The 45313-nt window shown below is 51.0% G+C and carries 50 protein-coding genes (1 of these 50 running past the window's edge); 41 read left to right on the forward strand and 9 right to left on the reverse strand.

Annotated features, from left to right (window positions below):
- Positions 1–1079, reverse strand: the 5' portion of a protein-coding gene (locus AC3WRW_RS15320; protein ID WP_492547172.1) for an Rqc2 family fibronectin-binding protein. 691 nt of this gene lie to the left of the window's left edge; 1079 of the gene's 1770 nt are visible here — the first part of the coding sequence; its start codon is at positions 1077–1079; the stop codon falls past the left edge of the window.
- 183 nt (positions 1080–1262) lie between these two features.
- On the opposite strand from AC3WRW_RS15320, the gene AC3WRW_RS15325 reads away from it, so the two are divergent.
- The 19 genes from AC3WRW_RS15325 (at position 1263) to spoVM (ending at position 22320) form a co-directional block, all read left to right on the forward strand.
- Positions 1263–4058 (forward strand): calcium-translocating P-type ATPase, SERCA-type, encoded by a 2796-nt coding sequence (locus AC3WRW_RS15325; RefSeq protein ID WP_492547173.1) that lies wholly within the window; start codon positions 1263–1265, stop codon positions 4056–4058.
- 176 nt (positions 4059–4234) lie between these two features.
- Positions 4235–5068: a diaminopimelate epimerase gene (dapF, locus tag AC3WRW_RS15330; RefSeq protein ID WP_492547174.1), complete on the forward strand. Its 834-nt coding sequence runs from the start codon at positions 4235–4237 to the stop codon at positions 5066–5068.
- Positions 5069–5174: 106 nt separating this feature from the next.
- Complete coding sequence (locus AC3WRW_RS15335) at positions 5175–7049, forward strand: bifunctional homocysteine S-methyltransferase/methylenetetrahydrofolate reductase (protein WP_492547175.1); 1875 nt, start codon at positions 5175–5177, stop codon at positions 7047–7049.
- Between the two features lie 29 nt (positions 7050–7078).
- Entirely contained in the window at positions 7079–7963 is an 885-nt protein-coding gene (locus tag AC3WRW_RS15340; protein WP_492547176.1) for a YicC/YloC family endoribonuclease, read from the forward strand.
- 34 nt (positions 7964–7997) lie between these two features.
- Positions 7998–8258 carry an extracellular matrix/biofilm regulator RemA gene (gene remA, locus AC3WRW_RS15345; protein ID WP_009672664.1) on the forward strand — a complete coding sequence of 87 codons (261 nt, stop codon included), beginning with the start codon at positions 7998–8000 and terminating at the stop codon, positions 8256–8258.
- Positions 8248–8886 carry a guanylate kinase gene (gmk, locus tag AC3WRW_RS15350; protein ID WP_492547177.1) on the forward strand — a complete coding sequence of 213 codons (639 nt, stop codon included), beginning with the start codon at positions 8248–8250 and terminating at the stop codon, positions 8884–8886. Before remA ends, gmk begins: the two co-directional genes overlap by 11 nt.
- Positions 8887–9108, forward strand: coding sequence for a DNA-directed RNA polymerase subunit omega (gene rpoZ / locus AC3WRW_RS15355; RefSeq protein ID WP_492547178.1), 222 nt, complete (start codon positions 8887–8889; stop codon positions 9106–9108).
- A 70-nt stretch (positions 9109–9178) separates the two neighbouring features.
- Positions 9179–10399: a bifunctional phosphopantothenoylcysteine decarboxylase/phosphopantothenate--cysteine ligase CoaBC gene (coaBC, locus tag AC3WRW_RS15360; RefSeq protein WP_492547179.1), complete on the forward strand. Its 1221-nt coding sequence runs from the start codon at positions 9179–9181 to the stop codon at positions 10397–10399.
- On the forward strand, positions 10399–12912 hold the full coding sequence (priA, locus tag AC3WRW_RS15365; protein WP_492547180.1) for a primosomal protein N': 2514 nt from the start codon (positions 10399–10401) through the stop codon (positions 12910–12912). Before coaBC ends, priA begins: the two co-directional genes overlap by 1 nt.
- A 40-nt stretch (positions 12913–12952) precedes the next feature.
- On the forward strand, positions 12953–13435 hold the full coding sequence (gene def / locus AC3WRW_RS15370) for a peptide deformylase (protein ID WP_492547181.1): 483 nt from the start codon (positions 12953–12955) through the stop codon (positions 13433–13435).
- Positions 13432–14388: a methionyl-tRNA formyltransferase gene (gene fmt, locus AC3WRW_RS15375; RefSeq protein ID WP_492547182.1), complete on the forward strand. Its 957-nt coding sequence runs from the start codon at positions 13432–13434 to the stop codon at positions 14386–14388. Before def ends, fmt begins: the two co-directional genes overlap by 4 nt.
- Before the next feature lie 36 nt (positions 14389–14424).
- Positions 14425–15882: a 16S rRNA (cytosine(967)-C(5))-methyltransferase RsmB gene (rsmB, locus tag AC3WRW_RS15380; protein ID WP_492547183.1), complete on the forward strand. Its 1458-nt coding sequence runs from the start codon at positions 14425–14427 to the stop codon at positions 15880–15882.
- A 356-nt stretch (positions 15883–16238) separates the two neighbouring features.
- Positions 16239–17291: a dual-specificity RNA methyltransferase RlmN gene (rlmN, locus tag AC3WRW_RS15385; protein WP_492547184.1), complete on the forward strand. Its 1053-nt coding sequence runs from the start codon at positions 16239–16241 to the stop codon at positions 17289–17291.
- Positions 17292–17303: 12 nt separating this feature from the next.
- Positions 17304–18068, forward strand: coding sequence for a Stp1/IreP family PP2C-type Ser/Thr phosphatase (locus AC3WRW_RS15390; RefSeq protein WP_492547185.1), 765 nt, complete (start codon positions 17304–17306; stop codon positions 18066–18068).
- Entirely contained in the window at positions 18065–20188 is a 2124-nt protein-coding gene (gene pknB, locus AC3WRW_RS15395) for a Stk1 family PASTA domain-containing Ser/Thr kinase (protein WP_492547186.1), read from the forward strand. The genes AC3WRW_RS15390 and pknB overlap by 4 nt, the downstream gene beginning before the upstream one ends.
- Entirely contained in the window at positions 20188–21117 is a 930-nt protein-coding gene (gene rsgA / locus AC3WRW_RS15400; protein WP_492547187.1) for a ribosome small subunit-dependent GTPase A, read from the forward strand. The genes pknB and rsgA overlap by 1 nt, the downstream gene beginning before the upstream one ends.
- 6 nt (positions 21118–21123) lie before the next feature.
- Positions 21124–21774, forward strand: coding sequence for a ribulose-phosphate 3-epimerase (gene rpe / locus AC3WRW_RS15405; RefSeq protein WP_492547188.1), 651 nt, complete (start codon positions 21124–21126; stop codon positions 21772–21774).
- Between the two features lie 15 nt (positions 21775–21789).
- Entirely contained in the window at positions 21790–22035 is a 246-nt protein-coding gene (locus AC3WRW_RS15410; RefSeq protein WP_492547189.1) for a hypothetical protein, read from the forward strand.
- Between the two features lie 204 nt (positions 22036–22239).
- On the forward strand, positions 22240–22320 hold the full coding sequence (gene spoVM / locus AC3WRW_RS15415) for a stage V sporulation protein SpoVM (protein ID WP_014652194.1): 81 nt from the start codon (positions 22240–22242) through the stop codon (positions 22318–22320).
- A gap of 95 nt (positions 22321–22415) precedes the next feature.
- Here spoVM and rpmB read toward each other — a convergent pair whose 3' ends face one another.
- Complete coding sequence (gene rpmB / locus AC3WRW_RS15420) at positions 22416–22604, reverse strand: 50S ribosomal protein L28 (RefSeq protein WP_127452218.1); 189 nt, start codon at positions 22602–22604, stop codon at positions 22416–22418.
- A 339-nt stretch (positions 22605–22943) separates the two neighbouring features.
- On the opposite strand from rpmB, the gene AC3WRW_RS15425 reads away from it, so the two are divergent.
- The 15 genes from AC3WRW_RS15425 to AC3WRW_RS15495 all read left to right on the forward strand — a co-directional run bounded on the left by AC3WRW_RS15425 (position 22944) and on the right by AC3WRW_RS15495 (position 36832).
- Positions 22944–23303 (forward strand): Asp23/Gls24 family envelope stress response protein, encoded by a 360-nt coding sequence (locus AC3WRW_RS15425; RefSeq protein ID WP_171686061.1) that lies wholly within the window; start codon positions 22944–22946, stop codon positions 23301–23303.
- A 29-nt stretch (positions 23304–23332) separates the two neighbouring features.
- Positions 23333–25066, forward strand: a complete 1734-nt coding sequence (locus AC3WRW_RS15430; RefSeq protein WP_492547190.1) for a DAK2 domain-containing protein — start codon at positions 23333–23335, stop codon at positions 25064–25066.
- Positions 25067–25114: 48 nt separating this feature from the next.
- The gene (locus AC3WRW_RS15435; protein WP_492547191.1) at positions 25115–25972 is read left to right on the forward strand and encodes a DegV family protein; all 858 of its coding nucleotides are present in this window, start codon (positions 25115–25117) and stop codon (positions 25970–25972) included.
- A gap of 3 nt (positions 25973–25975) precedes the next feature.
- Positions 25976–28021, forward strand: a complete 2046-nt coding sequence (recG, locus tag AC3WRW_RS15440) for an ATP-dependent DNA helicase RecG (protein ID WP_492547192.1) — start codon at positions 25976–25978, stop codon at positions 28019–28021.
- 275 nt (positions 28022–28296) lie between these two features.
- Entirely contained in the window at positions 28297–29616 is a 1320-nt protein-coding gene (locus AC3WRW_RS15445) for an alpha-L-fucosidase (protein ID WP_492547193.1), read from the forward strand.
- A gap of 104 nt (positions 29617–29720) precedes the next feature.
- Positions 29721–29987 carry a DUF1294 domain-containing protein gene (locus AC3WRW_RS15450; protein ID WP_492547194.1) on the forward strand — a complete coding sequence of 89 codons (267 nt, stop codon included), beginning with the start codon at positions 29721–29723 and terminating at the stop codon, positions 29985–29987.
- 66 nt (positions 29988–30053) lie between these two features.
- Positions 30054–30341: a stage VI sporulation protein F gene (locus AC3WRW_RS15455; protein ID WP_492547214.1), complete on the forward strand. Its 288-nt coding sequence runs from the start codon at positions 30054–30056 to the stop codon at positions 30339–30341.
- A gap of 172 nt (positions 30342–30513) precedes the next feature.
- Positions 30514–30885, forward strand: a complete 372-nt coding sequence (locus AC3WRW_RS15460; RefSeq protein WP_171686055.1) for a YhjD family protein — start codon at positions 30514–30516, stop codon at positions 30883–30885.
- On the forward strand, positions 30882–32150 hold the full coding sequence (locus tag AC3WRW_RS15465; protein ID WP_492547195.1) for a DNA polymerase IV: 1269 nt from the start codon (positions 30882–30884) through the stop codon (positions 32148–32150). Before AC3WRW_RS15460 ends, AC3WRW_RS15465 begins: the two co-directional genes overlap by 4 nt.
- Complete coding sequence (locus tag AC3WRW_RS15470; protein ID WP_492547196.1) at positions 32147–32644, forward strand: YhjD family protein; 498 nt, start codon at positions 32147–32149, stop codon at positions 32642–32644. The genes AC3WRW_RS15465 and AC3WRW_RS15470 overlap by 4 nt, the downstream gene beginning before the upstream one ends.
- 171 nt (positions 32645–32815) lie before the next feature.
- The gene (locus AC3WRW_RS15475; RefSeq protein ID WP_492547197.1) at positions 32816–33496 is read left to right on the forward strand and encodes an SOS response-associated peptidase; all 681 of its coding nucleotides are present in this window, start codon (positions 32816–32818) and stop codon (positions 33494–33496) included.
- A gap of 27 nt (positions 33497–33523) precedes the next feature.
- The gene (locus AC3WRW_RS15480; RefSeq protein ID WP_492547198.1) at positions 33524–34687 is read left to right on the forward strand and encodes a metallophosphoesterase; all 1164 of its coding nucleotides are present in this window, start codon (positions 33524–33526) and stop codon (positions 34685–34687) included.
- 5 nt (positions 34688–34692) lie between these two features.
- Positions 34693–35241: a hypothetical protein gene (locus tag AC3WRW_RS15485; RefSeq protein ID WP_492547199.1), complete on the forward strand. Its 549-nt coding sequence runs from the start codon at positions 34693–34695 to the stop codon at positions 35239–35241.
- 7 nt (positions 35242–35248) lie between these two features.
- Positions 35249–36292, forward strand: a complete 1044-nt coding sequence (locus tag AC3WRW_RS15490; RefSeq protein ID WP_492547200.1) for a CobW family GTP-binding protein — start codon at positions 35249–35251, stop codon at positions 36290–36292.
- A gap of 87 nt (positions 36293–36379) precedes the next feature.
- Positions 36380–36832, forward strand: a complete 453-nt coding sequence (locus tag AC3WRW_RS15495; RefSeq protein WP_492547201.1) for a Fur family transcriptional regulator — start codon at positions 36380–36382, stop codon at positions 36830–36832.
- A 42-nt stretch (positions 36833–36874) separates the two neighbouring features.
- On the opposite strand, the gene AC3WRW_RS15500 is transcribed toward AC3WRW_RS15495, so the two are convergent.
- On the reverse strand, positions 36875–37927 hold the full coding sequence (locus tag AC3WRW_RS15500) for a polysaccharide deacetylase family protein (protein WP_492547202.1): 1053 nt from the start codon (positions 37925–37927) through the stop codon (positions 36875–36877).
- Positions 37928–38107: 180 nt separating this feature from the next.
- Here AC3WRW_RS15500 and AC3WRW_RS15505 point away from each other — a divergent pair, with 180 nt between their 5' ends.
- Complete coding sequence (locus AC3WRW_RS15505) at positions 38108–39172, forward strand: WD40/YVTN/BNR-like repeat-containing protein (RefSeq protein ID WP_492547203.1); 1065 nt, start codon at positions 38108–38110, stop codon at positions 39170–39172.
- On the opposite strand, the gene AC3WRW_RS15510 is transcribed toward AC3WRW_RS15505, so the two are convergent.
- Positions 39165–39659 (reverse strand): GNAT family N-acetyltransferase, encoded by a 495-nt coding sequence (locus AC3WRW_RS15510; RefSeq protein WP_492547204.1) that lies wholly within the window; start codon positions 39657–39659, stop codon positions 39165–39167. The genes AC3WRW_RS15505 and AC3WRW_RS15510 overlap by 8 nt on opposite strands.
- A gap of 126 nt (positions 39660–39785) precedes the next feature.
- Here AC3WRW_RS15510 and AC3WRW_RS15515 point away from each other — a divergent pair, with 126 nt between their 5' ends.
- The gene (locus AC3WRW_RS15515; RefSeq protein WP_315951206.1) at positions 39786–40070 is read left to right on the forward strand and encodes a hypothetical protein; all 285 of its coding nucleotides are present in this window, start codon (positions 39786–39788) and stop codon (positions 40068–40070) included.
- Between the two features lie 66 nt (positions 40071–40136).
- On the opposite strand, the gene AC3WRW_RS15520 is transcribed toward AC3WRW_RS15515, so the two are convergent.
- The gene (locus tag AC3WRW_RS15520; RefSeq protein ID WP_492547205.1) at positions 40137–40307 is read right to left on the reverse strand and encodes a hypothetical protein; all 171 of its coding nucleotides are present in this window, start codon (positions 40305–40307) and stop codon (positions 40137–40139) included.
- A 243-nt stretch (positions 40308–40550) separates the two neighbouring features.
- On the opposite strand from AC3WRW_RS15520, the gene AC3WRW_RS15525 reads away from it, so the two are divergent.
- Both AC3WRW_RS15525 and AC3WRW_RS15530 read left to right on the forward strand, forming a co-directional pair.
- Complete coding sequence (locus AC3WRW_RS15525; protein ID WP_492547206.1) at positions 40551–40808, forward strand: hypothetical protein; 258 nt, start codon at positions 40551–40553, stop codon at positions 40806–40808.
- 168 nt (positions 40809–40976) lie between these two features.
- Positions 40977–41438: a hypothetical protein gene (locus AC3WRW_RS15530; protein WP_492547207.1), complete on the forward strand. Its 462-nt coding sequence runs from the start codon at positions 40977–40979 to the stop codon at positions 41436–41438.
- A gap of 88 nt (positions 41439–41526) precedes the next feature.
- Here AC3WRW_RS15530 and AC3WRW_RS15535 read toward each other — a convergent pair whose 3' ends face one another.
- The 3 genes from AC3WRW_RS15535 to AC3WRW_RS15545 all read right to left on the reverse strand — a co-directional run bounded on the left by AC3WRW_RS15535 (position 41527) and on the right by AC3WRW_RS15545 (position 42811).
- On the reverse strand, positions 41527–41757 hold the full coding sequence (locus AC3WRW_RS15535; protein ID WP_492547208.1) for a hypothetical protein: 231 nt from the start codon (positions 41755–41757) through the stop codon (positions 41527–41529).
- A 98-nt stretch (positions 41758–41855) separates the two neighbouring features.
- On the reverse strand, positions 41856–42506 hold the full coding sequence (locus AC3WRW_RS15540; RefSeq protein WP_492547209.1) for a DUF1796 family putative cysteine peptidase: 651 nt from the start codon (positions 42504–42506) through the stop codon (positions 41856–41858).
- 149 nt (positions 42507–42655) lie between these two features.
- Positions 42656–42811 carry a hypothetical protein gene (locus AC3WRW_RS15545; RefSeq protein ID WP_492547210.1) on the reverse strand — a complete coding sequence of 52 codons (156 nt, stop codon included), beginning with the start codon at positions 42809–42811 and terminating at the stop codon, positions 42656–42658.
- Positions 42812–42992: 181 nt separating this feature from the next.
- On the opposite strand from AC3WRW_RS15545, the gene AC3WRW_RS15550 reads away from it, so the two are divergent.
- The 3 genes from AC3WRW_RS15550 (at position 42993) to AC3WRW_RS15560 (ending at position 44283) form a co-directional block, all read left to right on the forward strand.
- On the forward strand, positions 42993–43145 hold the full coding sequence (locus AC3WRW_RS15550) for a hypothetical protein (RefSeq protein WP_492547211.1): 153 nt from the start codon (positions 42993–42995) through the stop codon (positions 43143–43145).
- Positions 43146–43197: 52 nt separating this feature from the next.
- A complete protein-coding gene (locus AC3WRW_RS15555; protein WP_492547212.1) occupies positions 43198–43359 on the forward strand; it encodes a hypothetical protein in 162 nt (53 codons plus the stop codon).
- A gap of 558 nt (positions 43360–43917) precedes the next feature.
- Entirely contained in the window at positions 43918–44283 is a 366-nt protein-coding gene (locus tag AC3WRW_RS15560) for a DUF1304 domain-containing protein (RefSeq protein WP_492547215.1), read from the forward strand.
- 319 nt (positions 44284–44602) lie between these two features.
- Here the strand turns inward: AC3WRW_RS15560 and AC3WRW_RS15565 are convergent, their stop codons facing one another.
- Positions 44603–45001 carry a glycoside hydrolase family 78 protein gene (locus AC3WRW_RS15565; protein ID WP_492547213.1) on the reverse strand — a complete coding sequence of 133 codons (399 nt, stop codon included), beginning with the start codon at positions 44999–45001 and terminating at the stop codon, positions 44603–44605.
- Between the last annotated feature and the right edge of the window lie 312 nt (positions 45002–45313).

The following is a 45313-nucleotide window of genomic DNA, read 5'->3' on the forward strand; positions in this document are numbered from 1 at the left end:
GGGTCTCCCTTTTTAATCTCATGCAGGGAGGCGGTCAGCAGCTCGCCCAGAATTCGATATGTATCGGCATCTTTGGAATCATCGACGGTCTCCTGCAGCTTCTCCAGTTTTTTGACATTTTTATTGGATTCATTATGCAAAAAACGGAGCAAATCCGCCACGCGCTGCTTGACCGTATCCCGTTCTGCCTTGTCCCCGTAAAATGCCTCTAAGCAAGCGCTTGGCGCCGTGTATGCCGTGGATTCGCCTTCAATATGCGTAAGCGGCGTCATGGCAAAGAACAGTTTGCCGGTGCTTTGCTGCTCGGTAATGACGGGCTCGTCGCGATGCTCGCGCGCAGCCGTCATGATGCTGTCAAAGGCTTGCCATAGAGCCCCCAGGTCAACCTCTTGCCCGTTATCCCCGCCTTGGCGGCGGCTGCGATATACGATCTCCTTGGCAATCAAAGGACTTAATCCGCTGAAAGCGGCGACCAGCCTCTGCTCGGGTTTATCCGAGTTCGCAGATTCCTCCCCGACCGTCTGATCCATCGCCTGCCGGAAGGCTGTTTCATCCGCTTCAAGCGGATTTTGCTTGTTCTGCGCAGGCGGCGACACATATTTGCTCCCCGGCATCACAATCCGATAGGAGGAGATGGCAGGAGTTACGTGGTGAATGCCGTCCAGAATCGTGTCTGTATTCGGATCCAGCAGAATAATATTGCTGTGCCGGCCCATAATCTCCACGAGGATTTGTTTGGTGCTCATATCGCCTAATTCATCACGGTGCCGAATCTGCAGCCGGATGATGCGCTCCATGCCGATTTGTTCCACGGCTTCAATAACCCCGTTCTCGCAATGTTTGCGAAGCAGCATGCAGAACATAGGGGCATCCAGAGGATTCAAAGACGTTCCTTCCGTGAGCTGGACCCTGGGATAGGTGGGATTCGCTGAAAGCAGCAGCTTTACATTTTGCCCTTGCGCCCGGATTTGCAGAATGATGTCATTCTCGCTGGGCTGGTGAATTTTATTAATGCGGCCTCCTACACACGCTTGTAATTCATGAACAATCGCGTGCAAGACTAGTCCGTCTAAAGCCATGATACATACAACTCCATTCTAGGTTGAAAACTTTACTAATCTCTATGATGCCATACTTTTCACAAAAACTTAAGCGTTAGTCGCCGGGAAAGATGATTTCAGGGATATTTTCCGGCTTGTCTGAATACATTTACGTATGAGCGAGAGCCAAGATCAAGAGGGAAGTGGGAGGGAGAAGGGCGAATGAGTCAGAAAAAGTGGTACCAGTTGACATCGGAAGAAGTCCTGCAGCTACAGCAGGTGGACACGCAGCAAGGATTGCCCTGGGAAGAGGCTTGGAAGCGGCAGGGAGAAACGGGTCGCAATGAGCTTTCCGAAGGGAATCGCGTCTCTCCGATTACGCTGCTTTTGAATCAATTTAAAGATTTCATGGTGCTGGTTTTATTGGGGGCGACCCTGATATCCGGCTTGCTCGGCGAATATTTGGATGCCATTACAATCGTTGTCATCATTGTGATGAACGGCATTCTTGGCTTTACCCAGGAGTTTCGCGCCGAACGTTCGCTGCGCGCGCTTAAAGAATTATCCGCTCCTAACGCCAACGTCTGGAGGGAAGGGGCCGTTCATCAAATACCGGCCCGCGATCTGGTGCCGGGCGATATCATTTTACTTGAAAGCGGTGACCGGATTCCGGCGGACGTACGTTTCCTTGAGACGAACGGGGTCTATATCGAGGAGTCCGCGCTGACAGGCGAGTCTGTCGCAGTCGGCAAGCAAACGGCAGCGATTCCGCAGGAGGAAGTGCCGCTCGGGGATCAGCGAAATCTGGGCTTCATGGGAACGATGGTTTCACGAGGCACAGCCAAAGCTGTTGTCGTCCGAATCGGAATGAACACCGAGATGGGCAAAATTGCCGATTTGATTCAGAACACGGAATCGATGGAAACGCCGCTTCAGCACCGGTTGGAGCAGCTTGGGAAGATTTTGATTATCGTCGCCATCGCGCTGACCGTTCTTGTAGTCGTTGCAGGCATTATGCATGGACAACCGCCTTATGCGATGTTCCTCGCAGGAGTCAGCTTAGCGGTCGCTGCGATCCCCGAAGGGCTGCCGGCCATTGTGACGATTGCCCTCGCGCTTGGCGTCCAGCGGATGATCAAACGCAAAGCGATTGTAAGAAAGCTGCCTTCCGTCGAAACATTAGGATGCGCTTCGGTCATTTGCTCCGATAAAACAGGAACGCTTACACAGAACAAAATGACCGTCACTCACTTATGGATTAGCGGCGATGTGCTGGAAGTGACGGGAGACGGCTATGCGCCGGTCGGAGATATTCACATGGGCGGACACAGCGCCGACCCCGTCAAGAACCCTTCGCTAAGCAGGCTGCTTCATGTGTCCGTGCTTTGCAACAATGCCACCTTATATGAGGAAAAGCAGGAGCAGAAGCGGAAGAAAGGCAAGGACGCCAAAGAGAGCAGCGTCTCCGTTTGGAATATTAAGGGAGATCCGACCGAAGGGGCTTTAGTTGTTTTGAGCGCGAAGAGCGGCATTACACACGAATCGCTTCATGATAAGTACAAGCGGATCGCTGAATTTCCTTTTGACTCGGAACGCAAACGCATGTCTGTTCTCGTCGCTTCGGAAAGCGGACGCATGGCCTGCACGAAAGGAGCTCCCGACGTTCTGCTCCAGCATTGCAGCTACATTCTGTGGGACGGCAAAGTGATTCCGTTTACGTCTACGCTTAAGCAAAAAGTAATGGCTGCCAATGAAGGCATGGCCAGATCGGCCCTCCGGGTGCTCGGCATCGCCTATAAAGAGCTGAAAAGCACGGACCGCTACGACGATTATGAGGCCGTGGAAAACGGTTTGATTTTCATCGGGTTAACCGGGATGATCGATCCGCCTCGCAAAGAAGTGCGCGAAGCCATTTCCAAATGCCGCAAAGCAGGCATCAAAACGGTCATGATTACCGGCGACCATCAAACGACCGCAGAGGCGATTGCCAAGCAGCTCGGCATGATTCAAGGCAATGGAGTGAGCTTGAGCGGACAGCAGCTTGCGTCCATGTCGGACGAGGACCTCGAAGCTAAGGTGAACGATACTTACGTGTACGCGAGGGTATCCCCGGAGCATAAGCTGCGCATCGTCAAAGCCTTGCAGCGCAAAGGACATGTTGTCGCCATGACGGGGGACGGGGTGAACGATGCGCCGGCGATCAAAGCTGCGGATATCGGCATTGCCATGGGCATTACGGGGACGGATGTCTCCAAAGAAGCTTCTTCTTTGATTCTCAGCGACGACAATTTCTCCACGATCGTGGCAGCGATCGAAGAGGGGCGGGGAATTTACGAAAACATCCGCAAATTTATCCGGTATTTGCTTGCCTCCAACGTAGGCGAGATTATGACGATGTTTATCGCGATGATGGCGGGTCTGCCCTTGCCGCTTGTCCCGATTCAGATTCTGTGGGTGAACCTGGTAACCGACGGACTTCCTGCTATGGCGCTTGGCGTCGACCAGGCAGAGAAAGATTTGATGCAGCATAAGCCGCGCTCGGCGAAGGAAAATATTTTCGCAAGACGGCTCGGCTGGAAAATTATTTCCCGGGGGATACTCATTGGCGTTTGTACCTTGGCGGCTTTCTGGCTCGTGCTGCGGACGGATCCGTCGGATGCCGCTACGTTGTTGAAAGCGCAAAGCGTCGCCTTCGCTACGCTGGTTATGGCTCAACTGATCCACGTGTTCGACTGCCGCAGCTCGCGTTCGATTTTTCACCGCAATCCGCTGCAAAACCGTTATCTTGTGCTTGCCGTGCTTTCCTCGCTCGTGCTGATGCTGGCCGTTATGTATGTGGAAGCTCTTCAACCTATTTTCAAAACCGTGCCTCTTGGCTGGAAAGATTGGATTCTCGTTCTGATCGCGGCCGGCATCCCGACTTTTTTCATGGGGCTGGGCAGCGTGCTGTCGCCGAAGCGTACGAAAGGGGCGCGTCCGACTGCCTATCGCCCATCATCGAAAGCAAGCTTCCGGTAAGCTTGAATTTGAAGCTGTCTCACAGGGTCATATGGACCTGTGGGGCAGTTTTTTGTGCGCTTGGGAACCAGAGCCAAAATGTAAGATTAACGCAAAAAACGGGAGAAAGGGCTATGCATTCACGCCTATTTACGCTATGATATTGGCTAAAACACACATTTGGAGTGCTGAACACAATGAAATTTACAAAATTGCATGGGTTAGGCAACGACTTTATTGTCATAGCTGGTGAAAAAGAGCTTCCTGCCGGCGTGGATCAGCTTGCGATCCGGTTGTGCAATCGATTTTTTGGCATTGGCGCCGACGGCTTAGTATATATTCTTCCTTCCGAGAAGGCGGATTTCAAAATGCGCATTATTAACTCCGACGGGTCTGAGCCTGAGCAATGCGGCAATGCGATTCGTTGTGTGTCTAAATATGTTTACGATCACAAACTCACTGAATCGACGGAGATTACGGTTGAAACATTGGGCGCAGGGGTACAGAAGGTCCAACTGAATGTGCAAGACGGGAAAGTCGCCACGGTCCGGGTGGATATGGGCCAGCCGATTTTGCAAGGGCTTGAAGTGCCTACGACCGTAGATCAGGCCAAAGTCATCGATCATCCGATCGAAGTGGACGGCAGACAGTTTCGGTTTACGGCTGTATCAATGGGGAACCCGCATTGCGTGATTTACGTGGAGGATGCGGTCAACTTTGACCTTGCAACGTGGGGGCCGAAGCTGGAAGCGCACCCGATGTTCCCGCGCAAAATCAACGTAGAATTCGTTAGCGTGAGAAATCGCGCTTACACCGATATGCGCGTGTGGGAGCGGGGCGCAGGTCCTACGCTTGCTTGCGGGACCGGGGCTTGTGCGACGCTCGTGTCTTCCGTATTAAACGGGCTTACCGACCGCCAGGCTACGGTTTCGCTAAAAGGCGGAGAGCTGTTCATCGAGTGGATTGAAGAAGATAATCACGTTTATATGACGGGACCTGCCGAAGAAGTGTATCAGGGGACGTTGGAGTAGCCACGAGATGCCACCTATCAGAATTATTGATAAACGCATATCTTAATATCTCCCATCATTTGTGATACAGTATAACTACATTTTTTTAGTAAGCGGGGAGATTATGATGAAACTGGATCTTCGAGCGGCGCTGCAGCGGGACATTTTGACCGGTGACGGCGCTATGGGGACTTATTTATATCAAATGGGATTTCCTGTGGGCATTTCTTATGAAGAACTGAATTTGCTCAGACCGGAAACGGTCGCCGATGTGCACCGCCGTTATTTCGAGGCAGGTGCTCGTCTTATTGAAACGAATACGTTCTCGGCCAACCGAGAAAAACTATCCAAATACGGGCTCGAAGGCGACGTTGAAGCGATTAATCGCGCCGGCGTCGAGCTTGCGAGGAAAGCTGTCGGAGAGGACGCTTATGTCGTCGGAGCCATCGGTTCGATCCGTGCCGGCAAGCGCAAAAATGTGCGCACGGCTGATGTCGAAGAATCGCTGCGCGAGCAGATTTCCATTCTGCTGGATTCGCCTGTCGACGGCTTGCTGCTGGAAACCTTCTACGATCTGGAAGAGCTGCAGCTGGCGCTGCGCATCATCCGCAGCATGAGCGAACTGCCGGTTATTTGCCAGTTTGCGAACGAAGGCACCGGCAGCACGCAGGACGGCGTACCGCTGCAGGAAGCTTTCCTGCGGCTGCAAGGCGATGGCGCCGACGTCATCGGCTTCAACTGCCGTGTCGGCCCGAACGGGATTCTCCGCTCGATGGAGAAGCTGTCTCCGCTGGCCGGCGTGCCGTTCTCCGCGTTCCCGAACGCGGGACTGCCCGACTACGTCGACGGCCAGTACACGTATGCGGCGACGCCGCAGTACTTCGCCGAAAGCGCGCTGCGCTTCGCTGACCTTGGCGCGCGCATCATCGGCGGCTGCTGCGGCACCACGCCGGAGCATATCGCCGCAGTCGCGAAGGCGCTGCAGGGCTACGTGCCGGCAGCGCCGGGCACGGCGGCCCCCGCGCGGAGCGTGCGCGTGCTGGAGCCTGCGCCGGCGATGCCTGCGCCGCCGGCTGGCAAACCTTCGCTGCTGGAAATCGTGAAGCAGCGCAAAACCGTCATCGTCGAGCTGGATCCCCCGCGGGATCTCGACATCGAGAAGTTTATGCAGGGCTCGAAGGCCCTGCAGGATGCGCACGTCGACGCCATCACCATGGCCGACAATTCGCTCGCGGTGACGCGCATGAGCAACCTGGCACTGGGCTACCTCGTGCAGGATAAGCTTGGCGCGCGTCCGCTGATTCATATCGCGTGCCGCGACCGCAACATGATTGGGACGCAGTCCCATCTCATGGGGCTTCACGCGCTGGGTATCGACCATGTGCTGGCCGTGACCGGCGATCCCGCCAAATTCGGCGATCTCCCCGGGTCCAGCTCGGTTTACGATCTGACCTCCTTCGAGATCATTCGGATGATCAAACAGCTGAACGAAGGAATCGCATTCTCCGGCAAGCCGCTGAAGCAGAAGGCTAACTTCGTGGTAGGAGCGGCTTTTAACCCGAATGTCAAGCATTTGGACAAGGCGGTTCAGCGTTTGGAACGCAAAATCGAGGCCGGCGCCGATTACATCATGACGCAGCCGGTGTACGACGCTAAGCTCATCGAACAAATTTATGAAGCGACCAAGCATTTGAATATACCGGTCTTCATCGGGATTGCGCCGCTCGCCAGCGGAGGGAACGCGGAATATTTGCACAATGAAGTGCCGGGCATCCGGTTGTCCGACGACGTTAGGGCGCGGATGAGCGGACTCAAGGGTCCGGAAGGCCGGGCGATGGGCGTGGAAATTGCCAAAGAGCTGCTGGATGCAGCGATGCCTTACTTCAACGGCATCTACCTGATGACCCCGTTTCTGGCGTATGAGATGTGCGTAGACTTGACAAAGTATGTGTGGGAAAAGTCGAATCGTCATGATTTCCACTTGTACCCACTTTCAAAATGAATTAAAATAGGGTAATGGATGTGATGAGGATGATTTGCAGTATGACCGGATTCGGACAAGCGAATCGTTCTTTTGCGGGATACAACGTGTTTATCGATGTGAAATCGGTCAATCATAGGTATAGTGAAGTGTCGATTCGAATGCCCAAGGAATGGGCTGTCTTTGAAGACGCTTTGAAGAAAACGGTGCTGCAAGCTGTGAGGAGAGGACGCGTCGACGTTTTCATCACAGCTGAACGTGAAGCGGCTTCCACCAAAAGCGTAACGGTTGACTTCGCACTGGCAGATGCTTATTTGCAGGCTGCCGAGCAGTTGAAAGGGCGCTATGGGTACGCCGAGCAGGTCGGGCTCAAAGATTTATTAAGACTTCCTGATCTCGTTCAGATGAAAGAATTGCGCAAGGAGCCTGACGAAGAGATCGAACGGGAATTGTGCGCCTGCTTGCAGGAGGCCGTTGCCCAATTATCCGAGATGCGGATGCGCGAAGGCGCATTTCTGGAGCAGGATATTCGCGAGCGCCTGGCGGAGCTGAAACGGATCCATGCGGAGCTGGAAGCTTTAGCGCCCGGGGTCGTGCAGGATTACGCGGCTAAGCTTACGAGCAGAATTCAGTCGCTCCTTCAGGAACAGACACCTGTCGATGAGCAGCGGCTGGCGACAGAAATTGCGATTTTCGCAGACCGTTCGAATGTGGATGAGGAATTGACTCGTCTGAAGAGTCATTTCGGGCAATGCGATCAATTGCTTACAGAGAAAGAGCCTGTCGGACGTAAATTGGACTTTCTGATTCAAGAAATGAACCGGGAAGTGAACACGATCGGGTCCAAATCGAATCACTCGGAGCCTGCGGCTAGAGTCATTTCGATGAAAGCAGAGCTCGAAAAGATGCGCGAACAAATACAGAATATCGAGTGAAGCGGCATGGAGCTTCGCGAGGAGGAAGCCCTAAATGGCTATCAAATTAATCAATATCGGGTTCGGCAACATTGTATCGGCGAACCGTATTATCTCGATTGTGAGTCCGGAATCGGCTCCGATCAAGAGGATCATTCAAGAGGCGCGTGATCGTCACATGCTGATTGACGCTACATACGGCAGAAGAACCCGTGCCGTTATTATCACGGACAGCGATCATGTGATCTTATCGGCAGTACAACCAGAGACGGTAGCACATAGACTTTCCAACAAGGACGATGATCATGACGAGTAATACGAACACTCTTGAGCGTGAAAGAGGTATTCTGATTGTTTTATCCGGCCCATCCGGTGTCGGCAAAGGAACCGTATGCGCTGCGCTGCGCAAGTGCTCGCCGGATATCGTGTATTCCGTATCGGCGACAACCCGTTCCCCAAGACAAGGGGAAGTCGACGGTGTCAACTATTTCTTCAAAACACGGGAGCAATTCCAACAGATGATCGATTCGGATGAAGTGTTGGAATGGGCGGAATATGTAGGCAATTTCTACGGTACGCCGAGACGTTTTGTTGAAGAAACGCTGCGCTCCGGCCAAGATGTCATCTTGGAGATTGAAGTGCAGGGTGCTTTGCAAGTCAAACAAAAGTTTTCCGAAGGCGTGTTTATTTTCTTGCTGCCGCCTTCGCTGGATGAGCTGGAGAACCGGATCGTAACCCGTGGTACGGAAACGGATGAGGTGATCCGCAGCCGCATGTCAGTGGCCGTGGACGAAATCCGCTTGATGGAACACTACGATTATGCTATCGTAAATGATCACGTGGAAACAGCTTGCTCCAAAATACATGCGATTCTTACGGCTGAACATTGCAAAAAAGAGCGCATGTATCCCAAAATCGTACAATGGATAGATGAGGTGAAATAAATGTTATATCCTTCAATTGATAAACTGCTTGACATTGTCGACAGCAAGTACTCTCTCGTTGTCGCTGCTTCCAAAAGAGCGAGATCCCTTCGTGACGGCGCAAAATCAGACTTGAAAGGCCACAAAGCCCATAAGCATGTTGGTCTGGCGCTTGAAGAGCTTTACGGCCACTACATTGGCTACGAGAAAATCGAGCCGGCAGAGATCGAGAAAGAGAAATAAATCGCTTACCCAACAACCCTTCGTGGTTGTTATTTTTTTCTCAGAATAGCGGATAGAAAGGGGGATACCCATGAGTGCTTTGCAGGGTAAAACGATTGTACTTGGCGTATGCGGGGGCATTGCCGCCTATAAAGCCGCTGCGCTCACGAGCAAGCTCACACAGGCAGGGGCATCGGTGCGCGTCATTATGACAGCTTCGGCCGTTCAGTTCGTAGCTCCGCTAACGTTCCAAACGCTGTCTCGTCATCATGTGTTTGTGGATACGTTTGATGAAAAAGATCCCTCCGTTGTTTCCCATATCAACTTGGCGGATAGCGCCGATCTTGTGCTGATTGCGCCGGCAACGGCGAATACGATCGGCAAATTGGCACTTGGACTTGGCGACGATATGCTTAGCACTACGCTGCTCGCAACAACCGCGCCGATCTGGGTGGCGCCGGCGATGAACGTGCATATGTACGCAAATCCGGCGGTGCAGACGAACATGCAGACTTTGCTCAGCCGTGGCGTGCGTTTCATTGAGCCTGGCGAAGGGCAGCTTGCGTGCGGATATGTCGGAAAAGGCCGGCTTGCAGAGCCGGAGGAAATTTTCGCTGCGCTCGAGCGGCATTTCCAGGGAGAAGCTCGCCTTCTCGAAGGAAAGCGGGTGCTGGTGACAGCCGGAGGCACCGTGGAGCGCATTGACCCGGTTCGTTATATTACGAACGATTCTTCAGGCAAAATGGGCTACGCCATCGCAGAAGAAGCGGTGCGCATGGGCGCTAAGGTGACCTTGGTGTCAGGGCCAAGCGCTTTGCCCGTACCTGCAGGCGCAGAGCTTGTTCCTGTTCAATCCGCGCTGGATATGCGCGAAGCGGTTTTGGCCCGTTTTGAGGAAAGCCATATGGTGATTAAAGCGGCTGCGGTCGCTGACTACCGTTCTGCCGTTATCGCCGATCAAAAGATCAAGAAAAAGTCCGACTCGCTCACGCTGGAATTGGTGAAAAATCCGGATATTTTGCAGGAGCTGGGCACGCTGAAAAAGCATCAGCTCGTCATCGGCTTTGCTGCGGAAACCGAGCGTTTGGACGAGCATGCGATGGACAAGCTGAGCCGCAAAAATTGCGACCTCATCGTCGGCAACGATGTGTCCCAGGAAGGGGCGGGCTTTAGCGGAGATACGAACGTGGTGCGGATTTTCGACCGTGACGGACTCGTAGAAGCTCTGCCTATGCAGAGCAAGAAAGATGTGGCGCGCAGACTGCTGGAGCTGGCCGCCGACCGTCTGCCGGATAAAGCGAGGGAATCCTGATGTACGCCAAGGTCATTGTCGATGTCCCTGCGAAACAAACGAACCGGGCGTTCGACTATGAAGTCCCTTCCTCTTTGCGGAAGTGGGTTGAGGTAGGCAGCCGCGTTGGCGTGCCTTTCGGGCCCCGGGTGCTTCAGGGCTTTGTCGTTGAATTGCATGAGGAAACGCAGCTGGATGCGAAGCGGGTTAAGCCTATACAGAACGTTCTGGATCTGGTGCCTCCTTTGACGGAAGAGCTTGTCCAGCTTGGCAGATGGATCAGCTCCATGTATTTGTGCCATGAAGTCACAGCGCTGCAGGCGATGCTGCCCGCCGCACTTAAAGCGAAGTATGAGCGGGCGATTGAGGTAGGCAGGGAATCCGGCGAGCAGTCGCTGCTGGACATGCCGGATTTGCAGGCGATCGTTGCCTTTGTTGCCTCCAAAGGTTCCGTTCCGATGGACACTTTGATGGAACGCTTCGCTGCGGATGGCGCCCTCATCAAGCAATTGCTGGGCGCAGGCATTTTGACCGAAGTCCAGATGGTGAAAGACCGCATGAGCACCAAGAAGGCGCTGACGGTCTTTCCTCCGGCCGGCGGCAGCGGACTTGAGCAAGCCTTATCGGAGCTTCCGGCGAGAGCGAACAAGCAGCAGGAGGTGCTCCGCTATTTGATGGAGCATCCTTATGCCATTCGGCTAACCGAACTGATGGAAACGGTGGAGGTGGGAGCTTCTACGGTCAAAAGCTTGGCCGATCGCGGATGGATTGAGCTGCGCGAAGTCGAGGTGATGCGCGACCCTTACGCGGGTCGTGCTTTTGCGAGGACGAAGCCGCTTCCGTTAACGGAGGAGCAGAGCCGTGTTTTCACGGAAATCCGGGATGCTGTCGCAGAGGAGCGCCATGAGGTCTTTCTTCTCCATGGCGTTACGGGCAGCGGCAAAACGGAAGTCTATTTGCAATCCATCCAGCAATGCTTGGATATGGGCAAAGAAGCGATCGTACTCGTTCCCGAAATTTCGCTGACGCCGCAAATGGTCGAACGCTTTAAAGGGCGGTTCGGAGATTTGGTTGCCGTCCTGCACAGCCGGTTATCGAACGGCGAAAGGTACGACGAATGGCGTAAAATCACCCGCAAGCAAGTGAAAGTCGTCATCGGCGCCCGTTCCGCGATTTTTGCTCCTTTTACGAAAATAGGACTTATCATTATTGATGAGGAGCATGAGTCCTCCTACAAGCAGGAGGAGAGCCCCAAGTATCACACCCGGGATGTGGCCGTTAAGCGGGCGAGCATGCAGGGAGCTGCGGTTGTGCTTGGCTCAGCGACGCCTTCACTGGAAAGCTTGGAGAAGACGAGACGGCGCCGGGACCGGGAGCGGCCTCCTTACCGGCTGCTGACGATGAAAGAGCGGGTAGCCAGCAGGCCGATGCCGCCTGTCGCGATTATCGATATGCGGGAAGAGCTGAAAAGCGGAAATCGCTCGATGTTCAGCACGGCCCTGTATAAAGCGATTGAAGATCGGTTACACAAGAAAGAACAGATTGTTTTGTTGCTGAACCGGAGAGGGTATGCGACTTTCGTCATGTGCCGCACATGCGGGTACGTTTCGTCATGTCCGCATTGCGATATTTCCCTTACGTATCATCAGAGCTCGCGCATGCTGCGGTGTCACTATTGCGGCTATGCGGAACGCGAGGTTACGGAGTGTCCCAGCTGCCAGTCCAAGCATATTCGCCATTTCGGCACGGGCACGCAGCGCGTTGAAGAGGAGCTTGGCAAAATCTTTCCGGGCATCCGCGTCATCCGGATGGATGTCGATACGACGACCGAGAAGGGATCGCATGAAAAGTGGCTGACGATGTTCCGCGAAAAGCAGGCCGATGTGCTGCTCGGTACGCAGATGGTGGCCAAAGGGCTTGATTTTCCCGATGTGACCTTAGTCGGGGTTATCGCAGCGGATACCGTGCTGAATATTCCCGATTTTCGTTCGGCGGAGCGGACGTTTCAGCTTTTGACGCAGGTTGCCGGGCGGGCCGGACGTCATGAAAAGCAAGGGGAAGTGTTCGTCCAGACCTACACGCCCGAGCATTACAGCGTCCAATATGCAAGCCAGCATGACTTTATCGCGTTTGCCAACCATGAGCTGGATGTTCGCGCAAATTTAGGCTATCCGCCTTATCAGCGCTTGATTTTGGTCACTTTTTCCCATGAGCAGGTGCCGCTCCTGGTGCGCTTCGCGGAAGCTTTTGTCATGAGGCTTAAAGAAATCGCAGCAGAGCATTCCACGAAACAAATTGACCTGTTTTCGGAAGCGGTGTCCCAAGATCAAACGTTCCAAATGGACGTGCTGGGCCCGGTTGCATCGCCGATTTCCCGAATCAAAGATAGATATCGGTTCCAATGCGTGGTAAAATATCGTGGGGAAGATCAGGCAGCAGAGATTGTCGGACAGACGGTGGCTTGGTTTGAAGAGCGCTCATCGAAGGAAAAGCTGGCGATCAGCGTGGATGTTGACCCGCAATATTTGATGTAAGGAACCCCAAATAGAGAAGACTTAAAGGTAGGTGCACGTTATGGCTATTCGTATTATTGTCAAAGATCCAGATCCTGTGCTGCGAGAAAAAGCGATCACAGTTACCAAATTTAATTCCAATCTGCATAAATTGCTCGACGATATGGCAGACACGATGTATGAGGCAGAGGGCGTAGGCCTTGCTGCTCCGCAAATCGGCATTCTGAAACGCGTAATTGTCATGGATTGCGGAGAAGAGCATGGCGGATTGATCGAAATGGTCAATCCGGAAATCGTTTCGTCTAGCGGCGAACAAAACGGGCCGGAAGGCTGCTTAAGTATTCCGGGGCTTCGCGGGGATGTCACGCGTGCCATGAACGTAACGGCCAAAGGGCAAGATCGCCATGGCAATCCGATTGAAGTTAACGGTACGGAGCTGCTTGCCCGTTGTATTTTTCATGAAATCGATCATTTGAACGGGATTTTGTTTACGGACCTGGCAACCAAAACATACACTAGCGACGAAGAGGAAGATTCTGAGTGAACATCATTTTCATGGGTACACCGGATTTTGCAGTACCTTCCCTGCAGGCTCTCCTGGAGGAAGGCTATAACGTGACGACGGTTGTCACGCAGCCGGATCGGCCGAAAGGACGCAAACGCGTCCTTACGCCGCCGCCGGTGAAGGTGGAAGCAGAGAAGCACGGCATTCCGGTGCTGCAGCCCGAGAAGCTGCGCCAAGCGGATTCGGTGGAGCTTCTGCGTCAATTAAAGCCTGATCTGATTGTGACAGCCGCATACGGTCAAATACTGCCCAAGGCTGTTCTGGATCTGCCGAAGCACGGATGCATCAACATTCATGCGTCTTTGCTGCCTAAGTACCGCGGCGGGGCGCCGATCCATCATGCCGTCATCCGCGGCGAAGCGACTACAGGCGTCACCATTATGTATATGGCCGTCGGGCTGGATACGGGTGACATGCTTGCGAGCGTAGAGCTTCCCATTGAGGATACCGACACGACGGGGACGTTGTTTGAAAAGCTGAGCGTGGCAGGCAGCGAGCTGCTGAAGCGCATCTTGCCGGATTTGCTCGCAGGGCGTATAACAGCTGTCCCGCAAAATGAAGCCGATGCGGTTTATTCTCCGAATATCCGCAGGGAGGACGAGCTGATCGACTGGTCGCGCTCGGCCGTGGATATTTGGAATCAAGTGCGCGGCTTAAACCCTTTCCCTGGCGCGTACACGCTTTGGAACGGGGAAGTTATGAAGGTTTGGGGCAGCGCGAATCCGAAGGGAACGAAGAGCTCCGGCGCCGCAGAGGCAGCCGTTCCGGGGACGGTTCTGGGCAGCAGCGAGCACGGCATCGAAGTGATGACCGGCGAAGGCACGCTGTGGCTGACGGACATTCAACCGGCCGGCAAGAAGGCGATGCCTGTGTCCGAGTTCATTCGCGGCGTGCAAATCGCACCCGGCACAATATTCGGCAGTGTGAGCTAAGACAGGCCATTACTTAACAAAAATGAGGTATTCGATTTGTCAACGCAGAAACCTAACCGTCCGCACCATGGACCTACCCAATCACAGGGGGCTGGCAAGCCCTCATCCCCAAAACGATCCGGCGGCGCTGCGAAGAGCAGCGCTGTTAAGCGTTCTGCCCGCGATGCGGCGCTGGATGTATTGATTCGCGTTGAAGAGAATCAATCGTACAGCAACCTTCTGCTCAATCAGGTTTTACAGAAGCATGCGCTCGAACGCGCGGATGCGGGACTGGCGACAGAGCTTGTGTACGGGACCATCGGACGTAAAAATACGATTGATTTTTTCTTGGAGCGTTTTGTCAGCAAAGGGCTCGCGAAGTTGGAGCCATGGGTTAGATGCTTGCTGCGGCTGAGCTTCTACCAGCTGCATTACTTGGACCGCATCCCCGACCATGCGGTCGTGAGCGAAGCGGTCAATATCGCGAAGCGCCGGGGGCATCAAGGCATCTCGGGCATGATCAACGGCGTGCTGCGCGCGATTATCCGCAGCAAAGCGGAGCTGCTGCTTCCGGCTGCGCTCGGCGACGTGAAGCGCATCGCGCTGGGCCACTCCCATCCGGAGTGGCTCGTGCGCAGATGGATTCGCCAGCTCGGCCCTGAGCTGACGGAACAGATCTGTGCGGCGAACAATGAGCCGCCGCACGTGAGTATTCGCGCGAACGCGAGGCACCGCAGCCGGCAGGAGCTGCTGGAGCAGCTCCAAGCCAGCGGGCTCAGCGCGGAAGCGTCGAAGCTGGCCCCGGCCGGGATTCTTGTGCAAGGGGCCGGGAATATGGCGTTGTCCCCCGGCTTCCTGCAGGGGGATTTCTCGATTCAAGACGAGAGCTCGATGCTCGTCGCCGAAGCTCTGGAGCCGCGTCCCGGCATGACGGTGCTGGACTGCTGCGCCGCCCCGGGCGGCAAGACCGCGCATATCGCCGAGAAGATGGCGGATAGCGGCAAGATTTGGGCTTGTGACCTGCACGAGCACAAGCAGAAGCTGATCGCAGATCAGGCGGAGCGTCTGGGACTGTCGTCCATTCAGACGCTCGTGATGGATGCTGCGAAGCTGGACGAGCATTTTGCGGCGGAGTCGTTCGACCGCATCCTGCTCGATGCGCCTTGCTCGGGCTTAGGCGTTATTCGCCGCAAGCCCGACCTGAAATGGGCGAAGCAGGAGACTGAGATCGAGGCAATCAGCGAGCTGCAGTACGCGATCTTAAGCCGGGTACACCGGCTGCTGAAGCCGGGCGGCGTGCTGGTCTACAGCACGTGTACGATTGAGCAGGCGGAGAACGCCGGCATGGTCGAGCGCTTCCTCGCGGAGCACCGCGACTTTGCGCTCGAACCGCTGCCGGTGGACGCTTTCGCGAGCGTTGATCCTGCGGCGGCTGCCGCAGGGATGGTGCAAATCTTGCCGCAGCAGTTTCATTCCGACGGCTTTTTCATCGCGCGTCTGCGCAAACGTGCTTAGCATGTGTCTGCTACTGGCAGCCGCACTTCTGAGTCTATCGGACTGAGATGCCGCTATTTGTTATTTTAAGGATGAAAATAAGTTTCTACGGACTCACGTACCGTTATTTCACTGAAATGATCCGAATCACCCATAAAATGGACAAATAGCGATCACCCAGTCCGTTAAGGCTGGATCATGAAGCCAATATCAAAAATAACGGCTTATGAGTCCGATCAAGCGCCATATCGTTTCCATGGACACCTTCAAAAGGGGGATGTGTGTTCGTCCCTGCTTTGTGATAAAATAGACAAGATTAGCAGTAGAACCGAACAAATAACAACAGGTTGTGATAAATAGTGTCTAATAAACCGTATTTGAAAGAAAAACCATTTGTATATGATTTAAATTGGGATGAGTGGCAGAGCTGGGTGAAAGAAAACGGCGAGTCCGCGTTCCGGGCCGGGCAAATTTTTGACTGGCTTTATATCAAGCGCGTATTCAGCTTTGATGAGATGTCCAACCTGCCGAAGTCGCTGCGCGACAAGCTGAAAAATGAATTTGAATTTGTCACACTGTCCGAAATCGCGAAGTATCAGTCGCAGGACGGCACGGTTAAGTTCTTATTTGAACTGGAAGATAAGAATGCGATCGAAACGGTCGTCATGAAGCACAACTATGGCAACAGCATTTGCGTTACCACGCAGGTAGGCTGCCGTGTCGGTTGTACGTTTTGCGCATCCACGCTTGGCGGTCTGAAACGGGATTTGAGACCCGGAGAAATTGTCGCTCAGGTTGTTAAAGCCCAGAAGCTGCTGGACGAAACGGGAGAGCGCATCTCTTCCATCGTTATCATGGGAATTGGCGAGCCATTTGAAAACTATGAATCGACGATGAATTTCCTGCGCGTGATGATTCACCCGAAAGGTTTGAACATCGGCCAGCGTCACATTACGGTATCGACGAGCGGAATTGTGCCGAACATTTATAAGTTTGCGGATGAGAATTTGCAAGTCAACTTGGCGATCTCCATCCATGCTCCCAATGATGCGCTCCGATCCAAGCTGATGCCGGTCAATCGCAGATTTCCTTTCGTAGACTTGATCGAAGCTTGTAAATATTACATTGCCAAAACCGGCAGACGTATTACATTTGAGTATGCCCTCATGGGGGAAGTGAATGACCAGGCTGAACATGCAGAAGAGCTGGCGCAAGTGCTAAAGGATATGCCGCTTAGCCACGTGAATCTGATTCCTGTGAATTTCGTGGCCGAACGGGATTTCAAGCGTACGCCAAGAGACGATATTTTCACCTTCCAACGAATTCTTGAGAAGGCCAAAATCAATGCCACCATACGTCGTGAACAAGGCAGTGACATCGCAGCCGCTTGCGGACAACTGCGCGCGAAGCATATGGAGAGCAAGTCATGAGGTGAATTCCGGATGAAGATGGTAAGCCGTACAGATATCGGTAAAGTCCGTCTAGTGAATGAGGACCGCGCCGCCGTACAGCATGAGCTGAATGGCCTTTCTTTGGCTATTGTCGCTGATGGTATGGGGGGGCACCAGGCTGGCGATATTGCCAGCCAAATGGCAATTGATATGATCCGAAATGAACTGCAATCCATTCATTGGGGTATGCCCGTTGAAGCTTGCAGGCAAGTGTTGAAGGAAGCGATCGAGAAGGCGAACGAGCAAATTTATGCCTTTGCCTCCGGACAAGAAAATTATCATGGCATGGGGACGACGGTCGTTGCCGTGATTGCTTCGCAAGAGCTGCTGATTATCGGTCATATCGGTGACAGCCGTGCTTACAAAATTTCCGGCGAGTCGATCACGCAGCTGACGGAAGACCATTCTTTGGTGTATGAGCTTCTGAAGTCGGGCCAGATTACCGCCCAAGAAGCCGATCATCACCCCCGGCGCAATTGGATTACGCGCGCGCTGGGTACAGAACCGGGCGTAGAGGTGGATTTATACGAGTATTCGTGGCGTCCCGGAGATACGATTCTGATCTGTACCGACGGTTTAAGCGGTTTAGTCGATTCAGGTGATATTTTACGCATCGTCAAAACGCAGGGTCAGTTGGAGGCTGCTGCCGAGCAATTAATTCAAAGCGCACTGGATGAAGGTGGGGACGATAACGTAACGGTGGTTTTACTTGCGCACGATTCAGATTCGGACGAAAAAAGGGGTGATGGGAATTGATCGGTAGAAAGCTTGGAGGCCGCTATGAAATTTTAGATCGCATTGGCGGAGGCGGAATGGCTTTAGTCTACAAAGGGCATGATCTTCTATTAAATCGTAAAGTGGCTGTAAAAGTACTGCGCCAGCAGTATGTGCATGACGAAGAGTTTATTCGTCGCTTCCGCAGAGAAGCTCAAGCGGCCGCTTCCCTTTCTCATCCTAATGTCGTCAGTATTTATGACGTGGGACAAGAAGAAGATGTGCACTACATTGTCATGGAATACATAGAAGGTACGACCTTGAATGATTTAATCAAGGAGAGGGCGCCGCTGCAGGTGGAAGACGCCGTTCACTATGCCAGCCAAATTGCGGATGCGCTTGATCACGCCCACCATAATGAAATTATTCACCGGGACATTAAGCCACACAACATTTTGATCGGCAAAAACGGCCGCGTCAAAGTAACTGATTTCGGTATTGCCCGGGCGGCTACGTCTTCTACGATTACCCAAACGGGGGCGGTTGTCGGTTCTGTGCATTATTTCTCGCCGGAGCACGCGAAAGGCACGAATACCGGCGAGAAATCCGATTTGTATTCCCTCGGTATCGTGATGTATCAAATGCTGACGGCCCGGCTGCCTTTCCTTGGCGAAAGCCCGATTTCCGTGGCTTTGAAACATTTGCAGGAAGATGTGGAAGATCCTCGCAAAGTAAACCCTCTCATTCCGCAGAGCGTGGAAAACATCATTTTGAAGGCCATGCGCAAGAAGCCCGAAGAACGCTACCAGTCTGCGAAGCAAATGATGGCCGATCTGGATACGTGCTTGCACCCGGATCGCCGGAATGAAGCCAAGATCGCTTTCTGGGACGCCGACGGCATGGACGAGGAGCGCACCTTGGTGATGCCGGCCATCCGCGCGGATCAGCTTGTGAAGTTCGACGACGACGACGATGAGCCGGAGAAGTCCGCTGTGCGCGAGGAGCCCGCTCCTGCGAAAGGGAAGGGCTGGGTGAAGCCGATCGTGTGGATCGTCATTTTGTTGATGATTCTGGGGGCTATGTGGTATGCGGTCGGGTATGTGAAAGGGATGTTCGCCGTTGAGACGGTGGAGGTTCCGGACGTGGTGAACAAGCCGCTGACGCAGGCGCAAGCCGAATTAACGGCTGCCAAGCTCGGCTACACCGTGGAGATCGATGCGGAGAGCAAAGCGCCTAAGGATACGGTCATCCGTCAAAATCCTAGCGGCATGCGAATGAACGTAGGCACGAAGGTGACGCTGTACGTCAGTAAAGGCGCGCCTAAATTCAAGATGGAAAGCTACATCGGCCAGCAGCTCAAAGACGCCAAGCTGAAGCTGGAAGCGCTCGGGATTACCGATGATCAGATTACGTTCACGCAAACGACGACGGATGATCCGCCTGACACAATCCTGAAGCAAACGCCTCTAGTCGGCGAGGAATTCGATCTTGATAAAGCGGCGATTACTTTCGTCGTCAGCAAAGCAAAGGAAACGTTCAAAATGCCGGATCTCGTCGGCATGACGGAGGCTGAAGCGAAGGCGCAAATCGCTAAGCTGAACCTTAAGCTTGCTGCCAACGGCATTACGCGCGAGAAAAGCTACAAAGTGGCCAAAGGGAAGGTCATCAAGCAGTTTCCGTATGATAAAGACACGGACGTTTCTGTCGGGAACGAAATTTCGCTGATCATCAGCGACGGGCTGCCGGAGGATGCCGGACAAGTGACGGTTAGCATCCCCGTGAAGCCGACGACGGAGGGCAAGGATTCCGAGTTCAAAATTATCGTTAGCGATGCGCAGTACGAGAATTTCGAATACAAAACGGAAAAAGTGTCGAAGCCTCAAAATTTGGATGTGAAAGTGATCGTTTCTCCGGATAAGAAAGCCGTCATCTTGATTAAAGAAGGGGACAACTTGGTTAACTCCATTACGCGTACGTATCAAGATTATTTGGATCAAAAGAGCGGCAAGAACGTATCGCCGAGCCCTTCCCCATCGCCTGGAGCATCGCCCAAACAGCAAAGCAACGGGCCGGCTATTCCAGTTGGTGGAAACGGCAATGGCAACGGTCAAGGCCAAACAGGCGGCACTGCCTCTAAACCACCTGCCGGAGGCACAAATTAATGCCTCAAGGAACGATTGTTAAAGCTTTGAGCGGTTATTACTATGTGCTGCCCGAAGGCGCGGAGCTTCAGGAAATCAATCTGATTACCTGCCGCGGCAGAGGCGTGTTTAAGAACAGGAAGATAACCCCCCTTGTCGGGGACCGGGTGATGTTCGAGGAGACGGAGAACGGGGAAGGCACGGTGACCGAAATCCTGCCCCGGACCTCGGAGCTTATTCGTCCTCCGATTGCCAATGTGAATGTGGTCGTGCTTGTCTTTTCGGTCACGGAGCCTGTCCTGAATTTACAGCTGTTGGATAAATTTCTTGTTCATATTGAACATACGGGCATTGAAGTTGTCCTCTGCTTCACCAAAAGCGATCTGTTGTCAGGAAATGGCGATGCTTCGGCTCCGAAGGAAATGACGATTGCGGAGTTGGAGCGGATCACGAAGCTGTATGAGGGAATCGGCTATACCGTGCTGAAGACGAGTTCCAGGCTGAAGGAAGGCGTGGAAGCGATTCTGCATTATCTGGAAGGCGCTGTCGGCGTTTTCGCAGGACAATCCGGCGTCGGCAAATCATCCTTGCTGAATGAAATGATAAGCGGCCGCAATCTGGAGACGAATGAGATTTCCCAGCGTTTGGGCAGGGGGAAACATACCACCCGGCATGTTGAACTGCTTCCTTTAAACAATGGAGGCTTGGTCGCGGACACGCCGGGGTTCAGCCAGTTGGATTTCATGGAAGTCGATGCCGAAGGTTTGGGCAGCTGCTTCAAGGAGTTCGCGGAGGCAGCGGAGAGCTGCAGGTTCAGGGGCTGTCTGCATCTTCATGAGCCGGATTGCAAGGTTCGGGATGCGGTGGCCGAAGGAACGATTGCTGCTTCGCGCTATGATCATTATTTGTTGTTTTTAGGGGAAATCAAGGATCGCAAGAGGAGGTATTAGGAACGGATGGTACATGTAGCACCTTCTATTTTATCAGCCAACTTCGCTAAGCTCGGTGAAGAGATTAAAGAAGCCGAGCTTGGCGGAGCAGATTGGATCCATGTGGATGTCATGGACGGCCATTTCGTGCCGAATATTACGATTGGTCCGCTTGTTGTTGAAGCTATACGTCCGGTGACGAAGCTGCCGCTGGACGTCCATTTGATGATTGAGCAGCCGGACCGCTATATTCCCGACTTTATTAAAGCGGGCGCAGATCTGATTTCCGTCCACGTGGAGGCTTGTACGCATCTGCACCGGACGCTGCATCTGATCAAGCAAAGCGGCGTCAAAGCGGGGGTTGTTCTTAATCCGGCAACGCCGATTTCGCTTATTGAACATGTGCTTGACGAGCATCTGGATCTTGTTCTCATTATGACCGTAAATCCGGGCTTCGGCGGGCAAGCGTTCATTCCCGGCATGCTGAGCAAAATTCGCGCGTTGCGCGAGCAAGCCAGCGCCAAGGGGCTGAGCGGTCTTCACATCGAGGTTGACGGCGGTATCAACGAAACGACGGCCCGTCTGGTAACCGAAGCGGGAGCCGACGTGCTTGTTGCCGGCAATGCCGTATTCGGGCAGAGAGATCGCGCCGACGCCATCCGACGAATTCGCGGGTAGAGGGGAGCCGGACAAATGAGATTTCTCTGGCTGTTTCTGTATAGTACGGTTTGTGCCGTGCTTCTCGCGTGCTTTTCCAACATACACGATGTCACGAAGTATATCTTTTCACTCGGGGCCTTGTATTTGGGGATGCGCTTCTTCCGCCGGTTTGAGGGGCTTGGGTTCCGGATTTGGTTTATTGTGATCGCTGTGGTCTTATATTTCATTTTCAGCTTAATTTATGCGCTATACACGCAGATCGGTATAACTGCACCCTAGCCGCATACATATAGTTACAAGAGCGATGCGCTCTTGTAGCTTTTTTTGCTTTCTGGAAGCGAATAGATCGGAGAAAGTAAAATACAAGGTACTTTTTCACGGCTGGGGCATATACTGTTGTAATGATGTTAGTGCTCACGAAGTCGAAGTCGGTCTTCGGGCATGCGTCCGTTTGCCGGCGAAAACTCTAAGGAGGGGTAGAGAATGAAGTTCTACACAATCAAACTACCGAAATTTTTGGGTGGATTCGTGAAAGCCGTGCTTAATACGTTTAGCAAAAACTAAGTTGGCCAACACATACGAATGCCATTTCCCAGAAATGCAAAAAAAGCACCGGTAAGGTGCTTTTTGTCTTTTACATAAGTATAAGTATCCGAAAATTAAACGCGAGCCACTTTACCGGATTTCAACGCACGAGCACTTACGTAAACCCGTTTTGGTTTGCCATCAACGAGGATGCGAACCTTTTGAACGTTAACTCCCCAAGTACGCTTGTTTTTATTGTTAGCGTGGGACACGTGGTTTCCTGATTTAGGACTTTTACCTGTAACGAAACATTTGCGGGACATGTTTGACACCTCCTTCGGCAGTATACAAAGCAGCCTGGGTGGCAAGCCTAAGCTTGACATGACAGCTTTCCTCAAATTTAGACTTTGCTTGTTGCGATTCTTATAATAACCAGCAAAAACATACTTAAACATAATAGCATAGCAAAAGGAGGGGAGTCAACGAATTACCTTCATTTTTGCCGTTTATTTATGAAGTATGTTATAGTACAATGAAGATTAGTCAACCTTTCCGAATACATAGCAGTTGACGATTGAAGCCGATTTTGCTGGAGCAAAGCAGGAACGGGAGTACTTACATAGTTGTCTTGTTTAAGCGAAACATGAAGGAGTTGTTAGATAATGCCAATTGAACTCACAACCGAGTATGGAAAAGTGTATATTACCAATGAAGTGATTTCAACTCTGGCGGGATCCGCTGCGTTAGATTGTTATGGACTTGTTGGGATGGCGACCAGAAAGCAATTGAAAGACGGCATAGCAGAGCTGCTGGGACGGGATAATTTAAGCCGCGGTGTCGAAGTTCGTCGGGAGAACGGGCGACTCGAGATTGATCTTTATATTATTGTCAGCTATGGAACCAAAATATCCGTCGTTGCCGGCAATGTCCAAACGAAAGTCAAATATATTTTGAACGATGTCGTAGGGCTGCATGTGGATGATGTGAATATTTTTGTTCAAGGCGTTCGTGTAGCTAAATAAAAGCCCGATAACCAGGAAGGGGAATCACTTTGAGTAAGCGCTTTATTTCAATAAATGGAAATGACTTCACTGCCATGGTCTTGGCGGGTGCGGATAACCTTCGCCGAAATGTAGACAAGGTTAATGGATTGAATGTTTTCCCTGTACCCGACGGAGATACCGGCACCAACATGAATTTAACACTCACCGCAGGTTGTGAGGAACTGAAAAAGAAGCCATCCTCTCATATTGGGAAAGCAGCTGACGCATTGTCCAAAGGGTTACTGATGGGCGCCAGAGGCAACTCTGGGGTTATTCTGTCACAGCTGTTTCGCGGATTCGCGAAGCATGTGCACGATCTGGAGAATGTGAATGCACAGCAATTCGCGGCTGCGCTGCAGCAAGGGGTAGAGACAGCGTATAAGGCTGTCGTGAAGCCGGTTGAAGGCACGATTTTGACGGTATCCAAAGAAGCGGCTAAACATGCCACGCAGTATAGACGCGGAGGCGACGTGCTCGATCTTATGCAGGAGGTCTTGAGCAAGGCGAAGGAAGCCCTCGCCAGAACGCCTGAGCAGCTCGCTGTGCTCAAGCAGGTTGGGGTGGTAGATGCAGGCGGTCAAGGGCTTGTCTGCGTGTATGAGGGCTTTGTGACGGCGCTAAACGGCGGTCTGGTTCAAGTGGAGGAAGACTACGCGACGATGGATACACGGCTGGATACGGTTTCCGTCGTTCCGGGCATGAACCTCGCGAAAGAAGTACACGCGCATCTTCCGGCTCAAGCGCACCTTGCTACAGAAGATATCGAATTCGGCTATTGCACGGAATTTATGCTGACGATTGTACCTGGCAAGGTAAAAGGGCTTGTTTTCGACGAAAGCAAATTTCGCGAGCAGCTTGGCAAGCTAGGGGATTCGCTGCTCGTCGTCGCCGATGACGAACTGGTGAAGGTGCATATTCATGCGGAATATCCCGGTGAAGTTATGAACCAAGCGATGAATTACGGCGCACTCAGCCGCATCAAAATTGAAAATATGCGCGATCAGCATTCACATATAGTAGGAGATATGGCCGCGGAAGGCTACGAAGCCTCTGCTCCGGCCGCCGTGGCCGCGCCAGCACCGGATAAACCGTATGGTTTCGTTGCGGTCGCTTTGGGTGAGGGCATTACGGAGATTTTCTCGAGCGTAGGCGTCGATGTCGTTCTGTCTGGCGGACAGACGATGAACCCAAGCACGGAGGATATCGTGAACGCGGTGAACAGCATCGAGGCCGAAACGATCTTTGTTCTGCCGAACAATTCGAACATTATTTTGGCCGCGCAGCAAGCTGCTGATTTGGTCGACAAAACCTTGATTGTAATTCCGTCGAAGTCGATTCCCCAAGGTCTTGCCGCTATTCTGGCGTTTCAAGAGAAAGCCGATGCCAAGACGAACACGGAAGCGATGCAGGAATCTCTTCGCCGCGTGAAGTCCGGCCAAGTGACGTACGCTGTTCGTGACACGAATATGGACGGCATCGACATCAAACAGGGGCATTTTATCGGTATTCAAGACGGCCGGATTGTGTCTTCGCAGCCGAGTCTGATGGACGCTTGCAAAAAGCTGCTGGAAGAAATGATCGACGAAGGCAGCGAGATCGTGACGATCCTGACCGGAGAAGACGCCGTAGAAGCGGAAACGGAAGAGCTGGAGGCTTTCATTCAGGCGCTTTATCCGGAGATTGAAGTCGAGCTTCATCCCGGCGGACAGCCTTTGTACGCGTACCTGTTCTCTGTAGAGTAAACGATCATCCCCGCGGTGGATGAATTTCGGGAAATGGAGTGAGCCCTGTTGACAACTATACGCATTGTAACGGACAGCACGGCCGATATACCGCTTTCGCTTAGGCAAGAGCTTAACATTGAGATGGTGCCGCTCAAGATTCATTTTGGAGATGAGCAATTTTTAGATACGGTGACGCTGCGCTCCGAGGAATTTTATCCGAAGCTGACCTCGTCACCTCATTTTCCCAGAACTTCACAACCGTCTCCTGCGGAGTTTCTGGACTTATATCAGAGTTTGCTGGAAGAGCCGGATACGGAAATCATTTCGATTCATTTATCTTCTGCGCTGAGCGGGACGTACCAGTCGGCTTTGCTGGCCTCCACGATGCTGGAGGAGCATGCGGGCAAGGTTCATGTGTACGATTCCCGTTCTGCTTCCTACGGCATCGGCGCGCTTGTTATCACTGCTGCGAAAGCGGCCAAGGCAGGGAAAAGCGCTGCTGAGATTATTGAGCTCGTTCAAAAGGTAAGAGAGAACTTTTACATATACTTCCTCGTAGATACGCTTGAATTTCTGCAAAAAGGCGGAAGAATCGGCAAAGCGTCCGCGCTGTTCGGTTCTTTGCTGAATATTAAGCCCATTCTCTCCATCGATCGCGAGGGGGAAGTGGCGGCTATTGATAAAGTCCGGGGTCAAAAGAAAGCGATCGCGCGCATTCTGGAGCTGCTCGCGGCAGACGTGCCTGATCGCAGCATTCCCCGGTTACATATTGCCCATGCAAACAATTTGGAAGGCGCGGAGCTGCTGCGGGAAGCCATTATGCAGCAATTTGAGGTGCAGCAAGTGGACTATATCACACTGGGGCCTGTCATTGGCGCACACGCCGGACCCGGTACGATCGCAGCGTTCGTCAGCACGGTGTAAGCGATGGATTTAAATCAAATTGCAGTACGCGAAGTCCATGGAGTCGGCGCTCAAAAGGCACTTGAGCTGAACGCCATGGGCGTTTTTACGGTTATGGATTTACTGGAGTATGTGCCGTTCCGGTATGAGGACTATACGGTGCGCGATATCGCGGGCGTGAAGGACGGCGACCGCGTCACGGTGAAAGGGTATATCATCGGGGAGCCGGTGCTCCAGCGCTACAGCGGCAAATCCCGGCTATCCTGCAAGGTGATGGTCGATGATTTTCTCTTGACGGCGGTGTGGTTTAACCGCCACTTTTTGAAGGACCGCTTGCGGCCGCAGCAGGAGATTATTCTGACCGGCAAATGGGATGGCAAGCGCAGGCAAATGAGCGTGTCCGATTCCGAGTTTCCCGGACAAGGCGATTCGAATACCGGCACCATTCAGCCGGTCTATTCGGTTGCAGGCTCCCTGACGCAAAAGTGGATGCGCAAGGTTATTCAGCAGGCGCTGACGCAGTACAGCGCCATGATCAGTGAAGTGCTGCCGGCCGGGCTTACCGGCAGGTACGGGTTTATGCCGCGCAGCAAGGCGCTGGCTGTCATCCACACGCCGAGCGGTGTGGAGGAAGGCAAGCAGGCGCGCAGGCGCATGGTGTATGAGGAGCTGTTCCTGTTCCAGCTCAAGCTGCAGGCTTACCGCGCCGTGACGCGCAGCCGCGCGGACGGGGTGCAGCAGCAGGTGGATCTGCCTGCTGTCCGCGCCTTCGTGCGCGCGCTCCCCTTCCAGTTGACGGAGTCGCAGAAGAAGGTCGTCGGCGAAATCCTGCACGATATGCAGCAGCCTTACAGCATGAACCGGCTACTGCAAGGCGATGTCGGCGCCGGGAAGACGATCGTCGCGGCCATAGGCCTCTACGCGACGGTCAAAGCCGGCTACCAAGGCGCGCTGATGGTGCCGACGGAGATCTTGGCCGAGCAGCACAAGAGCTCGCTCGACCGCTTGTTCGAGCCCTACGGGCTGCAGGTTGCGCTGCTGACAGGCAGCTCGACGGACCGCCAGCGGCGGGATCTGCTCGCGTCCTTGCAGATGGGCATGATCGACGTGCTGGTCGGCACGCACGCGCTCATTCAAGAGGACGTCTACTTCCGCCAGCTGGGGCTGGTCGTGACGGACGAGCAGCACCGCTTCGGGGTGAACCAGCGCAGCATTTTGCGGCGCAAGGGGATGAACCCCGACGTGCTGACGATGACGGCGACGCCGATTCCGCGCACGCTGGCGATTACAGCCTTCGGCGACATGGATGTGTCGACGCTGCGCGAGCTGCCGAAAGGGCGCAAGCCGATCAAGACGTATGCCGTCCAGCATGCGATGCTGGAGCGCGTGCTGGGGTTCATCCAGCGCGAGGTGGCGGCAGGACGGCAGGCGTACGTCATTTGTCCGCTCATCGAAGAGTCGGACAAGCTGGACGTGCAGAATGCCATCGATGTCCAAATTCAGCTGCAGCAGCACTTCCCGCATATGCGGATCGGACTGCTGCACGGGCGGATGAGCGCGCAGGAGAAGGAAGCCATCATGCGCGCGTTCAAGGAAGGGGCCGTGGAGACGCTGGTGTCGACCACGGTCATCGAGGTCGGCGTGGATGTGCCGAACGCCACGCTGATGGTCATCTACGACGCCGACCGCTTCGGCCTGTCGCAGCTGCACCAGCTGCGCGGGCGGGTTGGGCGCGGCGAGCACCAGTCCTTCTGCGTGCTCATCGCCGACCCGAAGACCGAGGTCGGCAAAGAGCGCATGAAGGCGATGACCGACACCGCCGACGGCTTCGAGATCGCCCGGCGCGATCTCGAGCTGCGCGGTCCGGGGGACTTCTTCGGCACGAAGCAGAGCGGGCTTCCGGAGTTCCGCATCGCGGATATGATGGCCGACTTCGAGGTCATGGAGCAGGCGCGCGATGATGCCGCAGAGCTCGTCGGCGATTCCTCGTTCTGGACCGGGGCGTCCTTCATGCCGCTGAGGGCTTACTTGGAGCGTGCCCATATTTTCGATAGCGAAGTGCTGGATTAATTGGAAAGACTTATAAGAACGCTGGGATGGATTGCAGGCAACTGTCAGTCGTTGATCCTGGCGTTTTTTTGCTGCCTGCATCCTTTTATCCGCACACAGCTTTATCCCTCTATGCCGCAGGCAGAATGTTAATTATATGCTAATTGAGGTTAGTTTCGTATCTGTTTATTGCGGCGCAGCCTTAGTAGAATGAAACGTAGAGGTTAAGTGGACTCACAGTTCTTCAAAGGACTTGGAGCACCTATTTCATTTTAATGGCGAAAGGTGTGTAGGAAATGACTAACCAGAATCCGATTATTCAAGAACGAACAGAGCGCACGCAGTGGTTTCTGCAAGATCGATTCGGGATGTTTATTCATTGGGGACTGTACGCGATTCCGGCTAGAGGCGAGTGGGTGCGAAGCGTTGAGCGCATTTCGGTAGAGGACTATCAGACGTACTATGATGAATTTGATCCTGTCCGTTATGACCCTAGGGCATGGGCACGCGCCGCAAAGCAAGCAGGCATGAAATATGCGGTATTGACGGCCAAGCATCATGACGGTTTTTGTTTATTTGACAGCGCTCTCACAACGTATAAATCAACGAATACACGGGCCGGTCGGGACTTGGTTCGCGAGTTTCTTGAAGCGTTCCGTGCGGAAGGCTTGAAAGTGGGGCTCTATTACTCGTTAATCGATTGGCATCATGAGGATTATCCGGCTTACGGCGACCGCATTCATCCGATGCGCAATGAGGAGAGCTATGCAAGAAATCCGGAGACGTTCGATCGTTATCTGCAATATATGCACGGGCAAGTGAAAGAGCTGCTGACGAACTATGGCAAGCTGGATGTGATGTGGTTTGACTTCTCCTACGATAACATGAAGGGGGAGACCTGGAAGGCAGCCGAGCTGATGGCGATGATTCGATCCCTGCAGCCCCATATCGTCGTCGACAACCGATTGGATGCAAGCGGCGAAGAGGGCGGCAGTATTTACACGAACAATCCGCTGAGCTATTCGGGCGATTTCGCTTCACCGGAGCAAATCATTCCGCCGCAAGGCGTAACGGATCACGAGGGCAATCCGATTCCATGGGAAGCTTGCATCACGCTGAATAATAACTGGGGGTACGCCGCCCAGGATTTCCAATATAAATCCCCGACTACGGTCATCAGGAAACTGGTGGAATGTGTCAGTAAAAACGGCAATTTGCTCCTGAATGTGGGTCCTAATGCGCTTGGCGAGATTCCGAAGGAGACGCTGGACATTTTGGCAGAGATCGGCGATTGGATTCAGAAAAATGGGAACAGCATTTACGGCTGCGGGCAAGCCGATTGGCCTAAGCCGGAATGGGGCAGATATACGCAAAAGGGCAATCTGCTGTATGCCCACTTGTTCGAGGAAAGCGTCGGCCCGATTAACTTGAATGGGCTCGCCGGCAATGTGAAGAAAGCAAGGCTGCTCTCCGACGGTTCAGAGCTCTTCCTAAACCGTCCTTGGAGCGCTGCACAGTACCCGGACGACGCGTTCGTTAGTTTCGCCAGACCGGAGCACTTCAGCTATCCGCTCCCGGATAAGCGAGCAACGGTTGTGGAGCTGGAGTTATTGTAAGTTACTGTAAGGTATAAATAAACATTTGACCGCGCCCGCATTCGATTTTAAGATAATAGTAGTCTCATGATTATTATTATTTTGGAAACGAAGGTGTACTGAATTTGACTTATTTTCTTGTATATTTACTGCTGATGAATATCATTACCTTTATAGAAATGGGACACGACAAGGGACAAGCCAAGAAAGGCGGCCGCAGAGTTCCGGAGAAACGGCTTTTCCTGCTGGCTGCGCTCGGCGGCGGAATCGGCGGCTGGATCGGCATGCGGGTCTGGCGGCATAAGACCAAGCACACCTCATTCGTTATCGGCATCCCGCTGCTTGTGGCGTTAAATTGCCTGTGTGTCATTTTGATCACTATTTATATGTAGCAAGTTTGTGTTCGTTCCCTCATAGATATAGAAGCATGACGGGATATCGGAGGTACGAACATGGGCATGAGTTATCAGCAGTACGGCATCGAGCCTGCGTTGATCGAGCGGGTCAAATTCAAATTGAAAAACCCGGAGGTCAAGGAGCGCATAACTATGCTGCTTCAAGGCGTCACGAAAGCCGATTTGCAAAATCGCACGAAGGTCACGCGCCTTGTCGGGCTTGCTGCCGGAATTCTCGATGAGAAGCTGACCGGAAGCCAAGCGAATCAAGTCCTGGAGTTCGTTCTTAGCCAAAAAATCGATCCCTCCAACGCTTTTCACTTAATTAGACTATGGGCCATGTTTCGATAACCAAAATACCGCCTGCAGGGTCTCAACGACCTGGTCAGGCGGTATTTTTTCGTCCTGAAAGGACGACGAAGTCGTTTATCCTTACTTCCTGAAAAAACCACTTGCATAACGAATACGTGTTCGGTATATAATAAGTAACACGAATATATGTTCGCATATGGTGGTGAAAAATATGAGTGTTCATGCAAGAATTGAGACAGAAGAGGATGTTCAAATTATTAAGGAGTATACGCTGCTGCCTATTTTGCTTGATATGTTGGCAAGGGATATGGAGGAACTTAAGGTTTATAAGGATAAAATTGTGTACAATCATATTCTTTTTTACCTCAGAGAGGTGGAGACCGCCATTTATCCTCAATTACAAAGCATTAAGAGCGTTATGAAGAAAAGAGATATTAAAGTGATCCATACCGAAATGAATTCATTAGGTATTAACGTAGAGTACAAAGTCAGGGGCTATATCCATCATTTCACGATGCTTCGCAGCTTAGTCAAGGCAGAACTGATGACGACGCTGATGAATATGCGGGGGGGATTACGGTGAGCAAAGGAAAGGAGCGGACGATATTCCTAGCGGATTGTCAGAGCTTCTACGCAAGCGTAGAGAAAGCGGATCATCCGGGCTGCAGGGATAAACCGGTAGCGGTCGCAGGCGACCCTGCTATGAGATCCGGCATTGTTCTAGCGGCTTGTCCCATTGCCAAGAAATTTGGCGTTTCCACGGCCGAGCGGCTGGGGGAAGCGCTCAAGAAATGTCCCGATCTGGTCGTTATGCGTCCGCGGATGCAGCATTACATTAATGTTTCGCTGACAATTACCAAAATATACGAAGAATTTACCGATCTTGTTGAGGTTTTCAGTATTGATGAGCAGTTTCTGGACGTTACGGCAAGCTTGCCTATTTTCGGCGACCCGGATACGATTGCGATGACCATCCAGCAAAAGGTGCTGCAGCAAACGGGAGTGAAAGTGCGCATCGGCATTAGTTCGAATAAAATACTGGCGAAGATTGCAACCGATATTTGGGCGAAAAAGAGTGACAGCGGCATCTTCACGCTGCGCCCGTCCGCCGTAGAGGAAAACTTATGGAAGCAGCCTGTCAGCAAAATGTTTGGTGTCGGCTCGCGCATGACCGCGCATTTCGCCAGGCTGGGCATGTATACGATCGGCGATGTGGCAAGAACGCCGCTGCCGCTGCTCAAGGACAAATTCCGCGCACGCTTCGGCAAGCAGTCGGACATCCACGCGGAAGTGATGTGGCGAACGGCGAACGGGCTGGACGATAGTCCGGTCACGCCCGGTACGTTCGATACGCCTCCGAAATCGATAGGCCATATGATGACTCTTCCAAGGGACTATGCGGAATCCTCCGAGGTGGATACGATTCTGCTGGAGCTTACCGAAGAGGTGTGCCGCGATTGCCGCCGCAAGGGATATATGGCGTCTATCGTTACCGTCAGCTGCATGTGCAGCCCGTTTGACGCCCCGACAGGCTTCTCGCGTCAGATGAAGATGCCTGACCCAACGAATCATACTGGAACGGTATTTCAAGCCGTCAAAAGGCTTTTCTATAAGTTTTGGGACACGATGCCCGTCCGCCGCGCCGGTGTGATGCTTAGCCAGTTTGTCGACGACGATACGTATCAGCTTACGCTGTTTGAGGATCAGATCAAGGCGAGGACGCTGGAGAAAGTAACGGACAGCATCAAGGACCGGTTCGGCAACGCAGCGATTGTGCGGGCTTCCTCGCTGACGACAGCCGGTCAAGCACAGCACAGAGCGCTCAAAATCGGGGGGCACTATAAATGAGTAAGAAACTGGAAAAGAACGGTTTGTGGGAATCCAGCAGAATGATGCTGCCTCAGCACCGGGAAGCGCTGCAAAGTTTGCGCAGCGGCACGCCTGCCCCGGCAAGTCGTCCAACAGCGGAGGACATTGGGATTATGAGGGATTACGTGCTGCTGCCCCTGATGCATGGGATGATCAAAAGAAAGGCCGTTGAAATCGAAAAATCCGCCGAAACGCTGAGACAGCTCTATTCACGCGTCGCCCATGCGCTTGCCGCCCAAATTCAAGCCGACGTCAGTGAAACGAAAACGAAAATGATGAACAGAAGCATTCAACTGAAGGAAGAAGAAAAGAATGACCGGGCTATTCATTACCGCTATGTTTGCCGCGGGCATGAAGACACGCTGATGATTGCGAAAGACTACATGCGTGCCGAAATGAGCGTGCGAACAGCCAGGTACATTGATCAATTGCTTTCGGGCATATACAAGAAAACGGACGAACACAAAACGTAGATCACGGCATACCCAAAGAAGACAACGCCTAACCGCAGCCCGCTGGAGAACGACTCCTCGGGCTGTACGAATTGACGTGAGTATCTCTTTTTCACATAATGGAGAAGAGGGATAGCAGCCCGGACAGCGGGAAATGCTTTTGAGGACATATAAGGCAAAGGATGTGCGGCCATGTGCGGACGCTATACGATTACCGTAACGTTAGAGGAGCTGATGCTGCGGTATGATATTTATTACAAATATCCTGCGAGATACAGCCCCAAATACAATGTCGCCCCTGGACAGCAAGTCATGGCGATCGTGCATGACGGCGAGAAAAATAAGCTTGGCGAACTGCGTTGGGGACTCGTTCCGGAGTGGGCGAAGGACGAGAAGCTAGGCTATCAGATGCTCAATGCACGGGCGGAAACATTGGCGGACAAGCCTGCTTTCCGCAAGCCGTTCGAGCGCAAACGCTGCCTGATTCCGGCGGATTCCTTCTACGACTGGAAGGGAGAAGGCAAACAGAAGCAGCCCATGCGAATTATGATGCGCAGCAAAGAGATCTTTAGCATGGCGGGGTTGTATGACACATGGACAGCTCCGGATGGCACTCGCTTGTCCACCTGCACCGTCATTACTACGGAAGCGAATGAAATGATGGCCGATATTCATGAGCGCATGCCGGTCATTCTCAAGCGGGAAGAGGAAGCGGTTTGGCTTGATCGCAGCATAACGAACACGGACGTACTCCGTCCGCTGCTGAAGCCGTACCCGTCGGAGAGCATGTACGCATACCCCGTGTCCAGCCGGGTAGGCAATGTGCGCAATGATGATGAGTTATGCATAGAGCCGCTAAGTCTATTGCTGTAGGCAGATCCAAAGAATAGGAGAGCTATAATGAAAATACGCACGGTTATAAGCATTGCCCTCATATTTGCCATTATTTTTGGTTTGAACGGTTACATTGGCTGGCACGGCCAAGTTTTTCTGGCAAACCGGCTAGGCTCGTCGTTTCATCCTGGCATCTATTGGGTTGTCTTCTGGATTGTCGCCTTATCGTACTTACTGGCATGGGCCGGTTCCAAAGTGCTGCCGGCAGGCATCTCCAGAGCATTAAAAATCATCGGCTCTTACTGGCTGGCCGTCATGCAGTTCGGTTTTCTGCTGCTGCCGCCGACAGACCTGGTCGCAGGAGTTCTGCATCTGGCATCCGTTTCTGCGGATACATACATTCCGATTCTGGGATGGATCGATGCCGGGATCATCGCTATTGCCATGATTCGCGGTGCCTATAATGCACAGAGCCCGATTCTAAGAAAGTATGAGATTTCGATTCCGAAAAAAGCGGGTGACTGGGAGCGGCTGCGCATCGTCGTTGCCTCTGACATTCACTTGGGGTCCATTGTGGGCAACCGTCATCTGCGAAAGTTGGTTCGGCATGTTCATGAAATAAAGCCGGATTTGATCCTTTTGCCAGGAGACGTTATTGATGATGATATTAAACCGTTTATCCGCTATGATATGGGTACGACCATGCGAGAATTGCAGGCTCCGCTAGGGGTTTATGCCGTACTTGGCAACCATGAATACATCGGCGGTCATATTCCTGCCTTCGTGGAACAGATGAACAAAATCGGCATTCGCGTACTCATGGACGAAACCGTGCATATCCAAGACCGGTTGTACATCGTAGGCCGCAAAGACAAGGCAGCCGAACGAACGGCCGAGGGACGGCAATCACTTGCCGCTCTGCTGCAAGGAACGGATCACAGTCAGCCCGTTATCGTACTGGACCATCAACCGTATCACTTGGATAAAGCCGCAGAGGCGGGAGCTGATGTCATGCTTTCGGGGCATACGCACAGAGGTCAAATCAGTCCGAACCACTTGATTACAAGAAGGCTCTTTGAGCTTGATTGGGGATACTTGCGGAAGGGAAATCTTCATGCGATCGTTTCTTCAGGCTTCGGGACATGGGGGCCGCCGATTCGCCTAGGGAGCCGTTCGGAAATTATCGAGCTCATCATTCATTTTAAAAGCAACGAGAGAGAAGAGGAGTAGTTTACATGCAAGATGCAGAAAAAAAACAAATTACACCCGTAGAGCTGGCTGCGGCTATGCTGCAGTTTACAATGAAAAGTATTGAAAACGGTTGGGAAGCCATGAAGCCGGCCGTTGCCGCTTATTTAAAAGACCCTGTACTAACCCAAGAAAAAGAAGATGAATTGATCAAAGAATTTTACATAGCGGCGTTGGCGCTGGAAATTTACTGTATTCCTTACGCTTTCGACGAAGAAATTGCCCGACTAGTCAGCTCCGGCATGGGGGAAATGATGGCCTCAAGCAGCTTGTCCGAACACCGGCTGTCGGAAGCGATTAGCCAGCATTACCTTCCTCGCTTGGGAACTGTTGACTCGGCCACTCCCTCGGACCTGGCTATGGCGCTTGCCCAAGAGGCTGCGAGCATTCTCTATGACCGCTTAGAGCTTCCCCTCAAGCCGGCAGACCCTACGAATAGTTTGTTATGGGTCAAGCTATTTCCGTTTCTCGTTCAGCACGTAGGGAAATGGCCGATTTTATCCGCGAACTTCGAAGTTATACCGGAACGGAGGTAAGAAGGGTATGGCACAGAAAAGAGTTACCGTTTATGTACTATCCGGTTTCCTTGGAAGCGGGAAAACAACCTTGCTAACCAAAGCGATCGATCATTTTACCGAAGCGGGACGCAAACCGGCCGTCATCATGAACGAGATTGGCGAAGTGAATTTGGATGGGCAGCTGGTAGCCAGTGAAGTGCCTATGTCCGAGCTGCTGGGCGGCTGCATCTGTTGTTCGAGCCGGGGCGATCTGGCGACAGCTCTTCATGAGTTAGTAACCGGAGAGCAGCCTGATGTGATTTTTATTGAATCGACGGGGATCGCGAATCCGCTGGAAATTATCGATGAAGTAACAGATGCCTCGCTTGTCATTCCCGTAGAGCTCAAAGCGGTTATTACGGTGGTGGATGCTCCGCAATTGCTGGAGTTAAACCGGACAAGCCGGGGCAAAACATACCGTCTCATGAAGGAACAAATCAGGTGCGCCAACTTGCTGCTGTTGAACAAAACAGACCTGTTGGAGGCCATGGCGCTGCAGGAAGTGGATGCTCTTGTGCGCGACTGGAATCCGCATGCTTCCGTACATTTTACGATCTTTAGTCAAATTGATATGAGACTCATTGAAATGTTGGAGGAAGAGGGGCAAGCGCCAATGGCAGATGCCGGACATTCTACAGCGCATTCCAACGCGGAGCATACTCATGCCTTACACCATGAGGCCGGTCACAATCATGCGCACGAGCCGGACAGTCACCACCATCATTCGCATAGCCATGTGATGGCTTATACGCACTTTTTTGAGAGAGCCGTTGACAGCAACGCTTTTGAAGAATTGGTCAGCAAGCTTCCGCAAGAAGTGTACCGCGCTAAAGGGATTCTCAGTTTCTCAGATACTACTAGCCGCTTCCTGTTCCAATATGCCTATAGGGAAATGGATTTCGTCAAAATAACGCCAAAAGGCGAGGTGCCCGACGTTGCCGTCTTTATTGGGGAAAATTTCTCCAAAGACGCCGTTCGTTCTGCGCTGCTGAAGCTGGAAGCGATGTCCGACATCGCTGCCGAATCATAAGTCGAGAGGCGATCAGCTACTTGACGCAGGAGGTCAATTTGCTGCACTATGTTAATAGAACATTTTTATGACAGAGGGGTAATGCAGATGGGCACTCATACACACACGATTGACGAGATGCTAAAGGCCATGTCCCGGCAAGGCTGGAGAATTACAGAGCAGCGCAGGAGTTTGGCAACGTTATTTGCCGAATCAGGCAGTTATTTATCGCCGAAAGACGTTTATGAATACATGAAAGTCAAATATCCTGGCGTAAGCTTTGACACGGTTTATCGTAATCTGCGCTTGCTAAGCGAGATGGGCGTGTTGGAGCAGTTTCATTTGGCGGATGGTTTGAAGTTCAAAGCGAGCTGTTTATCCCACCATCATCATCATATGATCTGCGTGAACTGCGAGAAGACGGTGACGTTCGAATTTTGCCCGATGAAGCTAGTGAAAGATTTGCCGGAGAGCTTTGAAGTGCAGAGTCACCGGTTTGAAATATTTGGATATTGCTCAGACTGCAAATCGGCGTCGCCGGCTAAGCCCCTTGAGCACTAAAAAGCCATGGAACTTTGTTCCGTGGCTTTTTACATACAGCAGCTATTTGCTCTTTGCAACGTGAAGCAGCTCGGGGACGGTGACAAAGGTGTAACCTGCGGCTTTGAGCTTCGCGATCAACGGTCCGATGGCCTGCACCGTCCCTGACAAATCCTGGCTTGCAGCTCCTCCGGAGTGCTGCAGGATGATGGAACCCGGCTTCGTTTGCTGCATGATATTGTTCAGCACCTGCTCCGAAGTGAGCGATTTCCAGTCAAGGGAATCGACGTTCCAGTTCACGATCAAATAATGGTGGTCTGCAACCCAGCGAACTTGCTCCTCATTAATTGCGCCGTACGGCGGGCGGATGAGCTTTGGCGCGTAGCCGATTAAACCTTGAAGCACATTTTCCGTGTTCATAATCTGATTCTGAAACTTATCTACCGTTAGCGTCGGTAAATTGGCATGACTATAGGAATGATTGCCAATGACATGGCCTTCACGAACGATCCGTCTAATGATATCAGGGTGAGAGCTGGCCTGAGAGCCAAGCACGAAGAAGGTTGCCTTCACTTGGTTCGCTTTGAGTGCATCAAGCACTTTAGGGGTAAAACGCGTGTCAGGTCCATCATCGAAGGTTAACGCCACTTTCTTCTCTTGACTGGATCCGCGCAGCTTGAAGGTGTCAGGGTATTTCACAGCCAACTGGGAAAGCGTAAGCTTTTTCTGGGAAATCCGAACTTGACCTTGGTTTTTTTGAACGGGTACGGATGGTTTTCTAGACCCCGAACCTTCCGGATGCGCGGCTTTCTTTGAATTTGTTTTGGGTGACGGGCTAGGCGTTACGGCTGTCGGTGCTGATTTAGGCTGCAGGGGTGCCAGCGGAGTAAGCGCAGGCGTTGGCGTTGGTGTTGCGGCAGCCATACTCCTTGGGCTTGGCAAAGGTTCAAAATCAAATACGCCATTATCAAGGCTAGCCTCTGTCGCTGAATCTTGCTCATCGATGTGCGCAATTTGCGCGGATCTTTGATCGTGGTATGGCTTGCTTTTGGGCACACCGCAGCCTGCGGCCAGCAAGCAAACGATGGCAGTGGACCAAACCCACTTTGTTGTCATGGCAATCCCTCCGAGCATTATGAATATGCTCTAGCTTTTGTAAAGAAGGGGCATCCTATCCTGTGAAATAAAGGAATAACGTCTAATGGGAACGATGGACATGAACTATTTGCAGCCGCAGACCGTCATTACATATACCTAACCGGAAATCGTGAAAGGAGTGAGGAGGACATGATCGCCTTGATGAACAACAAAAAATTAATGATTTTGATTATTTTTGTGTTATGTGCAGGCTGCTTTCATGAAAAAGCCCCGACTCCATCGCCGCACCTTACCCGTTCACCCGCAAAAGAAAAGCGGAATGCGGTGCTTTCTATGGTTCCAGGTGACAATATCCAAGTTCAGGATGAAAGTGCGCCTAAACATAGCATCCCTACCAAAGGGATCACGTTTGTAGATGAGCTTCATGGTTACGGACTTACTTCCGGCAACGGAGAAACGACGCTCATGCAAACCGGCGATGGCGGCATCACTTGGAAAGTTCAAAAAGGATTGACGCCACTAACGGCACCTAGCTCGCTTTCATTTCTTGATTATCGAACAGGATGGGTGCTGACCAAAGAAACAAATGGCCAAAAATCGGAGCTTCGCCTAACCGCGGACGGCGGTCAAACGTGGGAAGTCATTGCGCAGGACTTGCCGGGGCTTGAGGGAAAGAATGAAGTTGCTTTTTTTCGGTTTTTTAATAGACAGACCGGATTGATTGCCGTTCGAAGCGACAAGGATTTGATCCTGGTTCGCACGCAGGATGGAGGCATCACTTGGTTAGCATCAAATCGCATCCCCTTGCCAGGTGTGGGCGGCATTACGTTCCTCTCATCCAAAGAGGGCTGGTTTATGGGGGCAGGCGCATCCTCAAGCTCGGGTTCGAACGAAAAGGGGAAGGACACAGTGGTGCTTTATCACATGACAGACGGGGGAACGTGGGAAGAGGCAGGGAAGATCACGACTTCCCTTATGCCGCAGGCTCTATCGTTTGCCGATGCGAGCCATGGGTTCGCGCTTCTGCAGTCCAGTCGGCAAAATCCTGAACAAGAGCAGGGGAGACAGCTTCTTCGGACCAGTGATGGGGGCAAAACATGGAGTCTGCATACGTTTCCAACCGCATTTCAGCCGCTGGATGCGAGCTTGCAGCTCAGTTTCCTTACATCAAGCAGCGGCTGGCTCTGGGATGCCCGAAATTTGTGGAAAACGAAAGACGGAGGCCTGAACTGGAAGCTGCTCCTGCCGCAGACGGTTAAATGATTTTCTGATAGGTGACAATATCGAGAAACTTGCCCCATTTGAAGCCGACTTCCCGGAAATGAGCGCACTGCGTGTAACCATTTTTGGAAAACATATGAATACTAGGCTTGTTATCTGCGCAAATTGTGGAGATTAAAGCGTGAAAGCCGTTTTCCTTCGCGAACGCCTCAATATGCTGAATGGCCGCAGAACCGATCCCTTTGCCAACGCACTCCGGATGCAAGTAGATCGTCACTTCTCCTGTAGTGGCATAGGCCTGCTTTTTCTTATGCGGCATGACTTGAACGTAGCCTTGGACTTGTCCATCATGTGTAATCACATAAGTCCGGTACCGCGGATGCTCATGAACGACACTTTCTGTGAACTCAGCGATTTCAACAGGCTCTGTATGGAATGAAGCTGTCGAATTCATCACGAAATGGTTGTATATTTCCATTAATGAAGGGATATCGGACGCTTCCAATGGTTTAAATATAATTGTAGACATGTTAGATTTCCTGACTCCTTATCTTCTTTTTACATAGACATCTAGCATCATTCCATGTATCTTAGATATAATAGCTTACTTTTGATAGAAGATAAAGTTGAAACATCGCAAAATAGGGGGAGTCACATGTCGGGCAATTCAGGCTACATTCTCGTGATCGTCGTTGGCATCATCGTACTTGCAGGTCTTACATTCATGAATCTTCGCAAAATTAGCAAATCCACAGCGGACTTGACCCAACTCAAGAAAAGAACGCTTCTCTGGAGCGAAATATCGCTGGCGCTTTTCGTTCTGCAGTTGTTCTTCCGTGACCGTCAAGGTGGGTTCCTGCTGTTCTTTGGCATTCTTACGCTGTTTACAGGCGCGCACTACCTGGGTGTGCTGTATTATTCGAAAAAAAGAGGCAAATAACAAAACGAGGTGAGGCTTTCCTGAGTAGTCTGGGCTACTAAAGGAAAGTCTCTTTTTTTATGAGGATTACTTGTTCCAGCTTGCTGGCTGTGTTTTCGTTGGCGATTTCAGCTTCTGGTACCATTTTTTCTTTTTCTTTTGTTCAAGTAACGTTTTGAGCTGCAGCATGAAAAGCTTCGCCCTGTCTTCATCGGCATATTTGCCCCGCAGACGTTCATAAATCGTAGGATCTTGCATGGGATGGGATACCTTCTTTTCTGACTGTAAGATAAATGCGAGAAAAAGAGATCATACGTTCTTGTTTTCTTTTTTATAGTATATGAATTTTTGAGATTTAAGTCAAACGGCTCCGATGAGAAAATTTCTCGCGGCGCTTTTTTTATTTTAGTAGAAGCCTCCTTTTTTAGGTAAGCGTTTAGAGCCAAGTCTCTGATCATCGCATTAAATGTAGAGAACCTTACAAAAAAAGAGGTGATGATAATGGCTCAAGTAAAAGCAGCTCGTCAGCCTGATTTCATTTTGATTACTTGGAGAAGAGTGCGTCCAGGTTCTGCGCGCAGAATTACCGCCTCTCGTGTGATCGGAAATGCTTCGCCTTGTACGTTTACGCTAGCTCCTGGCAGATTGCTGATGAATGCATTTGACTGCTTGTTGGATGCGGATGTCGGTTTTAAAGTGGTATTTCAGAGAAATACGTCCAGCCTTACCGGCGTAGTGTTATTGCAGCGCAATCATTAAGATATGGCCTAATTTGGATTGATTTCAACCACCGCGAGGTGGTTAATTTTTTTGAGTAAGCAGGCAGCGCAGCGCTTGGATCTGAATTGGCATATTTAGGCTTGTTTCAAAATGGAACTAATTATATACTCCTAATTAGCATCATTAGAACAGAATAAGGTGATAAACTTGACTAAGTCATTTCTTTTTTTCATATCCATCATGGCCATAATGGGACTGACAGCATGCCATCCATCAAGCAGCCTGGTTGAAGATAACAATCATGGAACTCCTGTTGCGGAAGCGCCGGCCCAGTCCAGCGCCACACCACAGAATTTAATTGTTGAGAAACGCAAGACCGTAGAGGAATTAATGGATTTTCTTACAAAGAATGTAGCTGAAGTAGAGAAATATAAACAATTGATAGAGTCAAATAAATCCAAAGTCGTATTCTTTAACGATGGTTTATTAATTATCCCTGAGCGAACGGGAAAGTTCTATGATTTATACATTGGCGAGAGTCTTACCGATCATATTGTTAGGTGGCATACTTTTTATGTCAGTGAGGATATGAAAGAAATCCTTGTTGACGATGTAATCTCGGGTGAAAATGTAACTTTGGACGAGTGGAGAAAACGAGGAGCTCAATAGTAAATTATAGGCTGAACCGAAATAAAAAAACGCCACATTTGGGCGTTTTTTTCGAGAAAGGATTGCATCCTCTTCACTGTGAAGATAGCTATTCGCACGGCTCATCAATGCGGTGATGCCAATGAGGGGGACCGCCGTGACCGCCATGACCTCCGTGCCATCCGCCATGCCAATGACCGCCATGCCAGCCATGGTGATAGTAAGGATAGTAAGGCGTCGGCACTGGAATCGGGTAAGGAGTAGCAACGGAATATTGTGATACTACGGGATATGGCGTTGCAACAGGATATTGAGGATAAGGATAATTGGTATATGCCATGTATGAATCTCCTCCAAAGTTCAAGTTGATACCATACTGTATGTGCCATTGAAACCAATGGATGCTTGCCTATTCATAAATGGGCTTGAAATGACCTTTCAACGTATTCGAATGCCATTTAAAATATAATCCCACGCATTCGTATTGTTTGTACTAGGAATTTGAACAGAACAGACATGCTCTAAACCCCAATCGATCTCAATGACCCGTGGCAAGTTTGCAACTGGATTAATGATAAGAACTCTGAAATCGCCATGCATATATTTTTTCAAAACAGATTGTAATTCGGCGGTTTGGTCGTAAGTTGCAAGAAGTCTGACGAAAAGCGCGGATTTAGATTTCTCTGATTCTTCTAAAAACCGATGAATACGCATGTTCAATTTTTCTTTATAAGCGTGATAGGTTGAATGCCAGTATTGATTAGGAATAATAGGAAAGTCATGAACCGAAGTTACGTTATAGAGCATGTCTTTGATAAAATAGGATGGCATTTTCTGAACAACGACTGTAAATTCATCGACATACTGTGAACTGCCTTCAACTTGTTGCATATTGGACAGATCCATAAATCCCTTGAATTTATTAGCTAACAGCCTATTAACATCGGTCAGAGAGTTGGAAACGACCCAATCCAAGGGCATCGAAAATTTTCTTAAATGGTATCGCCTGAGATGACCGGCCGGATCACAATTATGACCCAAGCTAGCAATTAAATCAAAGGTTGTTTTATTGAGTTCTTGTAAGTTCATGTCAATCACCCTCCACCGGCTCTTCTACTATTAGATTCAGATGGAGGGGAAAAGGGTTGGATAATTGAACGGGTATGAGCAGGGATATTTTTAAAGGCGCAAGGCAAAAGCCCGGAGTGTTGTCCAGGCTTTGTTATGTGGATCAAACGCTAATCAGCTGCGTTCACATCTGAAGTGTCCGTGTCCGTGTTCGCCGTTGTCGCAACTTCTTTCACATACTCACTTTGGTCGCTCCCCCAAACATAATCGTAATTCGTAATGTCCGGTTTATAGTCAGATTCGTAAGTTTCGTTCTTCTCATCCATATGTCTACACATCCTTTACAGAATAGTTTGAAGGGAAAGAGAGAGGAGGGTCTCTTCCCTTCAAATCCCAATAGCCAGCTTAAGATCTAAGGTGTACCATTATTATGGGAGATGAGGAAAAAGTTTATTCCTCCAATGTAACTTTTAAACAGGAATGAACCATTGACGAGGGGATGACATCATGGAATATCGTGTAGTACATAAAGAGACAGGTGAGGAAAGGACATTGACTCCTAAGGAAGTTAATGACATGGCCTATGACGCTGCTGACCGTATCCTAGTGTTCGATACCAATATGGAGGCGTACTATTTACTAGATGATGTACAAGAGTAGTGAGTTATCAAGGATTATTGGATTTCATCGTAAACATCAGCGAGTGCCTTCTATGCAGCAGGTGGAGGAAGCGTACCGGGAAGCGAAGGCTGGAGGCGTTGATGGAGCCTTGCGGTTGTTGGATTGGAAACGGCATTGCTTTTATGTGAAAGACGATTTTGAAAGGGAAGTCATGGCGAGAGTGTTTGATTATTGCCGTGATATGATTGAGTGAAGACGAGGATGTTTCAAAAGTAACCGTGATGAAGATGCGGAGCAGATCCCGAACGGTCCTGTGAAGGACCATTCTGCCAGAATGCTTAAAATAAGGATCATAGTTCCCACTTGCGCAATACATAGTGTAACATCCGGGATAGGACGCATGTAAAACAAAAGCCTCGTTGGGAAAGATCCCGCGGGGCTTTTGTCGTTAGAATCTACATCATCAATGCGATTAATTCTGTTTTTTCTTTTTTCTGCTGCTATGATTCGGTTTGTTATCTTTTTGATCCTTTAAGTGATTTTCTTGCTGTTGGTTGTTTGTTGACATCTTATTAGCCCACCTTTGGAGTCATTTTGAAGCACTCATATTGTGTGCAATTAAAGGGGTCACCTATACAATGAATTCCTTAGCATGCAGGCAGTCACATTGATTTTTTTGCAGACATACCATTCTGAAGAGTTCTCTGAACTACCTTAAATTGGATTGATCGTAGTCCTTAAAAATAGTACAATAGGAGGGTTATTACCATAAATTTCATAACGATAATTGTGAATCGGGAAAGGTGGACATCTGATGATCGCCGTTTATATAGGGGCTGGATTAATCGGGTTGCTGCACGTGTATATTATGTGCTTGGAGATGTTTCTGTGGACCAAACCGAGAGGGCTCAAGGCATTTGGGCTGACGCAGGAATTTGCGAATGCTTCCCGCTCATTGGCCGGCAATCAAGGCTTATACAACGGGTTTCTAGCCGCTGGGATTTTCTGGGGGCTATTCTATCCCGATCCTACCGTGAGCAAGCATATTTTGATATTCTTCTTGTTATGCGTGCTGGTTGCCGGATTATACGGAAGCGTGACGGCCAAACGTTCGATCCTTTTTGTGCAGGCGGTCCCGGCGTTCGTGGTGCTGGCTGTCGTTTGGTTTGTGATGTAAGCGGTAGGGGGATTATTTTATTAATAGAAGAAACGCAATAAAGGCCCAGGGGTAAGTTACTCTGGGTCTTATTTGTTGTTAGATTTAATATTTTTCATTTGGTGTTTAAATGAAGGAATAGTGATAGTATACGTTCGTGAAATCGCTGAAAAAAGCGGAATGTTTTGAAGGGTGTCAAGTTATCGAGGAAAATCTATTCTTGCTATGTTAGCGTGAAAAGTTAACGCTGTAATGATTTACCCTGAGGACCTTTGTAAGGTATCAATTTGAAAAATAGAAAAATTAAAAGGGGGCTTTATTTGCCCCCAATCAAAGAAGTTTATTGAGTTATATACAAAAATTTCACAGTTGTGTTGCTACTCCAAGCGCCAGTGTTATCTCTAACTGATACATTTACAGCTAAAGTTTTATTTTTGGGGAGTGTAGGTACCGTTATTGCCATGTTCTTTTGAGTTGTGTTTTGAGTTACGATTCCGGAATCATAAACTAAATTCCAACTCTCATCATAAATAAGAATCCAATATTCAGCGAAATAACTATTCGCATCAGTATCGTTTTGATACCATGCAATCGGCGGCTGATACGAATACACCGATGGGTTACCAGAGTATTGAGAAGAAGGAGTGTTAACAACAACAGTAGGTGCAGCTGCAAATGCGCTAGTTGAAAAAACTAGCATTAATACCACGACAAATAATGAAGAAATTATTTTTTTCATAATACCCTCCTGATGGATTTTATAGGAAATGTTGGCCAACTATTCCAAGTTATATATTACCATAATTAATAGAATATACAATGTTTCGTATATAAAAATTGGGTAAATATGTTTATTTTCATCAATTGTTGGTGGGAGTTGGAAGTGCGGTAAAGGACTAGATTCACGGCAGTACATCGGATTTCAGACGATATGTGGAAATTCCGTTACGCTGGCTTTTGCAAAAGCTCTAATAGAAGCAAATCTGCCTGAACTTTGCATTAGAAAACGTTCAAAACAAAAGGAATATTAATACGAGCTGCAGCTTATGTG

It is taken from the genome of Paenibacillus sp. FW126-R14 (genome assembly GCF_058789495.1).

What these genes read in the sequence shown, in the direction of transcription:
- AC3WRW_RS15460 (WP_171686055.1), top strand. Translation starts at nt 30,514, where the DNA reads ATGAGTGTTCATGCAAGAATTGAGACAGAAGAGGATGTTCAAATTATT.
- AC3WRW_RS15390 (WP_492547185.1), top strand. Translation starts at nt 17,304, where the DNA reads ATGAAGATGGTAAGCCGTACAGATATCGGTAAAGTCCGTCTAGTGAAT.
- AC3WRW_RS15565 (WP_492547213.1), bottom strand. Translation starts at nt 45,001, where the DNA reads ATGAAAAAAATAATTTCTTCATTATTTGTCGTGGTATTAATGCTAGTT.
- rsgA (WP_492547187.1), top strand. Translation starts at nt 20,188, where the DNA reads ATGCCTCAAGGAACGATTGTTAAAGCTTTGAGCGGTTATTACTATGTG.
- AC3WRW_RS15515 (WP_315951206.1), top strand. Translation starts at nt 39,786, where the DNA reads ATGTCGGGCAATTCAGGCTACATTCTCGTGATCGTCGTTGGCATCATC.
- AC3WRW_RS15410 (WP_492547189.1), top strand. Translation starts at nt 21,790, where the DNA reads ATGAGATTTCTCTGGCTGTTTCTGTATAGTACGGTTTGTGCCGTGCTT.
- gmk (WP_492547177.1), top strand. Translation starts at nt 8,248, where the DNA reads ATGACGAGTAATACGAACACTCTTGAGCGTGAAAGAGGTATTCTGATT.
- AC3WRW_RS15485 (WP_492547199.1), top strand. Translation starts at nt 34,693, where the DNA reads ATGCAAGATGCAGAAAAAAAACAAATTACACCCGTAGAGCTGGCTGCG.
- AC3WRW_RS15445 (WP_492547193.1), top strand. Translation starts at nt 28,297, where the DNA reads ATGACTAACCAGAATCCGATTATTCAAGAACGAACAGAGCGCACGCAG.
- AC3WRW_RS15545 (WP_492547210.1), bottom strand. Translation starts at nt 42,811, where the DNA reads ATGGATGAGAAGAACGAAACTTACGAATCTGACTATAAACCGGACATT.
- AC3WRW_RS15525 (WP_492547206.1), top strand. Translation starts at nt 40,551, where the DNA reads ATGGCTCAAGTAAAAGCAGCTCGTCAGCCTGATTTCATTTTGATTACT.
- coaBC (WP_492547179.1), top strand. Translation starts at nt 9,179, where the DNA reads ATGAGTGCTTTGCAGGGTAAAACGATTGTACTTGGCGTATGCGGGGGC.
- AC3WRW_RS15540 (WP_492547209.1), bottom strand. Translation starts at nt 42,506, where the DNA reads ATGAACTTACAAGAACTCAATAAAACAACCTTTGATTTAATTGCTAGC.
- AC3WRW_RS15325 (WP_492547173.1), top strand. Translation starts at nt 1,263, where the DNA reads ATGAGTCAGAAAAAGTGGTACCAGTTGACATCGGAAGAAGTCCTGCAG.
- remA (WP_009672664.1), top strand. Translation starts at nt 7,998, where the DNA reads ATGGCTATCAAATTAATCAATATCGGGTTCGGCAACATTGTATCGGCG.
- AC3WRW_RS15470 (WP_492547196.1), top strand. Translation starts at nt 32,147, where the DNA reads ATGAGTAAGAAACTGGAAAAGAACGGTTTGTGGGAATCCAGCAGAATG.
- AC3WRW_RS15475 (WP_492547197.1), top strand. Translation starts at nt 32,816, where the DNA reads ATGTGCGGACGCTATACGATTACCGTAACGTTAGAGGAGCTGATGCTG.
- rpe (WP_492547188.1), top strand. Translation starts at nt 21,124, where the DNA reads ATGGTACATGTAGCACCTTCTATTTTATCAGCCAACTTCGCTAAGCTC.
- AC3WRW_RS15495 (WP_492547201.1), top strand. Translation starts at nt 36,380, where the DNA reads ATGGGCACTCATACACACACGATTGACGAGATGCTAAAGGCCATGTCC.
- AC3WRW_RS15510 (WP_492547204.1), bottom strand. Translation starts at nt 39,659, where the DNA reads ATGTCTACAATTATATTTAAACCATTGGAAGCGTCCGATATCCCTTCA.
- AC3WRW_RS15425 (WP_171686061.1), top strand. Translation starts at nt 22,944, where the DNA reads ATGCCAATTGAACTCACAACCGAGTATGGAAAAGTGTATATTACCAAT.
- AC3WRW_RS15550 (WP_492547211.1), top strand. Translation starts at nt 42,993, where the DNA reads ATGGAATATCGTGTAGTACATAAAGAGACAGGTGAGGAAAGGACATTG.
- def (WP_492547181.1), top strand. Translation starts at nt 12,953, where the DNA reads ATGGCTATTCGTATTATTGTCAAAGATCCAGATCCTGTGCTGCGAGAA.
- rpoZ (WP_492547178.1), top strand. Translation starts at nt 8,887, where the DNA reads ATGTTATATCCTTCAATTGATAAACTGCTTGACATTGTCGACAGCAAG.
- AC3WRW_RS15520 (WP_492547205.1), bottom strand. Translation starts at nt 40,307, where the DNA reads ATGCAAGATCCTACGATTTATGAACGTCTGCGGGGCAAATATGCCGAT.
- AC3WRW_RS15335 (WP_492547175.1), top strand. Translation starts at nt 5,175, where the DNA reads ATGAAACTGGATCTTCGAGCGGCGCTGCAGCGGGACATTTTGACCGGT.
- AC3WRW_RS15490 (WP_492547200.1), top strand. Translation starts at nt 35,249, where the DNA reads ATGGCACAGAAAAGAGTTACCGTTTATGTACTATCCGGTTTCCTTGGA.
- dapF (WP_492547174.1), top strand. Translation starts at nt 4,235, where the DNA reads ATGAAATTTACAAAATTGCATGGGTTAGGCAACGACTTTATTGTCATA.
- spoVM (WP_014652194.1), top strand. Translation starts at nt 22,240, where the DNA reads ATGAAGTTCTACACAATCAAACTACCGAAATTTTTGGGTGGATTCGTG.
- AC3WRW_RS15555 (WP_492547212.1), top strand. Translation starts at nt 43,198, where the DNA reads ATGCAGCAGGTGGAGGAAGCGTACCGGGAAGCGAAGGCTGGAGGCGTT.
- AC3WRW_RS15455 (WP_492547214.1), top strand. Translation starts at nt 30,054, where the DNA reads ATGAGTTATCAGCAGTACGGCATCGAGCCTGCGTTGATCGAGCGGGTC.
- recG (WP_492547192.1), top strand. Translation starts at nt 25,976, where the DNA reads ATGGATTTAAATCAAATTGCAGTACGCGAAGTCCATGGAGTCGGCGCT.
- rpmB (WP_127452218.1), bottom strand. Translation starts at nt 22,604, where the DNA reads ATGTCCCGCAAATGTTTCGTTACAGGTAAAAGTCCTAAATCAGGAAAC.
- AC3WRW_RS15500 (WP_492547202.1), bottom strand. Translation starts at nt 37,927, where the DNA reads ATGACAACAAAGTGGGTTTGGTCCACTGCCATCGTTTGCTTGCTGGCC.
- AC3WRW_RS15480 (WP_492547198.1), top strand. Translation starts at nt 33,524, where the DNA reads ATGAAAATACGCACGGTTATAAGCATTGCCCTCATATTTGCCATTATT.
- AC3WRW_RS15535 (WP_492547208.1), bottom strand. Translation starts at nt 41,757, where the DNA reads ATGGCATATACCAATTATCCTTATCCTCAATATCCTGTTGCAACGCCA.
- AC3WRW_RS15340 (WP_492547176.1), top strand. Translation starts at nt 7,079, where the DNA reads ATGATTTGCAGTATGACCGGATTCGGACAAGCGAATCGTTCTTTTGCG.
- priA (WP_492547180.1), top strand. Translation starts at nt 10,399, where the DNA reads ATGTACGCCAAGGTCATTGTCGATGTCCCTGCGAAACAAACGAACCGG.